The sequence below is a fragment of the Rufibacter sediminis genome, assembly GCF_014269285.1.
Classification (GTDB): domain Bacteria; phylum Bacteroidota; class Bacteroidia; order Cytophagales; family Hymenobacteraceae; genus Nibribacter; species Nibribacter sediminis.
Map to the genome: position 1 here is coordinate 1 of NZ_JACOAF010000004.1, position 57,671 is coordinate 57,671.

General features: G+C 53.7%; 46 protein-coding genes, 1 tRNA gene and 1 riboswitch (1 of these 48 running past the window's edge). Of the genes, 24 read left to right on the forward strand and 23 right to left on the reverse strand.

The genetic code is table 11. From position 1 onward, the window contains the following. Nucleotides 1–243: 243 nt before the first annotated feature. The 7 genes from H7U12_RS01685 to H7U12_RS01715 all read right to left on the reverse strand — a co-directional run bounded on the left by H7U12_RS01685 (nucleotide 244) and on the right by H7U12_RS01715 (nucleotide 9,666). Nucleotides 244–2,064, reverse strand: coding sequence for an ABC transporter ATP-binding protein (locus H7U12_RS01685; RefSeq protein ID WP_186631900.1), 1,821 nt, complete (start codon nucleotides 2,062–2,064; stop codon nucleotides 244–246). A gap of 204 nt (nucleotides 2,065–2,268) precedes the next feature. After that, nucleotides 2,269–3,717, reverse strand: a complete 1,449-nt coding sequence (locus tag H7U12_RS01690; protein ID WP_186631903.1) for a sodium:solute symporter — start codon at nucleotides 3,715–3,717, stop codon at nucleotides 2,269–2,271. A gap of 216 nt (nucleotides 3,718–3,933) precedes the next feature. Then, the gene (locus H7U12_RS01695; RefSeq protein ID WP_186631906.1) at nucleotides 3,934–5,409 is read right to left on the reverse strand and encodes a sodium:solute symporter; all 1,476 of its coding nucleotides are present in this window, start codon (nucleotides 5,407–5,409) and stop codon (nucleotides 3,934–3,936) included. A gap of 198 nt (nucleotides 5,410–5,607) precedes the next feature. Further along, entirely contained in the window at nucleotides 5,608–6,228 is a 621-nt protein-coding gene (locus H7U12_RS01700; protein WP_186631909.1) for a hypothetical protein, read from the reverse strand. A gap of 184 nt (nucleotides 6,229–6,412) precedes the next feature. Beyond that, the gene (locus H7U12_RS01705; protein WP_186631913.1) at nucleotides 6,413–8,248 is read right to left on the reverse strand and encodes a M61 family metallopeptidase; all 1,836 of its coding nucleotides are present in this window, start codon (nucleotides 8,246–8,248) and stop codon (nucleotides 6,413–6,415) included. A gap of 77 nt (nucleotides 8,249–8,325) precedes the next feature. Beyond that, on the reverse strand, nucleotides 8,326–8,982 hold the full coding sequence (locus H7U12_RS01710) for a class I SAM-dependent methyltransferase (protein WP_186631916.1): 657 nt from the start codon (nucleotides 8,980–8,982) through the stop codon (nucleotides 8,326–8,328). A gap of 189 nt (nucleotides 8,983–9,171) precedes the next feature. Then, nucleotides 9,172–9,666: a CinA family protein gene (locus tag H7U12_RS01715; RefSeq protein ID WP_186631919.1), complete on the reverse strand. Its 495-nt coding sequence runs from the start codon at nucleotides 9,664–9,666 to the stop codon at nucleotides 9,172–9,174. A 168-nt stretch (nucleotides 9,667–9,834) separates the two neighbouring features. On the opposite strand from H7U12_RS01715, the gene H7U12_RS01720 reads away from it, so the two are divergent. The 3 genes from H7U12_RS01720 (at nucleotide 9,835) to H7U12_RS01730 (ending at nucleotide 11,825) form a co-directional block, all read left to right on the forward strand. Continuing rightward, nucleotides 9,835–10,554, forward strand: a complete 720-nt coding sequence (locus H7U12_RS01720) for a phosphatase PAP2 family protein (RefSeq protein ID WP_186631922.1) — start codon at nucleotides 9,835–9,837, stop codon at nucleotides 10,552–10,554. A gap of 132 nt (nucleotides 10,555–10,686) precedes the next feature. Then, nucleotides 10,687–10,768 (forward strand) — tRNA-Leu (locus H7U12_RS01725). A 622-nt stretch (nucleotides 10,769–11,390) separates the two neighbouring features. Then, complete coding sequence (locus H7U12_RS01730) at nucleotides 11,391–11,825, forward strand: hypothetical protein (protein WP_186631926.1); 435 nt, start codon at nucleotides 11,391–11,393, stop codon at nucleotides 11,823–11,825. A gap of 535 nt (nucleotides 11,826–12,360) precedes the next feature. On the opposite strand, the gene H7U12_RS01735 is transcribed toward H7U12_RS01730, so the two are convergent. Continuing rightward, nucleotides 12,361–12,615 carry a hypothetical protein gene (locus H7U12_RS01735; RefSeq protein ID WP_186631929.1) on the reverse strand — a complete coding sequence of 85 codons (255 nt, stop codon included), beginning with the start codon at nucleotides 12,613–12,615 and terminating at the stop codon, nucleotides 12,361–12,363. A gap of 101 nt (nucleotides 12,616–12,716) precedes the next feature. Between H7U12_RS01735 and H7U12_RS01740 the strand changes: the two genes are divergently transcribed. Both H7U12_RS01740 and fabV read left to right on the forward strand, forming a co-directional pair. Continuing rightward, a complete protein-coding gene (locus H7U12_RS01740; protein ID WP_206683849.1) occupies nucleotides 12,717–13,448 on the forward strand; it encodes a phosphatase PAP2 family protein in 732 nt (243 codons plus the stop codon). Between the two features lie 156 nt (nucleotides 13,449–13,604). Beyond that, nucleotides 13,605–14,795, forward strand: a complete 1,191-nt coding sequence (gene fabV, locus H7U12_RS01745; RefSeq protein ID WP_186631934.1) for an enoyl-ACP reductase FabV — start codon at nucleotides 13,605–13,607, stop codon at nucleotides 14,793–14,795. A gap of 181 nt (nucleotides 14,796–14,976) precedes the next feature. Here the strand turns inward: fabV and H7U12_RS01750 are convergent, their stop codons facing one another. The 3 genes from H7U12_RS01750 to H7U12_RS01760 form a co-directional block, all read right to left on the reverse strand. Beyond that, nucleotides 14,977–17,313 carry a GAF domain-containing protein gene (locus tag H7U12_RS01750; protein ID WP_186631937.1) on the reverse strand — a complete coding sequence of 779 codons (2,337 nt, stop codon included), beginning with the start codon at nucleotides 17,311–17,313 and terminating at the stop codon, nucleotides 14,977–14,979. A gap of 298 nt (nucleotides 17,314–17,611) precedes the next feature. Next, nucleotides 17,612–19,555 carry a type I pullulanase gene (gene pulA, locus H7U12_RS01755; RefSeq protein ID WP_186631940.1) on the reverse strand — a complete coding sequence of 648 codons (1,944 nt, stop codon included), beginning with the start codon at nucleotides 19,553–19,555 and terminating at the stop codon, nucleotides 17,612–17,614. 839 nt (nucleotides 19,556–20,394) lie between these two features. Continuing rightward, nucleotides 20,395–21,555 carry an MFS transporter gene (locus H7U12_RS01760; protein ID WP_186631943.1) on the reverse strand — a complete coding sequence of 387 codons (1,161 nt, stop codon included), beginning with the start codon at nucleotides 21,553–21,555 and terminating at the stop codon, nucleotides 20,395–20,397. 231 nt (nucleotides 21,556–21,786) lie between these two features. On the opposite strand from H7U12_RS01760, the gene H7U12_RS01765 reads away from it, so the two are divergent. Further along, nucleotides 21,787–22,194, forward strand: coding sequence for an STAS/SEC14 domain-containing protein (locus H7U12_RS01765; protein WP_186631946.1), 408 nt, complete (start codon nucleotides 21,787–21,789; stop codon nucleotides 22,192–22,194). Between the two features lie 177 nt (nucleotides 22,195–22,371). Here the strand turns inward: H7U12_RS01765 and H7U12_RS01770 are convergent, their stop codons facing one another. Further along, nucleotides 22,372–22,953, reverse strand: coding sequence for a thioredoxin family protein (locus H7U12_RS01770; protein WP_186631949.1), 582 nt, complete (start codon nucleotides 22,951–22,953; stop codon nucleotides 22,372–22,374). A gap of 98 nt (nucleotides 22,954–23,051) precedes the next feature. Then, nucleotides 23,052–24,431, reverse strand: a complete 1,380-nt coding sequence (locus H7U12_RS01775; RefSeq protein WP_186631952.1) for a dicarboxylate/amino acid:cation symporter — start codon at nucleotides 24,429–24,431, stop codon at nucleotides 23,052–23,054. A 238-nt stretch (nucleotides 24,432–24,669) separates the two neighbouring features. Here H7U12_RS01775 and H7U12_RS01780 point away from each other — a divergent pair, with 238 nt between their 5' ends. Beyond that, nucleotides 24,670–25,668, forward strand: coding sequence for an enolase C-terminal domain-like protein (locus tag H7U12_RS01780; protein ID WP_186631955.1), 999 nt, complete (start codon nucleotides 24,670–24,672; stop codon nucleotides 25,666–25,668). A 163-nt stretch (nucleotides 25,669–25,831) separates the two neighbouring features. Here H7U12_RS01780 and H7U12_RS01785 read toward each other — a convergent pair whose 3' ends face one another. After that, nucleotides 25,832–26,371: a DUF4142 domain-containing protein gene (locus tag H7U12_RS01785; RefSeq protein ID WP_186631958.1), complete on the reverse strand. Its 540-nt coding sequence runs from the start codon at nucleotides 26,369–26,371 to the stop codon at nucleotides 25,832–25,834. Between the two features lie 593 nt (nucleotides 26,372–26,964). On the opposite strand from H7U12_RS01785, the gene H7U12_RS01790 reads away from it, so the two are divergent. Next, nucleotides 26,965–27,849, forward strand: coding sequence for a DUF3667 domain-containing protein (locus tag H7U12_RS01790; RefSeq protein ID WP_186631961.1), 885 nt, complete (start codon nucleotides 26,965–26,967; stop codon nucleotides 27,847–27,849). Nucleotides 27,850–27,875: 26 nt separating this feature from the next. On the opposite strand, the gene H7U12_RS01795 is transcribed toward H7U12_RS01790, so the two are convergent. Beyond that, the gene (locus H7U12_RS01795; RefSeq protein WP_186631964.1) at nucleotides 27,876–28,460 is read right to left on the reverse strand and encodes a DUF6799 domain-containing protein; all 585 of its coding nucleotides are present in this window, start codon (nucleotides 28,458–28,460) and stop codon (nucleotides 27,876–27,878) included. Between the two features lie 73 nt (nucleotides 28,461–28,533). Next, nucleotides 28,534–29,178: a DedA family protein gene (locus H7U12_RS01800; protein ID WP_186631967.1), complete on the reverse strand. Its 645-nt coding sequence runs from the start codon at nucleotides 29,176–29,178 to the stop codon at nucleotides 28,534–28,536. A gap of 153 nt (nucleotides 29,179–29,331) precedes the next feature. Between H7U12_RS01800 and H7U12_RS01805 the strand changes: the two genes are divergently transcribed. From H7U12_RS01805 to rlmF, 3 genes are all read left to right on the forward strand, one after another. Next, nucleotides 29,332–29,781 (forward strand): MarR family winged helix-turn-helix transcriptional regulator, encoded by a 450-nt coding sequence (locus H7U12_RS01805; RefSeq protein ID WP_186631969.1) that lies wholly within the window; start codon nucleotides 29,332–29,334, stop codon nucleotides 29,779–29,781. A 62-nt stretch (nucleotides 29,782–29,843) separates the two neighbouring features. After that, entirely contained in the window at nucleotides 29,844–30,515 is a 672-nt protein-coding gene (locus H7U12_RS01810) for a YceI family protein (RefSeq protein ID WP_206683850.1), read from the forward strand. Between the two features lie 298 nt (nucleotides 30,516–30,813). Beyond that, on the forward strand, nucleotides 30,814–31,878 hold the full coding sequence (gene rlmF / locus H7U12_RS01815; protein ID WP_317170738.1) for a 23S rRNA (adenine(1618)-N(6))-methyltransferase RlmF: 1,065 nt from the start codon (nucleotides 30,814–30,816) through the stop codon (nucleotides 31,876–31,878). 145 nt (nucleotides 31,879–32,023) lie between these two features. On the opposite strand, the gene H7U12_RS01820 is transcribed toward rlmF, so the two are convergent. Further along, a complete protein-coding gene (locus tag H7U12_RS01820) occupies nucleotides 32,024–32,248 on the reverse strand; it encodes a hypothetical protein (RefSeq protein WP_186631972.1) in 225 nt (74 codons plus the stop codon). Between the two features lie 159 nt (nucleotides 32,249–32,407). Then, nucleotides 32,408–32,505, forward strand: a riboswitch (TPP riboswitch). A 60-nt stretch (nucleotides 32,506–32,565) separates the two neighbouring features. Here H7U12_RS01820 and H7U12_RS01825 point away from each other — a divergent pair. From H7U12_RS01825 to queG, 6 genes are all read left to right on the forward strand, one after another. Beyond that, entirely contained in the window at nucleotides 32,566–35,007 is a 2,442-nt protein-coding gene (locus H7U12_RS01825; protein WP_186631975.1) for a TonB-dependent receptor, read from the forward strand. A gap of 491 nt (nucleotides 35,008–35,498) precedes the next feature. Then, a complete protein-coding gene (locus tag H7U12_RS01830) occupies nucleotides 35,499–36,677 on the forward strand; it encodes an acyl-CoA dehydrogenase family protein (protein WP_186631978.1) in 1,179 nt (392 codons plus the stop codon). A gap of 17 nt (nucleotides 36,678–36,694) precedes the next feature. Further along, nucleotides 36,695–37,189 carry a hypothetical protein gene (locus tag H7U12_RS01835; protein ID WP_186631981.1) on the forward strand — a complete coding sequence of 165 codons (495 nt, stop codon included), beginning with the start codon at nucleotides 36,695–36,697 and terminating at the stop codon, nucleotides 37,187–37,189. A 264-nt stretch (nucleotides 37,190–37,453) separates the two neighbouring features. Beyond that, on the forward strand, nucleotides 37,454–38,011 hold the full coding sequence (locus H7U12_RS01840; RefSeq protein WP_186631984.1) for a hypothetical protein: 558 nt from the start codon (nucleotides 37,454–37,456) through the stop codon (nucleotides 38,009–38,011). Between the two features lie 243 nt (nucleotides 38,012–38,254). Then, the gene (gene ruvB / locus H7U12_RS01845) at nucleotides 38,255–39,298 is read left to right on the forward strand and encodes a Holliday junction branch migration DNA helicase RuvB (protein WP_186631987.1); all 1,044 of its coding nucleotides are present in this window, start codon (nucleotides 38,255–38,257) and stop codon (nucleotides 39,296–39,298) included. Between the two features lie 522 nt (nucleotides 39,299–39,820). Further along, nucleotides 39,821–40,795, forward strand: a complete 975-nt coding sequence (gene queG / locus H7U12_RS01850) for a tRNA epoxyqueuosine(34) reductase QueG (protein ID WP_186631990.1) — start codon at nucleotides 39,821–39,823, stop codon at nucleotides 40,793–40,795. Here the strand turns inward: queG and H7U12_RS01855 are convergent. The 3 genes from H7U12_RS01855 to H7U12_RS01865 form a co-directional block, all read right to left on the reverse strand. Next, nucleotides 40,757–40,954, reverse strand: coding sequence for a hypothetical protein (locus H7U12_RS01855; RefSeq protein WP_186631993.1), 198 nt, complete (start codon nucleotides 40,952–40,954; stop codon nucleotides 40,757–40,759). The two genes, queG and H7U12_RS01855, sit on opposite strands and share 39 nt — an antisense overlap. A 183-nt stretch (nucleotides 40,955–41,137) precedes the next feature. Beyond that, nucleotides 41,138–41,986, reverse strand: coding sequence for a ferritin-like domain-containing protein (locus H7U12_RS01860; protein ID WP_186631996.1), 849 nt, complete (start codon nucleotides 41,984–41,986; stop codon nucleotides 41,138–41,140). Between the two features lie 13 nt (nucleotides 41,987–41,999). Then, entirely contained in the window at nucleotides 42,000–42,755 is a 756-nt protein-coding gene (locus H7U12_RS01865) for a ferritin-like domain-containing protein (RefSeq protein WP_186631999.1), read from the reverse strand. Between the two features lie 278 nt (nucleotides 42,756–43,033). On the opposite strand from H7U12_RS01865, the gene H7U12_RS01870 reads away from it, so the two are divergent. Together H7U12_RS01870 and aroC are read left to right on the forward strand one after the other, a co-directional pair. Beyond that, nucleotides 43,034–44,461 (forward strand): BatD family protein, encoded by a 1,428-nt coding sequence (locus tag H7U12_RS01870; protein ID WP_186632002.1) that lies wholly within the window; start codon nucleotides 43,034–43,036, stop codon nucleotides 44,459–44,461. Then, complete coding sequence (aroC, locus tag H7U12_RS01875) at nucleotides 44,458–45,540, forward strand: chorismate synthase (RefSeq protein WP_186632005.1); 1,083 nt, start codon at nucleotides 44,458–44,460, stop codon at nucleotides 45,538–45,540. The genes H7U12_RS01870 and aroC overlap by 4 nt, the downstream gene beginning before the upstream one ends. A gap of 638 nt (nucleotides 45,541–46,178) precedes the next feature. Here the strand turns inward: aroC and H7U12_RS01880 are convergent. Continuing rightward, nucleotides 46,179–47,555 (reverse strand): sodium:proton antiporter, encoded by a 1,377-nt coding sequence (locus tag H7U12_RS01880; RefSeq protein WP_186632008.1) that lies wholly within the window; start codon nucleotides 47,553–47,555, stop codon nucleotides 46,179–46,181. A gap of 214 nt (nucleotides 47,556–47,769) precedes the next feature. Here H7U12_RS01880 and H7U12_RS01885 point away from each other — a divergent pair, with 214 nt between their 5' ends. The 3 genes from H7U12_RS01885 to H7U12_RS01895 all read left to right on the forward strand — a co-directional run bounded on the left by H7U12_RS01885 (nucleotide 47,770) and on the right by H7U12_RS01895 (nucleotide 52,058). Then, nucleotides 47,770–48,387: a NifU family protein gene (locus tag H7U12_RS01885; protein ID WP_186632011.1), complete on the forward strand. Its 618-nt coding sequence runs from the start codon at nucleotides 47,770–47,772 to the stop codon at nucleotides 48,385–48,387. Between the two features lie 197 nt (nucleotides 48,388–48,584). After that, nucleotides 48,585–50,231 carry a peptide MFS transporter gene (locus H7U12_RS01890; RefSeq protein ID WP_186632014.1) on the forward strand — a complete coding sequence of 549 codons (1,647 nt, stop codon included), beginning with the start codon at nucleotides 48,585–48,587 and terminating at the stop codon, nucleotides 50,229–50,231. A 405-nt stretch (nucleotides 50,232–50,636) separates the two neighbouring features. Beyond that, nucleotides 50,637–52,058 (forward strand): APC family permease, encoded by a 1,422-nt coding sequence (locus tag H7U12_RS01895; RefSeq protein ID WP_186632017.1) that lies wholly within the window; start codon nucleotides 50,637–50,639, stop codon nucleotides 52,056–52,058. Between the two features lie 115 nt (nucleotides 52,059–52,173). Here H7U12_RS01895 and H7U12_RS01900 read toward each other — a convergent pair whose 3' ends face one another. Next, complete coding sequence (locus tag H7U12_RS01900) at nucleotides 52,174–53,055, reverse strand: YitT family protein (protein ID WP_186632020.1); 882 nt, start codon at nucleotides 53,053–53,055, stop codon at nucleotides 52,174–52,176. Nucleotides 53,056–53,174: 119 nt separating this feature from the next. Here H7U12_RS01900 and H7U12_RS01905 point away from each other — a divergent pair, with 119 nt between their 5' ends. Together H7U12_RS01905 and H7U12_RS01910 are read left to right on the forward strand one after the other, a co-directional pair. Beyond that, nucleotides 53,175–53,570 (forward strand): hypothetical protein, encoded by a 396-nt coding sequence (locus H7U12_RS01905; RefSeq protein ID WP_186632023.1) that lies wholly within the window; start codon nucleotides 53,175–53,177, stop codon nucleotides 53,568–53,570. Nucleotides 53,571–54,043: 473 nt separating this feature from the next. Next, complete coding sequence (locus tag H7U12_RS01910) at nucleotides 54,044–56,296, forward strand: cation:proton antiporter domain-containing protein (protein ID WP_186632026.1); 2,253 nt, start codon at nucleotides 54,044–54,046, stop codon at nucleotides 56,294–56,296. Nucleotides 56,297–56,865: 569 nt separating this feature from the next. Here the strand turns inward: H7U12_RS01910 and secDF are convergent. Further along, nucleotides 56,866–57,671, reverse strand: the final stretch of a protein-coding gene (gene secDF / locus H7U12_RS01915; protein ID WP_186632029.1) for a protein translocase subunit SecDF. 2,182 nt of this gene lie beyond the right edge of the window; only the last 806 of its 2,988 coding nucleotides appear in the window; its start codon lies off the right edge, out of view; its stop codon occupies nucleotides 56,866–56,868.

Consider the following 57,671-nt stretch of genomic DNA (forward strand, 5'->3'; position numbering starts at 1 on the left):
CGGTCCGTGATCTCGTAGCGTCTCATAAACTTTTATAACAGCAACAAGATCAAACCAAAATCATTCCCTATTTGTCAACGCGCCCTAATAAGAGCTATAAAATGCCCATTAAACGGTAGTATTTATTTTAGGTTGCCTTATTCTTGAGGTATTTTCTTAATATTTTAAATAAAAGCTAAAATCTAAGGCGAATTATATGAAGAGAAGTTTTGCACGGCTTTAATTGGTAAAGAGTTAACATAATCACCGCACATCAAACTGCAATTTCAGCAGGTTGGCATAGATGCCCTGGGGGTTGTGGGCTAGTTCCTCATGGGAGCCCTGTTCTACAATCTGTCCTTTGTCAATCACCAGGATCTTGTCTACTTTCCGGATGGTGGCCAGGCGGTGGGCGATGATGATGGTGGTGCGGTTCTTCATCAGTTCATCCATGGCTTCCTGCACCAGCATCTCAGACTCAGAGTCAAGGGAACTGGTGGCTTCGTCCAGAATGAGGATAGCGGGGTCTTTCAGGATGGCGCGGGCAATGGCGATGCGCTGGCGCTGACCACCGGATAATTTAATGCCGCGTTCACCTACTACCGTACCAAAAGCCTCGGGGAAAGATTGGATAAACTGCAGGGCATTGGCTTTTTGGGCGGCTAGGTGCACCTCTTCATCGGTGGCATCGGGTTTACCGTAGGCAATGTTTTCCCGGATGGTGCCCCCAAAGAGCAGAACTTCCTGCGGAACAATGCCCAGGTTGCTGCGAAGATCGTGGAGGTGAAACTGGTTGATATTCTGGTCATCGACGTAAATGCTGCCTTGCTCTATCTTGTAGAACTTCATGAGCAATTGCGCAATGGTAGATTTACCGGCGCCGCTGGAGCCTACCAAGGCAATTTTTTCGCCGGCTTTGATGTCAAAATGGATGTTCTGTAGGACGGGCAGGTCGGGGCGGGTAGGGTAGGAGAAGCCCACGTGGTCATAACGGACATCGCCTTTAAAGCGAAGGGTAGCCGGGGCGGGAAGGCCCAGGTCAGGTTGTTCTACTGGTTGGTCCAGAATCTCCAGAATGCGGTCAGAGGCACCAATGGATACCTGAATTTTCGCGTACAGATCACCCAAACCCGCCACTGAGGCGCCGATAAAGGTGGTGTACAAGATAAAAGAGGTCAGCTCGCCAAAGGTCAGCTCGCCACGTTGTACCAGGCTAGCCCCGTACCAGATCACCAGAATAATGCCGCCAAACAGCCCGATGATGATAAAGGAGATGAAGGTGCCACGGTAAAAAGAGGTGGTAATCGCCGTCTTCACAGATCGGCTTAACGCCTGTTTGTAGCGGTTGATCTCGAACAGCTCGTTGGTGAACGCTTTCACCACCTGAATGGCCTGGAGCGTTTCCTCCACAATCACGTTGGTGACCGCCAGCTCGTCCTGGGTTTTGCGCGACAGTTTTTTAAGCCGTTTTCCGAAAACCATGGCCAAAATGACCAGCACCGGAAACGTAGCCAGCATGAACAGGGAGAGCTTCACCGAGATGAACATGATGAACCCGATGCCCACCAGCAAAGTAGTCACCTGGCGGAACAATTCGGCCAGCGTAATGGAGAAGCCGTCCTGGATGTAACTTACGTCTGAGGTGATGCGGCTGGTGATTTCGCCCACGCGGCGCTGCTCAAAGAAGGTGAGCGGCAAGCCCATGAATTGCGTGTAAAGGCTTTTGCGGATGTCGGCGATGGCGTTTTCACTGACCTGGGCAAAGAAATAGACCCGGAAGAAGGAGAAAATTCCCTGCAAGGCAATCACGCCAAATAACAGCAGCGCGATGAGGTCAATGTCCTGGAAGAAAGCGGTAGGCTTGCCCACAGCCGCATCCAGGAGCATGCCGGTGACCGCCGGAAACGCCATGAACGTGAGGCTGGAGAACAACAGAAACCCCAAGCCAATGTAGAACTTGGTTTTATAAGGAAGAAGAAATCTGAATATCTGAAGGCCCCGCCGTAAACTCTCTTTGTTCAACTTGGGTTTGCCTTCTGTTTCAAGTCCGGCTGCCGCTCCCGGCCCGAATCCTCGTTTTGCCATGTACTATTTACTGGTTAAGTAAAAAACCGGGCCATTGGAAAATGACCACAGACTGCTGTTTGTGTGCTTCTTCCGGTTTTAGGCCTGTTTTTAAGAAAATAGGCCTAAAACCGGAAGCCATCCGCTGAAACAGGGAAAGCAACCCGCAAAGGTAGAGAATACGAACGACTTCCGCTGCCTCTAAAACAGGAAACCGCCGGCTGCCTACGTTGTTTTACGGGAAGATACCAGCCAAAGGCCCAGAAACATGAGCAGGCCGTTCAGCAGCAGCACCTCAAAGCCAAACTGGTAGCCCCAGAACCACTCCGCAGAGTTCGCGCTGATCACATACGTAAGCACCGGCGAGAGCACCCCCAGCACCGGAACCACGCGGTCCCGCACAGATCTATCCGTCACCAAACCGAAGGTGAACATGCCCAGCAAGGGACCATAAGTGTAACCCACCAGGGTGAAGAGCGTGGCGATGATGCTGGCATCATTGTACAGCCTGAAAAGCAGGATGACGCCCATGAGCAGCCCCGAGAAGCCCAAATGTACCCAGTTCTTGTAGCGGATGCGTTGGGCCTCCGGCCGATGCTGGAAGTTCAGAAAATCCACGCAGAAGGCGGTGGTCAAGGACGTGAGTGCGGAGTCTGCCGAGGCGTAGGTGATGGCCGTGATGCCCAGGATAAACGCCACCGCCGCCACTGCCGGGAAGTGCTGCAAGGCCAGCGCCGGAAACACATCGTCTCCTTTGGTGGGGAGCACAATGCCTTTCTCCGCGGCGTAGAGATAAAGGAGCGCGCCCAGGCACAAAAACAGCAGGTTCACCAGCAGCAGAATCACCGTAAACCAGAACATGTTTTTCTGCGCCTCGGGCAGGTTGCGGCAGCTCAGGTTCTTCTGCATCATGTCCTGGTCCAGCCCCGTCATGGCAATGGTGATGAACGCCCCGGCCACCAACTGCTTCAGCAGGAAATTGGGCGCTTTCACGTCACCTTCCCACACTTGGGCGTATTGGCTTCGGCTGATCGTGTCCACCATACCGGAAAAGGAGAGGTGCAGTTCCTCGGAGACCACCCAGATACTGATGCCCAGGCACAGGAGCATGGCCAGCGTTTGCAGGGTATCGGTCCAGATGATGGTTTTCATGCCGCCTCTGAACGTATAGACCCAGATGAACGCGATGGTGATGCCCACCGTGCCCGCAAACGGGATGCCCAGCGGCCCGAACACCGCCAGCTGCAACACGCCCGCCACCAGGTACAGCCGCAACGCCGCGCTCAAAGTGCGGGACAGCAGGAAAAAGGCACTGCCCGTCTTGTACGACCAAAATCCCAGTCGCTGCTCCAGGTACGTGTAAATGGAAACCAGATTCAGCCGGTAATAGAGCGGCAGCAACACCACCCCAATGACCAGATACCCCAGCGCGTAGCCCAGCACCATCTGCAGGTACGTGAACCCCGTTTTCTCCACCATGCCCGGAATAGACACGAACGTGATGCCAGAGAGCGTAGTCCCGATCATCCCAAACGCCACCACGTACCACGGCGAAGCCCGGTTGGCCAGAAAGAAACCCGCCGTAGACTCGCCTTTTTTGCTCGTGACAAAAGAGACCAGCAGCAGCAGGAAAAAATAGGCGACAATAATGCCGAGGATGAGAAGAGGTGACATGGCAGGTTTTACGCCCGTTTTAGAGAAAGGCGCACAAAAGTACGGCAAAGGCCCGTAAATCAAGCCGCTTTGTTTTGAGCCTCTTTTCAGGAAAATCGCCTGGAAACCCAACTTGCTCCAAAGTGATAGAAAAGAACTCCCAGTTTCGGGCCTCTTTTCCGGAAAAGAGGCCTGAAACGGGGAGTCCAGCAGAATTGCTATCGGCGGAGCGGCTATTTAGGCATAGCTCTCGGTGACATCTACAAACTCGGTTCTTTTTCTGGAGATGGAGAATAGCCCCATAAACGTCAGGAAGCCGTTCAGAATCAACACCTCAAACCCGAATTCATAGCCCCAGAACCAATCTGCGGAATTCAGGCTGATGATGTACGTCAGGATGGGAGCCAGCACGCAGACCAGCGGAACCAGATTGTCGCGCACGGGACGGTTCGTGAACACCCCGAAGGAATACAGCCCCAGGAGCGGTCCGTAGGTGTAACCCGCCACCTTGAACACGGCTTGTACCACGCTCTCATCGTTCACAATCTTGAAGATAACGATCACCACCGCCATGATCACGGAGAAAGCCAGGTGGGTCCAGTTCTTCAGCCGGACGCGTTGCGCCTCGGGTTTGTTTTTGAAGTCCAGGAAATCCACGCAGAAAGAGGTGGTGAGCGCCGTCAGCGCCGAGTCAGCGGAGGCATACGTAATAGCGGTGATCCCCAGAATAAACACAATGCCCATAAACGGAGAGAAATAATTCAAGGCCAGGAACGGGAACACGTTATCGCCTTTCGCGGGCAGGTCAATGCCCTTGGATTGAGCAAACAGGTACAGCAAGGCACCCAGGCTCAGGAACAGGATGTTCACAAACAGGATGATCACGGTGAAGGAGAACATGTTTTTCTGTGCCTCCTTCAGGTTTTTGCAGCTCAGGTTTTTCTGCATCATGTCCTGGTCCAGGCCCACCATCACAATGGAGATGAAGAAACCAGACAAGAACTGCTTGAAGAAGTAACGTGGATCTTTCACGTCCCAGAAGAACAGCTGAGAGTACTTGCTTTCGCTGATGGTGTCCACCATGCCATTGAAAGAGAGGTTCAGGTCCTGTGAGATGGTGATGATGCTGATGCCCACGCACAAAAGCATGGCCAGCGTCTGGAAAGTATCGGTCCAGATGATGGTTTTCATGCCGCCCCGGAACGTGTACACCCAGATCAGCCCGATGGTGATGATCACGGTCACCTCAAAAGGCACGCCCAATCCATCAAAAACGGCGAGTTGGAGAACGCCCGTCACCAGGTACAGGCGCAAGGCCGCGCCCAGGGTTCTGGAAAGCAGGAAGAAACCCGCCCCTGTTTTATACGACCAATAGCCAAACCGCTGCTCCAGGTAGGTGTAAATGGACACTAGATTGAGGCGGTAATACAGGGGCATCAGGACCAAAGCCACCACAAAATACCCCAGCATGTTGCCCAAAATCAACTGCAAGTACGAGAACTGCGCCTTCTCCACCATGCCCGGCACCGAGATAAACGTCACGCCCGAAAGCGAGGTCCCGATCATCCCGAACGCCACCACGTACCACGGCGATGCCCGGTTGGCCAGAAAGAAGCTTTCCGTTGATTCGCCTTTTTTACTGGTCAGAAACGAGATGAGGATTAGAATACAGAAGTAAGCGGTAATAATGCCCAGGATAAGCGTTGACGACATGCGCAGAAAGGTGGGGTTTTGTGGTTCTTGTTGTTAGCTAGGAAAGCAAATATAGAAGAAAACGATACTAGATGTAAGCAGCAGCGCATGATTACACCTTCTTTTGATGAATTTAATAAAAAAGATAGGTAAAAAAAGAAGCCTTGCTAACAAAAGGTAGCAAGGCTTTTTAATAAATTTTAAAAATTGTTCATCATTTTAGAACCCCCAGGGAGAGTTAAACCCAGCCCCCGGATACCCGCCATACCCGTAGTTTTGAGGGCCGTTGCTGTACCGTACCCCTCCCGATACTGTCACGTTAGGCGCCACCTGGTACTGGGCCTGAAACTGAAAGCCCTGGTTCGGCAGACGACCGTAGGTAAATGGATTGTAGTTCATCCGATTGCTTACCGATGGATTCAGGTCTTTCCAGACGCTGCCGCTGAGCAAGAGCTTTTCGCTCATGGCGTAGGAACCGCCCACGTGCAGCAGGTACTGCCGGTCTGGGGCAGCGGACATCACCGTAGAAGTGCCCTCGCGGGAAGTGGTTCTGAACGTAGGTCCGCCCCAGGTCTGCAACATGGTCAAACTGCTGAACACGCTGAACCGGGGACTCAGCTGGTACTGCACCCGCGGCTCCACGTAAGAAACCGATCCGAAATTACTGAATCCCGCGCCCGCGTTGAGGCCGTAGCTCACCCGGGGCACAAAACGAGCCGGTGCCTGGAGGCTGTCCAGGGAAGAGGAGGTGCCCGTTAGTTCCTGCGCCTGGCCGGGCTGAACGCCTGCTGCCCACACCAGCAGGACGAAGAGAATATGTATAAACCGTTTGTTTGACATCTCAATGAAAGGAAAATGCGCCGCTGGAAGATGGATTACCTATGCCTCTTCCAGTAATGCAACTAAGATAAAGGTATTTCCTCTCTTTAACGCAGGAACACCGGTCAATAGTTTACTTCTTTCCGTTTCGGGCCTGATTTTCAGAAATGAGGCCCGAAACGGTGGTTTGTCCAATCATTGAATTTTACCCTTTGCTTTTCTTGCTCAGCCACGCTTCCCGGCGGGCTTTCGCGTCTTTGGCCACGGGTTGGTTCAGTTTCTCCAGCAGCACCAGTTCCAGTTGCGGATTCTGGGCCAGGGTGAGCGGCACGGTTTTCTTAGTGCCCTGCTGCACAACTTCCAGTTGCACCTGGTCGCCGGGTTTGTGTTGGGTCAACAGGCTATCCAGCGTTTTCTGGCTGGACAGTTTCTGCCCGTTGAGCGTCAGGAGGACATCGTCACGATCCAGGCCGGCTTTGTAGAGCGGGCTGTTGGCGAAAGTGCCTTGGGCAATGGTGGCTTGGTCGTTCTGGAACTTAAGGCCTTCCCAGCCCAGTACCGCGTTTTTGGATGATTGCAGCGCCAAACCCATCTGGCGGGCTAAACTCTCATAGGGCAGGGCTTCTTTCCCGTAGATGTGCCGCTTAAAGAAATCCTGCGCGAACGCGGCATCTTTGGTCAGGTCAGCCAGGGCTTTTTCTAACTCCGGCAGGGTGTAGGGTTTCTCGGGTTTGCCGTGGCGCTGCCAGAGCAGGCGCATGTAGTCATCCAGGGTCAGGTTCTTGAATTTGGTGCGCAGGGTGAAGTCCAGCCCAATGGCGATGGCGTTGCCGTAGGTGTAGTAGGAGATATAGGTGTTGGTGCGGTTGGTAGCGTCTACCGAGCGAGAGGCATCTACAAACGGAGCCTGCTGGCTCATCTCCACCGGCGAGAAATAATCTTTCCCCGGCGAGACCGTCACCGCCAGAATAGGGTACCCAACACTCTTCAGGTAATCGGCTTGGGGAGTTACCCCGGCTCGGGCCATCAGCAGGGTGCCGTAGTAGCTGGTAAAGCCTTCGGCGAGCCACAGTTCCCCGCTCATGTTGGCATCCGCGAAATTGAACGGCTCCAGGCTTTTCGGGCGGATGCGCTCCACGTTCCAGGCGTGGAAAAACTCGTGGGACAGCGTGCCGAGGTTCGGGTTCATGCCGGTTTCCAGCGGACGCGAACTGGTGATGACGGTGGAGTTGCGGTGCTCCATGCCATCGCCGGGCGTACCCGGCAGATAGCAGGCAATGAACGTATATTCGCCGTAGTCAAAGGTGGGGAGCTCGCCAAAGACAGCCTGCGCCTCGGCCACAATGCGTTTGGCCCGCTGGGTGTATTCGTCTAGCTGCTGCTCGGTGCCCTGGTGGTGCAACCCGATTCTGATTTTCTGGGTGCGTCCTTTTTCCTGCACGTTCCACTCGCGCCATTTCAGGTCGGCCAGCTCGGTGGGGCTGTCCATGAGGTACTGGAAATCGGGGGCCGAGAAAGTAAGCGGCGCGGTTTCGCGTTTCAGCTGCGTGGCTGCGGTCCAGTTCTTGCCGGCCGGCGGCGTGAAGGAGACCTGCACGGGGGCTTTCTCCAGGCCGTTGGCGTACATGAAGGTGGCGGGCGCGTTCAGATGCGCGTGGCTGAGGTTCACCCCGGCGTAGGTGCCATCGGGGTGGTCGGCGAACAGGGTGTATTTCACCGTCACGGTTCCGTCATGCCCCGAGACATTCCACTGGTGCAGGTTCGGCCGATTGACGGCCAGGGTGCGGCCCTGCCCGTCGGTGGCTTGCACGTTGTACACGTTTTTGGCGAACTCATGCAGGGCATAGCGCCCGGGCGAGGAGCGCGCCATTCTGACTTCCAGCACCGGGGCGGTCACGCCTTTGAACGTGGCGGTGACGGTGGCCTCGCGGTGGGCGGCATTTTCAAAGGAAACCTGGTACGCGACGCTCTGTTGCGCCCGTAGGGGAGAAGCAAACGCCATGGCCGCGAGGGCGAGGGCGGTGAAGAGGGTTTTCTTCATGGAAAAGGATGTTTCAACCCCCAAGGTACACAGGAAAGCTTAGAACTTCCACCCCCGGCTCAATAAGTTGTGATTGGTCAGAAGACAGCCTTTTGCAGCACCTGCGCCCGGATGAATTTCCGGAAGTAAAAGGCCTCCCGGTGTGTTTTAAAGCCGATTTTCTGAAACAAGGCCTCAAACGGCGGCAACTCACGGGCCGAGAGATTGCTGACCACGCCGAAAAAGCGGTACATGCCCCAGAGGAGCAGCTTTTGCCAGACGGGCTGGCTCTCTGGAGCGGAGGCGTGGAAATCGGTGTGGAGCCAGAGCCCGCCGGGCAGCAGCGCCTGCGAAAGCCGTTGCATCATGGCGTAAGCCTCCGCCGCTGGGAACAGGTCCAGCACGAAAGGGGTAAGTACCACGTGAAACGTTTCCTGCGGGGTGAGGTCGAGCTCGGTGCCCAGCCTGAACTCCACCTGGGCGGTGGAAGAGGTGTTTCGGAACCGGTTTTGCGCCTGTTGCAGCATGTTGCGGGCGGGTTCCAGATACAGGACATGCACGGGCGCGCTTTGGCGAAGAAGTTCCGTTAGAATCCAGCCGCTGCCGCCGCCTAATACCAGCACCCGGGCACCTGCCGGAATCAAGGAAAGAAAGTGGGCCTGGGCCCGTTTTTGCGCATCGCCGTACACCAGCTGCGCCAGTGCATCATACACCGGCGCAATACAATTGAAATCTGGGACCGAAGGTGAAGACATGCGCGTATCTGCCGTTTTGGGGCTGTTTTTCCAAAAGTAGCAGAAAAACGCATCTACAGTCCAGAAAAGCAAGGCGTCTGCCCACGGGTTGTGAATGGGGACAGGTGTTTTGCAGCCGTTTTTCTGAAACTACCTCAAAAAGCCTTTCCCCTGATAGCAGCCTACACCGCTACACCAATTCCCTGGCGTTTACACGTGCTGGAAGTGGCGGTCTAGGGTGTCATTGAGTTTCTGGAAGATGAAATCCTCGGTCTGCTGCCGCATTTTCTGGGCATCGCCTTTGAAGACTTGGCGGTATTCCTCCACTTTGTCTTTGAACAGGATGGAGATAAAGGTGCTGCCGATGGGTTTCTCCGCGGTTTCAGAAGCGCCCTGCCCAAAGAGACCGGTCACGGCTACGCAGACATCGGCTTTGAGCAGTTTCTGGAGGCCCTGCACCATTTCGTTGGTGGTCTGTTGGCTTTCGGCGGTGTAGAGTTTGAGGGTCTCGGGCTTCACGCCCAGTACTTTGGTCTTGGCTAGCTCGCTGTAGGTGACCATGCTGCCCAAGAACACGTCGGTGGTGCCGGTGGCTTCGCTCACGGCGGCGGCCAGGCTGCCGGCGGTGCAGCTTTCGGCGAAAGCCAGGGAGAGGTTCTTGTCCTTCAGTTTGAGAATAAGTTGGGTTAATTCTTCTGCTTTCATACGGTCTGGTCTCAGGCTATGAAACATCATACTGCATTAAGCGGCCGGGGTTGCCCCAACGCCGTGCCCAACACGGGCCCAGCCAGATACGTACTTTAATGAATTGTGCTGTTTAAGGGCCCTTTTACCGGAATAAGACTAAAACGGCGGGCTCCGGGAGGTGACACTATGAAAAAAAGATTTCGGAAATTTGTGGCGACCACCGCTTTGTTCACGGTGGAGCTGATTGTGACGTGGACGGTGTTTATTCTGTGTCTGGTGGTGTTTTTCTGGCTGGCCAAGGAAGTGCTGCCGGGCAAGGAGCTGAAGTTTGACAGCCGCGCCTTCGCCTGGGCCGATGAGCGGGCCAATCCTACGCTCACCGAGTTTATCAAAGGCATCACGTTTCTGGCCTCGCGTAACTTCATCTCGGGTGCGGGTCTCATGCTCATCGGGTATTTCCTGTTCGTGAAAAAACACAAGTGGTACTCGGTGAAGGTACCGGTCATTGCGGTAGGCAGTATCACCCTGAACCTCATCTTGAAATACCTGTTCAACCGGCCCCGGCCGCTGGTGCCGCACCTGGTAGACTCCTACGGGCTCAGTTTCCCCAGCGGGCACGCCATGATCAGCGCCTCTTTCTATGGTCTGCTCATTTACCTGGTCTGGAAGAGCGTGGAGGAAACCCCCTGGCGCATTCTCCTGATCACGCTGCTCTCGCTCCTGATTCTGTTCATTGGCTTCAGCCGGGTGTACCTGCATGTGCACTACGCCACCGATGTGCTGGCCGGGCTGGCGGCGGGGTTGGGCTGGGTGATTCTGGCGCTCTTTGTGCTCAACCGCATGGAGAAATTCTCCAAACGCAACCTGAACCCGGTGGTGAAAGGCGAGGCCCCGCTGATTGAGTAAAAAATAAGTGCCTGATTGTGTGTAGGAAGGAAAAAACGACGTAAAATTTTACGCAAAAAGTTGGCGGAGCTATTGCAGTTAAAGAAAAAGTAGGTAGTTTTGTGCACCCTAAAGCAATGAAGGGGCATTGATGCGCAGGTGGCGAAATTGGTAGACGCACTGTCTTCAGGCGGCAGCGCCCTCGGGTGTGGGAGTTCGAATCTCCCCCTGCGCACAAACTCTTAAAAGCGGTACAACTCACAAAGTTGTACCGCTTTTTTGTTTAGCGCGCGAAAGCGGAAGTGAATAGACCATTATAATGGATTGAGGAAAAACATTCCACTCCTCGTGATGAGTTTAGATTCACTTTAGGTACGCAAGGGATATTTAGAAACCAGTAGCAGACCGGCATCTAAGGCATCCTGATTTCCACTCTGTATAAAACAAAAGGGCTCTTGCTATTGCTAAAAAGGCGGGGTATCCTATCCAGCCCTCGGTGAAGCCTTTGAGAAGGGTATTGGTCCGATTCTCTAAGGCACTCTCATTCTCTTTACTTGCGGTCAAACTAGCTTCTCAAGTTCAGTTCTATCTTCTTCTACAAGGGTTTTCTGAAATCAGGCTATAAACGGATATCCGTCTCCTTTAGCATCAGGCCAAAATTCAGTGCTGGTACTATTTTCTTGCTAGCTGACCGGTTGATGGCCAGCTACTTCAGCGGAAGCGCACTTGTGCCCATCATGAAACAGCAGCGATTTTTTAACGAGTGTTTAGGGGCATTCACCGGCAAATAGGGGTATTTCATCGGCTGAAGATTTTAAATTTCCGCAAGGGAGCTTACATTTATGAAAAATCTTGATATGATTATATTCGAAAATTGGTTAATCACGATCAGCTATGAGCCAGCGGAGGATATTATGTATGCCAAACTCCCTAGTGTAGAGGAGTATGGCGCGAAGGAGCTGAGGCGAGCCCTGGATATAGTAGCTGATCAGGTGAGTACACATGCCACCAAGAATCTGATCCTGGATTCCAGTGATGTGTCCGTGGTGAAAATGGAGGACAGGGTGTACCGGCCCACGGTGCAGGACTTCATCATCAAGCTTACGTCTACCCAATTGCTGCGATTTGCCCGGGTGAACAATTCCATTCAGAACCTGCAGGCGCGGGCGGTGTCTACGGTGGCAGAAATTTTTCAGGGAAAAGAATCGACAATTGAGTTCAGGGCGTTCAACGACAAAGGAGACGCTTTTGAATGGCTCCGGACCCCGATGGCCCCGCAACCAGGTTCGTGAGAACTTCTACGGTTAGTTCTCAGGTGAAGGCTGATACGCGTCAGAAAGAGTTCGGGCTTCTTGATCGTCTGAGTAGGGCAGAGGAGAAACCTGTCTGGAAGAGAAACGCTATTGCTGGCTTATAAAAGGAAAAGAGCCGGAAGTCCATGACCTCGGCTCCCTCATCTCAAGAAAGTCTCGGTTTCAAGTAGTTCCCCAATTGACCGGACTAGAGACAGACAATACAAATGTAGATACAAGTAAACCGCAAAGCATCAGGGAAAATACTGGAATCGTGGTTCGGGGAGTACTGAATTAGCGGGCTTTTGAGGCGCGGTTTATCTAGGTCACCGTTCTTTTCCTTTTTGTTCTTGGCGAATAGCATCTTAAACGTTAGACAATCAGTAACATCTGTCATCGGTCTCGTCTTCCTGTTTTCAGTTGCGTCAGTTTCTTCCAACACCTCCGTATGCTATCCTTCGCTTGAATTGAAGGTGAGAGGCTGCGCTTCCGGGTGCTTGTTTTGGGCCGACTTTCTGAAAAAGAGCCCTAAAACTCATTGGCTCAATAACTGCGGTAAGCTGATGTAGGCCAGGTACTCATCAAAGGTTGGTTTCTCAGTGATCGCGCTGATTTTCTCGTTGCGGTGCCGGGCCGGCGAGAAGTAGACCTCGGCAAAGAAGTTGGGTGTCCAGTACAACTGCACCTCAAACTCGCCTTCGGTGCGGCTGGTCAGATAGCGGCCGTGCGTCATCAGGTAGTCGGCGCGGCCGGCAAAGTCTAAGTAGATAAACCCGAGGAGGTGTAACATAGTGCATATACGAAGTGCGCCTTGGCCCTGGATTTTCCTTCCCCGTTCTTTCTGATGAAAAGCTGCATGTATCTGTTTTAGGGCTCACTTGCGTAAAAGCTTTGAACCAACCAAGACAGCCTATGGAGGAGAAAGTGGGAGAAAGCGGCAAAAAAGCGGGCGCGGTGCTCACCGTCATCAGCCTGCAGGTGCTCATTGCCTGGGTGGTGTTTGTGGGATCAGCGTTCCTGTTTTTCTGGATGGCTACCGTGGTGTTCATAGAGCAGGAAAAAGCGCTGGACCAGGCCGCCTTCGCGTTCGCGGGAGATCTCACCGACCCCGAGACCACCGATGCCATGTACTTCATCACCTTCTTCGGGTCCAAGAATTTCCTTATTTTCGGGTCGCTGGGGTTGGCCGCTTTATTCCTGATTTTCAAAAAATGGCGATTTTACTCGCTCAAGATCATCGCCATCTCGGCCACTACCACGCTCTTCAACCAAAGCATGAAATTCTTCTTTGACCGGCCCCGGCCCGAGAGCGCTTTCATGCACGTGAACGGCAACAGCTTTCCCAGCGGGCACGCCATGATTGGCGGGGCGTTTTGGGGCCTGATTGTGTACCTGGTCTGGACCAACGTACGGAACGTCTGGCTGCGGTGGACGCTGAGTATTCTGCTGGCTGTCTGGATTCTGCTCATCGGCTTTAGCCGCGTGTACCTCAACGTGCATTACGCCTCTGATGTGCTGGCTGGCTGGGCCGCCGGAGTCTTTTGGCTCATCATCGCCATTTTCCTGCTGAACAAACTCCAGCAACGGCTGGGCCGGAAGGTGGAAAAACAGGTGGAGGGCTGAGCCAAAAACCGGGATGTAAAATGGGAAATACGGCTGCCAGCTACCCAAAGCGCGTCGGCCAGAAGTCTTTCTAGTGGATTTTGAAATAAAAATGACAAATTTACGTCTGAAACAGACTTTCCAGACGGACAGATTCATCTGATAAAAAAGCATTATATGATTATTACGCCCAGAGTACGCGGCTTTATCTGCCTTACCGCCCATCCCAAAGGATGCGAACAGAACGTAGTAAACCAGATCAACTATGTGAAATCTAAGGGTGCGATTGACGGACCTAAAAAAGTGTTGGTCATTGGCGCCTCCACCGGTTTCGGGCTGGCTTCCAGAATCACCAGCGCCTTCGGGTCAAACGCCGCCACCATTGGCGTGTACTTCGAGAAACCGTCCGCTGAGGGCAAACCGGGTTCACCGGGCTGGTACAACACCGCCGCGTTTGAGAAACAAGCCCACGAGGCCGGCCTGTACGCCAAAAGCATCAACGGCGACGCTTTCTCTGACGAAATCAAGCAGAAAACGCTGGATCTGATCAAATCTGATCTGGGCCAAATTGACCTGGTGATCTACAGCCTGGCCTCCCCGCGCCGGGTGCACCCTAAAACGGGCGTCGTGCACAACTCCGTGCTGAAACCCATCGGGCAGACGTTCTCCAACAAAACCGTTGATTTCCATACCGGCAACGTGACGGAGGTGAGCATCACCCCGGCCTCTGACGAAGACATCGAAAATACCGTGGCCGTGATGGGCGGCGAAGACTGGGCCATGTGGATGGAAGCCTTGAAAGCCGCCGATTTGCTGGCACCCGGCGCTACCACCGTGGCGTACTCGTACATCGGGCCATCCCTCACCGAGGCCGTGTACCGCAAAGGCACCATCGGGCGGGCCAAAGACCACCTGGAGGCCACCGCCTTCACCATTTCAGATTCTTTGAAAGATCTGAACGGCAAAGCGTACGTGTCAGTGAACAAAGCCTTGGTGACGCAGGCCAGCTCGGCTATTCCAGTGATTCCGCTGTACATTTCGTTGCTCTACAAAGTGATGAAAGCCAAAGGCATCCACGAAGGCACCATTGAGCAGATCCAGCGCCTGTACCAGGAGCGCCTGTACACCGGTTCTGAGGTGCCGGTTGACGATAAAGGCAGAATACGCGTAGATGACTGGGAAATGCGCGACGATGTACAAGCCGAAGTAGCCGCCCTGTGGGAGCAAGCCTCCACCGAGAACCTCTCGGAGATCGGGGATCTGGCCGGCTACCGCACCGATTTCTTCAACCTGTTCGGCTTTGAAGTGGCGGGCGTAGAATACGATATTGATGTGAACGAGGTAGTGGAAGTGCCCGGCCTGGTGTAATTCCTGCCGAAGGATTTCTACTTTTCCCTTCCTTTTCAAAAAATACCCTTAAAACGGGTGGAGCATCGCGGTAACTCGGCGCTTCTCCCGTTTTAAGGGTATTTTTTTGATTTAAGGCTAAAAGTAGATGGAAAGGAAGCTAATTGACTGGATGAGATTACTAACCCACTCTCTCAATTCCTCAGCACTTGATCTGCACCCGCAGGGCTTTCAGGCCGCTGACGCCCTGGAGGTCTTCCACCTCTAGTTGTTCCACGTGCTCGGTTAAGATGTCTTTGTTCTGGAGGTATTCAATGTACTCCAGGTACTCGTTGGCATCACGGGCCTGGGAGTAGACGATCGCAATCTTGCCGGGCTGAGTGAGGCGCTCCTCAGTATCGCGCACCAGGGCTTTGTCGATGCGCTTTTTCACGATCTCGTAGCGGATGTTGTAGGCGCCGTCTACGTCGAACTTGCGCTCGTCTTGCCGGAACCGGATGGCCAGCGGCTGGCTGTGGATCAGGATGAGCTGGGTGGTTTCCAGAGGAACCTTCAACTGGGGCTTCAAGGCCTGTGTGCGGCGGGCCACCTCGCAGATGACCATCAACTGCCAGAGACGCAGGTTCCGGAGAAACATGAGGTCGAAGGGCTGATTTTCTACGAGTGACTGGCCCACGTAGATGTTGAATTCCACCCCATCGGTGACAAAGCGCTCAAAATAGTGCGGGAACATTTCCTGGGCGGTGAGTTCTTCCTGCTCCACGTACTCAGAGATGGTCTCGTTGATGAGCGTGAGGCTCTCCTCAAAGGCTTTCCGGCGTTTGTACAGAATGCCCAACGTGGGGTCCATGGCATCGCGGTAGTCCTGAATGTGCGGGACCAGGGCCGGGTGGGTCACCTCCAGGAACTGAAACATGGGCTCCACCTGGGTGCGCAACGTTTCAAAAATGGTGATGCCGTCCTGCACCAGCACGCCTTTCTTGAGCTGACGCAGGTGCTTGGAAACCGAGAACCGCAGTTCGTCCAGAATGGGCAGCGAGTGCACTTCCACGGCTTGCTTCAGAACACGCTCGGCCAGTTGCAGGTGCTCCACCAAATCGCCCAGAATGGCGGTGTTCCGCTCAGTACTGGAGCTGCGCACATCGGCCACGGCGTAGAGCGGGTAGACATCCTTGAAGATGATGGGCTCCATCTCGGGGCTGGAGGCGTTGGGCGAGGCGTTGATCCGGTCCAGCAGGTTCATGGCAGCCTCTCTAAAACGCCACTCCAACACGGGGTGAATGGCCGTGAATTTCTCCCGGATCACCGATTGTACCCGCGCCTCTATCTCCTCTGAATTGCGGTTCACGGCCACCGAGAAAAGGGGCAGGAACTGCTCTACCTTGGAGATGGAGAAATTGTCTAAGTCGCCGGGGTTGGGGGAGCCCAGTTCCAGAATACCAATGGGTTCATCGCCGTAGCGCAGCAGGGCCAGCACAATGTTCTTGATGCCCATGCTCAGCATCTCCTCGCGCACACCCTCGGGCAGCTCATCGGTGACTTCCACGTTTTTGATCACCAGCGGCACGCCTTCCTGCACCAGTTCGTCATAAATGGCTTTGAAACCGGCGTAGCTGGAACTGGTGATCTCGCTCTGCAGCAGAAAACTGTGGTTGATCTTGTTCCCGAAGTTGACGAACGCGCTCTTGTTTTTATGGAAAGCCGCCACACCCAACTGCAGGTGCGGCCGCCGGAAGAGAATCCGGATCTTTTCCTGCAGCTGCTCAAACCGGTCAGGGGCCAACATGACGTCGCGCTCCAGCAAATCGTTCTTGAGCGAAGACAGTACTTCCTGATCGGTGACGTCTAGGAGGTTCATGATGTAGAAACCGCTCACCTCAAAGTGGTGGGGCGGCAGCAGCTCCATCCAGATGTCCATGTCCCGGATGTTGTCCAGCATGGTCTGGATGTCGTCTTCGCTGAGCGGGGGCAGTGACTGCGTGAGGGTGATGTCCAGGAACTGGGTATTCAGCACCACGTTGTAGTGGCGGTACAGGCCCAGCTGATAATCTGGAACGGTATAGATCAGGAACTCCTCGTGCGGCACCTGCACCTGGTAGAATTTCTCCAGAATCATGAGGTACAGCATGCGCACCCGGTTGAAAAGCATGCGGTGCTCGTCTATGTTGAGCGGGCGTTTGAGGTGGTTGCTGTCATTGAGGATGATCTGCTTGAACGGCTGGGTGTAGTAGAAGCTGGCATCATAGACCGGCCCCACGGCCCCGCTGGCCTCCGATTCATGCGTGGCCGGCGGAAAGATGGCCGTCATGAGCAGGTCAATGAGGCACGTATGCTGTGGACCCAGCACGTTCAGGTCGGTGATGGGCTCTTGAATCTCAGGGATTTCCTGGAGCTGGCGGTTGATTTCCTGGGCGCACAGGGTGAAGCTGCTCTTGCAGTCATCCTGAAACTGCTGCCAGTAGGTAATAATGGGTTTCAGGCTCAGATAAGCCTTAAACGGAAAGGAGGAAGCACTAATCTGGAAATCGTTGGATTGCATACAGGCCTTTTAACGCAAAAACCACTGCCCAGATACACGAAATAATGAGCAAGCGGAACAGGATGTTCTTTCAAGTCGGAAAGCTACGCGAAAAGAGCATACGGGGCACTGTCTCATCACTGCTGCAGCTTATTTAAGTCCGAAGCCTGATTCCCGTTTTAAGCCCGTTTTCAGAAAAGAAGCCTAAAACCCATTGGGTGGCTTTCTCCCGGCCATTTCCCGTTTTAGGCCTGTTTTTCAGAAAACAGGCCCAAAGCAGGAACTACTGTTTTAGCCTGATCACTGCTCTCTCCAATGTTTATTCCTGGTACAGAATGAACATGGAAACCGGTGGCACCGTTACCTTTTCTTTTACTTTGCGGCCGGCCTGGGGCGTGATGGTTTCTCCTTCGGCGGCCACGGTCCATTCGCCGTTCACCCGGATTTCGGCGGAAGTTTCGCGGCCGTTGTAGTAAACCAGAATATTCTTCCAGGCATCGCCGTACGCGTGGTTCTTCAGCTGGTAGCCCACCAGGCCCGGAAAGGTGGTTTTGAACTCCAGGTGTTTGTTGACTAGCTCGGTGGTAGGCATCCGGAAGGCGGGATGGGCTTTGCGGAGTGCAATGAGGTTTTTGTAGTAGGTGAACACCTGCAGGTGGGCGACTTTCCAGTTCCAGTTGATCTGATTGACGGCATCTGGCAAGTTGTAGCTGTTGTGTTCGCCGTTTTTGGTGCGCAGCAGCTCTTCGCCGGCGTGCAGGAAAGCAGTTCCCTGCGAGGTCAGGACGATGGCGCTGGCGAGCAGGTGCATTTTCCGGAGCTGTTCTGGGCTGGCTTTGGGGTGGGAGACTTTCAGCTTGTCAAACAAGGTGAGGTTGTCATGGCAGGAGACGTAGGAGAGGGCCTGCCACGGCTCCCGCGCCCAGAACGCCTTGGAGTAGTTCACTTTCTGAAGATCTACCTGCGGATGCGGCACGCTGCCCACCACCCCAAACTTGATGGACTCCTCAGTGTCTTTGGCGCCGCTCACAAACCCGCGGGATTTTTCATCGAACACCGAGCCTTTCACGGCATCCCGGAGGTCATCAGAGAAGGCCGCGAAATGCGCGAGTTGGTGCGTGTTGGCCTTCAGGGCTTTGGCGTGGTCGGGGAGCGGGCTGCTGCCGGCGGTCCAGCCTTCGCCGTACAGAATGATGCTGGGGTTGATTTTCTTCAGCTCGGCGGAAAGTTGGTTCATGGTTTCCAAGTCATGGATGGCCATGAGATCGAAGCGGAAACCGTCCAGGTGGTATTCGCTCGCCCAGAACTTGCAGGACTCGATGATGAATTTCCGCATCATGGCCCGTTCGCTGGCGGTCTCGTTGCCACACGCCGAGGCATCTGAGTATTTCCCATCCGGGGTCTGGCGGTAGTAATAATCCGGGAACTCCAGGTTGAAGTTAGAACCCTTGGTGAGGCCGGTGTGATTGTACACCACGTCCAGGACCACGCCCAGGCCCTGGTCATGGAAGCCTTTCACCATCTGCTTGAACTCCTTGATCCGGACCTCGGCCCGGTAAGGATCTGAGGAATACGAGCCCTCGGGTACGTTGTAGTTCTGCGGATCGTAGCCCCAGTTGAACTGCGGTTTGTCTAAGGCCGTCTCGTCAATGGACCGGTGGTCAAAGGCGGGCAACAGGTGGATGTGGGTCACGCCCAAGTCCTTGATATGGTCTATGCCGGTGGCGAGCCCTTCCTTGGTCTTGGTGCCGGTTTCCACCAGCCCCAGAAACTTGCCGGGCTGCGTACTGCCCGAGGAAGGATGCGTGGTCAAATCCCGCACGTGCGCTTCCCACAAGACCACTTCATTCAGCGTCTTCACAGATGGGCCTTTGTCGTTTTCCCAGCCTTTGGGGTTGGTGGAGGCGAGATCCAGCACCATGGCCCGCTGGCCATTCGCCCCTACGGCGGTGGCGTAAATGCCGGGAGTTTCGTCTAACCAGTGTCCGCCCACCTTCACGTGAAACGTGTAGTACACGCCCTGCAAGTCTTTCTTGACCGAGAGGAGCCACAGGCCTTTTTCGCCTTTCTGCATCTCCAGTTTCTCGCGCGCCGCGCCGCCGTTTCCTTTGTCATACAGCTTCAGGACCACTTCCTCGGCCACTGGCGACCACAGTTTGAACGTGGTCATAGCAGGGGTATACTCCGTCCAGAGGTTGGCCTCTACGGGCGTGGGATACTGGTCAAACGGGTGGGACTGAGCCCAAAGGGTGCCGGAATTCATGAGGTACAAAACGGAAAAGAGGACTGAAACAAGCTTACGGCGTTTCATAACGATTGGTGAAAAACAAAGGCAGACGCCCCAAAGATAAACGACAGAATTGCCCATCTATTTGCCTTGTGATAGAAAGGAAACCGATGGCTGAATTCCACAAAGATCGCCTTTCCTGAAAGATTAGGCCCATACAAAGAAGAGTTTCTTGCTTGTTTTCAGAAAACAGGCTAAAAACGTGTTTGCTCACAGATGAAAGCCCTGATCGCATCACCCCGTCCACAGGACGCTACAGGCATTGCAGCGGCTCTATACCCTATGAGCAACCTGCGCTCTCTCGGGACTGGGCCGCATGCGTAGCCCAGTCCCGAGAGAGCGCACGCAAGAACGTCACCAGCAGCAGAGGCCTACGTCTACTATGAAACAGAAGGCTTTCACCAGGTGGTACTTTTTAGTGAAGAAAAGACTGTTTGAGCGTCAGCGAGTTTCTTTTCTTCATGATTCTTTTGGTTACTTTTCTCATCCAGGAGAAAAGTAACAGACGCGGGCAGACCGCGACTGCAGCAACAAGGCTTGGCAGGAAAGAGATGAATAGTGAAGACGGATAGCTAACCGGATCAGCAGGTGTAAACATCCCCCTTCGCCCCCTTCAAAGGGGGAATCTCTGCTTGAGGAAGGCAGTCATGGTCGTTGGTGAGAACACCAACAACGGCGGGCGGAGTAGCAATTTGTTAAGTAGGAAAGGCACGGAAGTAACTTCCGCGCCATAGAAGGCTCCATAGGTAATAGAGGGCTCCAGAAGGATAAGCAAAGGATAGGCACGAAAGTAAATCCGCGCCAGAGCGAGAAACCTAAGCTTCTTCAGTCTTAATGCGACTAGAGAGCAACGCCACACTCACACCCATGAGGGCGATGGTGGCAAACGAAAGCCGCAGGCTGCTAATGCCGGCCAGCATGCCAATTAACGGAGGACCTACCAGAAACCCGGCGAAGCCGATGGTGGAAACGGCAGCCAGTGCCATGCTGGGAGCCATGGTTTTGCTTTTACCGGCTACGCCGTACGCCAACGGCACTACCGCCGATACGCCAGCCCCAACCAGCAGGAACCCGAGGATGGCCGTGACCATGTGCGGGAAAACCACGGAGATCATCAGACCCACGGCGGTCAAGGTGCCGCTGAGCTGCAGCACGCGCTTCAGGCCCATTTTGGTGGTGAGCCAGTCGGCGATGAAGCGGGTGAAGGCCATGGTGCTCATGAAGGCGGTGTACCCGGCGGCAATCCAGGCTTTCTCGGCGCCCACTACTTTCTGGAAATACACGCCGCTCCAGTCAAACATGGCCCCTTCGCAGATCAGCGAACAGAACGCAATGAGCCCTAAGCCCATGAGCGACTTGTCTGGCATCACAAAGAGCGGCTGATTGGCTGCAAGAGGCGCGTCTTTGGGAAAGGTAAATTGGTAGGCGATTGCCGTGCCAGCCACCACCACCGCCATGATGATGAAAAAGTGCGGCAGCGGTTCCACATCGGCCCCAATCATGAGGGTGCCAATGGCCGCGCCAAAAAAACCGGCCAGACTCCACAGTCCGTGGAAAGAAGCCATAATTGATTTTTGGTACAGGCCTTCCACGCCCACGGCCTGGGTATTCACCGAGATGTTGGCCATGTTACTCGCAAACCCGAAGAGGAACAGCACCAAAACCAGGTGCAGCACACTTTGGCTTAACCCAATCAGCACCAGGGTGGAACTGTAGAGCAGCAGCGCAAAGGTCACCACTTTGCGGCTGCCTATCTTGGAGGTAAGCCAACCTGTGAAGGGCAGAGATAGCATGAGACCCACCGGCAGGGCGAAGAGCACCGCCCCCAGTTCGCTTTCTGAGAGGTGCAGCTTCTGCTGGATAGATGGTATGCGGGAACCCCAACTGGAAAAGCAGAGTCCTAACAGGAAGAACAGCGTGCTAACGGCAACTCGGTGGGCTTTTCTGGAGACGGGGAGGGAAGCGGAAAAAAGCATGTGCGAAAGGAATTCGGGCAAAAATACATCATTCTACGGGAAGGAACTATTCAGCGGCGATTTCTGTCATCGGCTTGAGTCTTTTGACCTGCCTAATGCCCGTGAAACAGATGCGTTTCTCCCGCGTAACAAAAGGCAAAGACTCCAAAAACCGTTTGCTATTCTAGCCCATCGTCAACAGTCATGCACCCGTCGCAACCAGAGGAAAAAACCACTACGCGTCTTGAAGAAATGATTACCCCCACCGGGAAAGTTTTCCTGCAAATTGACCTTCAGCCGCAGGGTCCCTGGATTCACAGTAACTGGATTGGCTACCCCACCCATGAGAACGTGGCCAAAGGCGCTTTTAAATACCTGGACTGGATGCGGGAGAAAGGCTGTACCGCCGTGTTGAACGACAACCGGCAGCTGGTAGGCCGCTGGGACCAGTCGTTGGATTGGCTGGAGCAAAACTGGATACCATATGCCGTCAAGACGGGCCTGAAATACTGGGCGCATCTAGACAACCTGAGCGCGTTATCCGCTAACTCCGCAGATCAGTTGCAGGAACGGGTAAAAGGGAAATTTGAGGTGAAGCTGTTTGATGACCAGACAGCCGCCGAGAGCTGGCTCAGAGATCGGCTGAAAGCCAGAAGATAAATTCCTCCCGAACGGTACGTTTCTGTTTTAGGGCCTTTTTCCAGAAAACAGCCCCAGAACATCCACCGGCAGTACTATACATACTATATAAAAGAACCGGCCTCTTTCCTGAGCAGATCAGGAAAGAGGCCGGTTCTTCCGTTTTTAGGGGCTTTTTACAAAAAGAGCCTGAAAACGTTATTTGGAGGCTTCGCCCTTTAGGATAGTGAGCATGTTCATTTCAATGGTAGGGTAGGCGCTCTCCACAATACGACCTACTTCTTTCCCGTCGCGGTACAGGATGAAGGTAGGTACGGCCGTGATGTTCGCGGATTTTTCCTCGCCGTTGGGGCTGGTCTTGTCTTCCCGCAGGTTCACCACGCTGAAGCGGGCATGCGGAAAATGGGCCTGGTCTATCACTTTGTAGAAACGCGGCAAATCGCGTTGGCTGTCCATGCACCAGCTGCCGGTATAGGCCCTGATGGAGACGTTTTCCAGCATCGGCTGCAGTTCCTCCATGATCTTGGCGTTAGGCGTGTACCGTTGGTAAGCGGGGTGGAACCACTTGCTGTAAGGCTCACTCTCATACGCCACACGGTCGCTGGGTCCGATGAGGATATTCTCCGTTCCGGCGGCGTTTTTTTCCTCCCGGTTCAGATGTTGGTCAAGGCCGGTTTGCCCGGCAGCGGAATAGCCAGATTGCTCTGCCGTGGTGGTTTTGCGGGCGCAAGCGAACGTGCCCAGAACCATGAACGCAAGAAACAAGAAACGGAAATGCATCTTCAAGGGATATTTAAAATAAGTTAAAACAGAGTCTTCACAGAGGATGAACGAGGAGAGCCGCGCAAAAGATACTTGCCCGCTCCAAACTTCTTCTCTTAGATGGTCTCCAGCGCGCGAGGGGCATCAAGGTCCACAAACTCACCTTCCCAGCGGGCAATCACGGCCGTGGCCAGGCAGTTCCCGATCACGTTTACGGAGGTACGGGCCATGTCCATGAGTTCGTCAATGCCCAGGATGATGAAGATCGGCTCTACCGGCAAATTGAAAGAAGCGGCCGTGCCCAGCAGAATCACCAGCGAGGCGCGCGGCACCCCGGCAATTCCTTTACTCGTCAACATCAGGGTAAACACCATCAGCAACTGCTGCTCCCAAGGCATCTCAATACCCGCGGCCTGCGCCACGAAGATAGAAGCCAGCGAGAGGTACAGCGTAGATCCGTCCAGGTTGAAACTGTAGCCCATGGGCATCACGAAGGCCACAATCTTGCGCGGCACGCCAATCGACTCCATGGCTTCCATGGCGCGCGGCAAAGCGGCTTCTGAACTGGTGGTGGCAAACGCAATGGAAACCGGCTCCGCAATTGCCTGCACAAACATTTTCACCGGAATCCTGAAGATCAAGGCCACGGGCAGCAATACCAGCATCAGGAAGGCGATCAGCGCCACGTACAGCGTAGCCAGCAACTTAAACAAATTGACCAGAATCCCGAAGCCCATGTGGCCCACGGTGTACGCAATGGCGGCGCCCACGGCAATAGGCGCGAAGAACATGATGATGTTGGTGAACTTGAACATGGTCTCGGCCAGGCTCTCGGTGACTTCCAGCAACGGCCGGCGCTTGCGCTCGTTCAGCATGGCCAGTGCAATCCCGAAGAGCACGCTGAACACCACAATCTGCAACACCTGGCCCTCGGCCACTGATTTAGCGATGTTTTCCGGGAAGATATGCAGAATGATGTCTTGCCAGGTTTGGGCCGGTGGGGCGGTAATCTCGTCGCTGGTCTGGCCTTTGAGCACAATACCGTCGCCGGCACGGCTGATGTTAATGGCGGCCAAGCCGATGAACAGCGCCACGGTGGTCACAATCTCAAAGTAGATAAGCGCTTTCATGCCCATCTTGCCCACCTGTTTCAGGTTGGAGTGCCCGGCAATGCCCACCACCAGCGTGGCGAAGATGAGCGGCGCGATGATGGTTTTCACCATCTTCAGGAAAACCTTGCTCAAAACGTTCAGGCTCTGCGCGAAATCAGGGAAACTGTAGCCAATTTCGGCGCCCACCACCATGCTCACCAGAATCCAGGTAGTCAGGGATTTTTTCTGTTTGGCAAACAGCAGCAGCACGGCAATGCCGGCCCAGCGTAAGCCGGTGAGTACAACTTCTGGAAGAGCAAGAAGGCCGTAGTTTTGGCTCAGCGTAAGCACAACGGCCACGGTGAGAATCACAAAAGCCAGAATGGCGAGCGTGGATTTTTTCATAAATGAGTCAAGCTGCCTTCCTTCAGGGAAAAGGAAGGCAGGGGTTTTGGTTTAGTCGGTTCACCGGCCCAGGAGGCCAGGTAAGGTATTGGAACCTACAAATATACTTTTTTCTTCCGGTTCCTAAAGAAGGCGGGCGTTCTGGGGCCGTTTTTGAAAGAAGAAGCCAAAACCACGATTTTTATTGGCCTTTGCGTCTTTTTTACTACACTTGGACTTCGCAACCGCTATTATTACTATGCTACTTTGGAATTTGGAGGCCCTGGACCTCACCCTGCGCTACACCTGGAAAATCTCCCGCAACGCTTCTGATGTCAAAACCAATATTTTCGTTTCCGTTGGGGATGAGCGATTTCAGGGGAGGGGAGAAGCCGCTCCCAACATCCGTTACGGCGAAACCCCCGAGGTGCTGCAACAGCAGTTTGAGACGTTGAAGTCCAACGGTTTAGTCCAGGTAGGTTCCCTGGAAGAACTGCAACACCTGCTGCAATTGCACCTGGTGTTGCCCGCGCTTCGGTTCGCGATAGAATCGGCTTACGTGCATTTCGTCTGCCGGAAAAACGGGCAGACCGTAACTGAATTTCTGGGCGTGACGCCCGTGGCCTCGGCACCTACCGCGTACTCCTACCCCATCATGGACCCGGGCAAAATTGCGGCGTTCACCAAGGAGCACGGCCTGCACCGCTTTGAGTACCTGAAAGTGAAAGTAAACCAGGAAAGCGGGTTGGACATGCTCTCTGAAGTGACCAAAGCCACGCAGCAGGGCCTGATCATAGATGCGAACGAAGCCTGGCAAGACCCAGATTCTCTGATGCGGTTCTTTGAGGGCCTGAAGAAATACCCCGTCCTGATGATTGAGCAGCCCATGCCGTCTGCCCTGCAGGAAGAATACCTGTACCTGAAAAAGCGCTCGCCCTACGATCTGTTCGCCGATGAATCGGTTACGGACCACGCCGATTGGGATTTGCTGCAGCAGCAGTTCCACGGAGTGAATATGAAATTGATGAAAGCCGGCGGGTACCTCAACGGCCTGGCCATACTCCAGAAAACCCGTTCGCTGGGCCTGAAAACCATGATCGGGTGCATGATGGAGACTTCCATGGGCATCTGGTCGGCGCTGCAACTGGCCCACGGGGTGGATTTGCTGGACCTGGACGGCATGCTGGTGGTGAAAGACGAGCCTTTCCACCTGGTGCGCGAAGAAGCCGGCCGGTTGTGCCCCGTGGAGCAGCCCTAAGTTTTGCTACTGGTTTTAAGCCTGATTTCCTGAAACAAGCCCTAAACTCAACGCTGGTCCGTTTTGCTCTCAGTCTCTTCCTTCGTTCCTTAGATTTTGACATAAAAAAGCCCTCTGCCAGTAAAGGTAGAGGGCTTTTTCCTTGGTGCCAGACGGCTGATTTTTACATGCGGTCCACCGCGGTTTTCAAAGTCTGGGCGTGTTGCAAGTGCATCCGAAGGATGGGCAACGTGGCGTCAATAAAGGTTTGCACCTCTGTATCCATGATTTCTCTGTCTGCGGTCTCGTATAAAGTGATGGCTTCCTGGTGCGCCTGTACTTGCACGGTCGCGAAGTCTTTGTCAAAGGTTAAGCCAGATTCTCCGGTTAAACGATCTATGATGGCCTTTTTAGGAGCTGGAGGAGTAGGAGACAGCGTGATATTTCTTTGGGCGGCCATGGTCGTGATTTTCTGGGAAGATGCGGTGTGATCTGTCTCCAACATGGCACCAAATGTTCTTACCTCAGCGGTAGAACCTTTCACTTTAGCCATTTGTCCTGTTTGGATCTCAAACATGTCACTTTGAGCGGCATTCTGGAAGAAAGTGGCTACCCGCGCCTTGTCCTGATCCATGGCGTCGTCGTCATCGTCGCTACAAGAAACCAGAACGGTACTGCTTACAAAAAGGGCCCAAAAGAGCATCCAGACGTTTGTTTTTTTCATAGTAAATTGAGCTGTAAAAATTGTTGAATGATGCTCTGTGTACGGCTGGAATTTAGAAAGGCTTTAAAAAATACTAGTAGAAAGATGAAATAGCGTATTACCCGCAATTTTAATATATAAATACTTCTATTTTTTAATTCAGAGTAGCGGCTTGTAAGCTAGACGCTTACAGAATCTAACTAAGATAAAAAGGTTAGTGCCTTAGGAATTTTCACCCCGAAAAAATGTGGTCGGCGGCCGCGCCTGACGGAAGATCGCCGAGTCACGTTCCGCCAGTCCTGCTCAGAATATGACCAGTGTCTACCATGCTGCACGCCCTCAACTAACGGTGATGGGTTAGTTCTTAGAACTAGGTTTCCTGTGCGGTGACCTGTTTTGGAGGTGTTTTTCAGAAAACAGGCCTAAAGCAGCAGATATACTCCGAGGTGTTGCTGCCGGGAGAGATGTTTCTTGTTGGTAATGAGTTATTTGTGGCGACAGAGCATTGATTATGTGTGATTCACTTCCTACATTAGAGAACAGGTTCTCGTCTGGAAAGTGCTACTGCTTTTCAGGCCAGCCGGTGATCCTGAAACCCGATGAAGTTCTAGCCTATGGAAGCACATGTAGCAATAGAAAGCAGGCCAACGGTGCTGGAGAGAGGCAGAATGGACATCTGCGTATCGTGTGGCGAGCCGATGGAGAAGAAATTCTGCCCTGCCTGCGGGGAAAAGAAGGTACATCGGCATGATTTCACCCTCAGTCATTTTCTGGAGGAACTGGTGGAAAGCTTTACCCACTTTGACGGAAAGTTCTTTAAGACCATCAAACTCCTGCTGCTAAAACCGGGCCTGCTGCCGGCGTATTTTTCGCAGGGCAAGCGGGTGGGCTACATGAAGCCTTTGCAGCTGTTCATTGTCTGCAACCTGTTCTTCTTTCTGCTGGTGGGAGATGCCGGAGGTTTCGCCCTCCAGCTAGACGGCTTCTATCGCTATGAGCCTTTTACCTCCTTTGGCACTCAACAGATCGTAGACCAAGTGGCCGGTTCTGAAGCCAGGCTGGACGCAGTGGCCGCTGTCTTCAATGAAAAGATTGTGGCGCAGTCAAAAGCGTTCATTGTCTTCTTTGTGCCGGTGTTTGCCCTGGCTTGCCTGGTAGCTTTCTCCAGGAGCCGGAAGTTTCTGGTTGAGCACCTGGTGTTCTCGGTGTACCTGTTCGCTTTTATCCTGCTGTGCAGCATTGCCTCCCGCTATCTGCTGGAGTGGCCTATTGCCTTCTTCTTTAAGACTATTTCCCGCAGTGCGTTTGATCAGGTGGTCACCCTGGTGAGTACCGTCTTAATTGCCGGATACTTTGCGGTAGCGGCCAAAAGATTCTATCAGGTAACCTGGCGCAGGGCTATTTCTGGGGCGCTGCTGGCTACGGTGCTGTTTCTGGTGAGCATCTATGCCTACCGGCTCCTGCTTTTCTTTAAAATCATCTACTCCATTGACGTCTAAGCCGCCCCAAGACAGGCAGTCCTATATTACTGCTTTCTCTTCTTTTCTTCCGCGGCGAGTTGCTGTTCCAGTTTGGCTAGGTCGGTGTCCAGTTTCTTGAGCTCGGGTGCGCTGGGCTTGTTCTGGACGGTTTTCTGCAGGAGCTCGGTTTTGCGCTGCAGGACGCGCTGTTTCTCCTCCAGAAGCCTGAGTCGGTCTTTGATTTGCTGCGCCTGCAAGAGTTGGTTCCCGATCCCTGTAGTGTCGCCGGTGAGGGTGGTGCTTCTGTGGGTGATTACCGTGGAGCGGTGCAGCGTGCCTTTCAGGTCTACGTAGTCGCCCTCGTTCAGCTGAACGGCCTCGCCGCCGGCAATGGTCAGGGAACCGCTGGGTTGCAGCGTAGCGCCGTTGGTGAAGGTTCTGGCCTGCGTGAGCGGACTGAAATCCGTGCCTTTGATTTCCATCATCTTCCCGTTGCGCATGATGATGCCCTGGCGTAATGGTGTGACGCTGGTAGTAGTGGTGCGGCCACTCTCCGCTTTCCCGATGGAAGCATTCTGGGCCTGCACGAGAACCGGGGCGCAAAGCATGCCCAACAGCAGACCGCCGGCTAAGATGAAACGATGTAGCATAGGTTGATTAAGGTTGTCTGTATTTATACGGTGGTTTTGCAAAAACAAGCTAAAAACGGCTTGAGTGATTAGGTCAGGCGTTAGCGGATTTTCGGCGCTCTTTCAGGTACTGGATGAACCCGGGCAGAATAGACAGCAGAATGATAACCGGAATGGCGTAATGCAGGTAATCTTTCAGCTGCGGGAACTGCTGCCCCAGGTAATAACTGGCCAGCACCAGCGAGCAGATCCAGAGGGCGGTGCCCATGAAACTTAGCAGCACAAACCGGCCCAGGGCCATTCCCGTCACGCCCGCCAACAAAGGGTTGAAGGTGCGGACCACCGGCACAAACTTGCCCACCACAATAGCTGATTTGCCTTTCTCGCGGTAAAACTTCTCGGCCCGCTCCAGGTGCTTCCGCTTGAAATACCAGGTGTCCTGTTTGTGGTAGAGTCTTTTGCCCATGCGTCTGCCTATGGTAAAGCCCAGCAGATCGCCCGCCACGCCGGCGGCCGTCATGCTGGCCAGCAGCACGCCTAAGGGCACCGTCAGGACATCGGCGCCCGCCAATAAACCGGTGGCCAGCAGCAACGAGTCTCCGCCGGGAATCACCAGGCCAATGAGCAGCCCCGTTTCCACAAACACCACCACCAGAATAAGCGTCAGGCCACCGTACCGGATCATGTTCTCGGGACTGGAGAATAGCTCTGACCAAGCCACCAGAAAAAGGTCTGTCATTTCAGTTCAAGCATAGATTCAGGGGAAATACGCACGGGGCATGCCAGATGTTGGTTGTATCTTTGCGGGCATCCGCAGAAATAGAAGAGCTAAGTTGCTGATTTTGCGGGTGCAACATATATTTGAGGATCGCCTGAAAACTGGAGGTTAACAATGAAAATTGAAGAAGAAATAAAGCAGAGTGTTTTTAAGGACGTTTACCAAAAGTCCTACATCAACGTGGTGTACACCGCTAATTGGTTGGAACAAAGGCAGTCTGCGGTGTTTAAGGCATATGGAATCACGCTGCCGCAGTACAACGTGCTGCGCATTCTGCGCGGGCAGTTTCCCAAGCCGGCCACGGTGAACCTGCTCATTGACCGCATGCTGGACAAAACCTCCAATGCCTCGCGCATTGTAGACAAACTGGAAGCCAAAGCACTGGTGACGCGGGAGCAATGCCCCTCTGACCGGCGCACCGTGGACATTCTCATCACCCAGAAAGGCTTGGATTTGCTGCAGCAGATGGATGAACTCGGGAACCAGGGCTTCAGCGGGCTCCACAACCTGACCCAATACGAGGCCGAGCAACTAAATACGCTCCTGGATAAGATAAGAAGCTGAAGTTTTTCTATCTTTCTCCTTTCTGTAACCCTTTTGTACTAAAACACTTACTTCCTGATTCCATGAAAAAAATGTTATTCTCTGTTCTGGTAGCCACTGCGGTAGGCGTTTCTGCCTTCAAAATGGTGGCACCAACTGCTCCCTTGAAAGCAGTGCCGGCCCGTTACGCGGCGGCGGCTCCTCAGCCGTTCAAAGTAGTTCCGGCGGAAAGCAAGATCACCTGGATTGGCCGTAAGGTGACCGGGGAGCACAACGGCAACATCGGGTTGGCCAGCGGCACCATCCTGTTTGACAAAGGCGCGTTGCGGGGCGGCACTTTCCTCCTGGACATGACCTCCATCACCTGCAATGACCTGCAAGGCGGCTCCAACAAGAAACTGGTAGACCACCTCAAGTCCGATGACTTTTTCTCCGTGGAGAAGAACCCGACTGCCGTATTCGCCATCACTAACCTCACGCCCAAGCAAAACGCCAAGTCTGGGGCCGCCAACTATACCATCACCGGTGACCTCACCATCAAAGGCATTACCAACCAGATCTCGTTCCCGGCCATGGTGAACGTGAAGAAAGGCGTAGCCACCGCCAAAGCCACGCTCAAGTTTGACCGCACCAAGTGGGACATCAAGTACCGGTCCGGCAATTTCTTCGAGAACATTGGTGACAAAGCCATCATGGATGACGTGGAACTCAACATTGACCTGGTAGCCAAGCCTGAGGCTGTCGCTAAGAAATAACGAACAGTATCTTTTTGAAGTGGTCATTGCTTTCTCGTAAAGCACTGACCACTTTTTTTATGGTGCCGGGCACAGGCCAGAAATGTGCGATATCTGTAGAAGCAATCCCATCAATACCTTTGCCCGAGTTGCGCGGTGAGGCTAGTTCTGGTTTTGGGCCTGTTTTTAGAAAACGAGCCCAAAACCGAGACAGGATTTACATTTGCATTAAGTGACAACGTGCTGATACCTGCTTTGGCTTATGCCGTCGTTTTGAGCCCGTTTTTGTGAAAAAGCGCCTGAAACAGAGACTAACCCTGTGCCTAATATAAGCGGACGCTGGCGCCAGGCTTGGGTGAGTGACGAAACAGCAAACATTGACTTGATTAACCCTTTCATGCTTCCTAAGAAGAAAGAACATCCCGAAGAGAAATCAGGCTTGCACCCCCGCAACAAGCATAGGAAGCGTTATGACTTCCAGCAGCTGATCAAAAGTAGTCCGGAGCTGCGGCCGTACGTGCGGGTGAATGAGTTTCGGGATGAATCTATTGATTTCTTCAACCCCGAGGCCGTGAAAGCGCTCAACAAGGCGTTGCTGAAGCAGTATTACGGCATCGGGTACTGGGACATCCCTAAAAATTACCTGTGTCCGCCTATTCCGGGCCGGGCCGATTACCTTCACTATGTAGCCGATTTGCTGGGGAGCATGCAACCAGACGGGCAAAAAAACAAAGTACCCAGAGGTCCTCAGATCAAGGTTCTGGACGTTGGTGTGGGGGCGAACTGCGTGTATCCCATCATCGGGAACCGGGAATACGGCTGGTCTTTTATTGGCGCAGACATTGATCCGGTGTCCATTGCCTCTGCCCAGAAGATTGTTGACAAGAATCTCTCGCTGCAGGGCCAGATTGAATGCCGATGGCAGCCCAACCCGAAACATATTTTTCAGGGCATCCTCAAGCAAGACGAACGCATCGATCTTTCCATCTGCAATCCGCCTTTTCATGCCTCTTCGGCCGAAGCCCAGTCCGGCTCCGTCCGGAAACTGAGAAATCTCAAGCAAAAAAGCATCGCCAAACCCGTCCTGAACTTTGGCGGCCAGAGCAATGAACTGTGGTGCGAGGGCGGCGAAAGCCGGTTCATTGGCAATATGATCCAGGAGAGCAAGCAGTTTGCGGGATCGTGTCTGTGGTTCTCTACCCTGGTTTCCAAGAGTGCCCATCTCAAGGAGGCCTACAAAGCCCTGCAAGCGGTTGGGGCCGTAGAGGTGAAAACCATTCCCATGAGCCAGGGAAACAAAACCAGCCGCATGGTGGCCTGGACCTTTCTAACCCCGGAGCAGCAGAAAAGCTGGGTGCAGACCCGGTGGAAAGAATCGTCCTGAACGGCTGGCAAAAAGGAAAGCACTGCTGGCTCCCTCCATCAGCCCGAAGGAAGGGAACAGGTAAACCGATTCCTGCTAAAAACGAAAAACCCGGAAGCTTGGCGTTTTGGCCATGCTTTCGGGTTTTTACCTTTAAAACGGTTCTCTACAAAGAGGTGGTTTTCACCCGTGACCGGTTGTAATCGGGTTCCCAGTCATTGATGGGCAGGCAAATGCCTGGTGGAAGGTCCAGATCGGGGAGGCCATCATTGATGGGCTCGCCTCCCTCGTCATCACTGTCATCTTGCGGCGGTACGCTAATTCTTTTACGTGGGGCCAGCGCCAAAAAGGCAATCAAGGCAAACATGGCCAAAGAGTATACGATCATCATAAAATCCGATGAATTAAAAGTCTCACATCACATCCACTGCCGGGCTGGCGTCTCTTGTTGTTCAACGTAGGGCGGCCTTGCTATGTTGACCGCTGAGGCAAAAAAAATCACATAAGTTCTTCTGGCTTTATTGGTTTTCCGGAAGGCGGGTGTAGCTTTGCCTCAGTTTAGGGGTGCCTTAATATAACGGGCTGAGATCATACCCATTGAACCTGATCCGGGTAATGCCGGCGAAGGGAAAAACAAGGGAACAAAACAAGAGTGGGAGCACCGGCCCCTGGTGGCTCCTGGTTGTTTTATCTATTTTTCAATTTCACATGAAAAAAGCGTTAGCCCTCTTACTGGGCTGCCTGCTGCCGTGGTTTGCCATGGCACAGAATTCCATGTCTGGCCGTGTCCTAGACGCCGCCACCCAATCACCGCTTATCGGAAGTACCGTTACGCTTACCGCGGGCAACCGCGCCACCCTCACCGATGCCGCCGGCCGTTTCTCGTTCTCCAATCTGCCGGCCGGCGAGTACACCGTGCAGGTGAGTTACCTGGGCTACGCCGCCGCTAGCCAAACCGTGAATGTGCCTGTTTCGCAACCGCTGGAGATTTCCCTGACCCGTACCAGTGTGGCCACTAAGGAAGTGCTGGTCACCGCCACTCGCGCCAATGAGAAAACCGGCACCACGTTCACCAACGTGGGCAAAGAAGAACTGGAAAGCCGCAATTTTGGCCAGGATTTGCCTTATCTGCTGGAAAACACGCCCTCTTTAGTAACCAACTCAGACGCCGGGGCCGGAGTAGGCTACACCAGCATGCGCATCAGAGGCTCAGACATCACCCGCATCAACGTCACCGTGAACGGGATTCCGGTGAATGATGCCGAGAGCCACGGCGTTTTCTTCGTGAACATGCCAGATTTTGCCTCCTCGTTGCAGGATGTGCAGATTCAGCGCGGCGTGGGGACTTCCTCCAACGGGCCGGGAGCCTTCGGCGCCAGCCTGAACCTGCAGACCCAGGATGCCAGCCCGGAAGCCTATGCCCGCACCGATAACTCCTTCGGCTCTTACAACACCTGGAAAAACAACGTGCAGTTTGGGACCGGTCTGTTGGGCGGCAAGTTTGCCGTAGACGGACGCCTTTCCCGCATTACCTCAGACGGATACATAGACCGCGCCAGCTCCAACCTGAAATCCTTTTACCTGTCTGGTGGCTACTACGGCACCAAGAATTTCCTGAAAGCGGTGGTCTTTGGGGGACATGAGAAAACCTACCAGGCCTGGAACGGGGTAGACGAAGAGACCCTGAAAACGAATCGGCGCTACAACTCCGCCGGAACCGAGATGGGCGATGACACACCCTACGGAAATGAAGTGGACGATTACCAGCAGTACCACTACCAATTGCACTACGGCCACGAGTTCAACTCGCTGTTGTCTCTGAATGCCGCGCTGCATTACACCCGCGGTTTCGGGTTCTATGAGAACTACAAGGGCGGGGAAAGCCTGGAAGACTACAACATCCCGCCGCTGACGGTAGGCGGCACCACCGTGGACGAAACAGATCTGGTGCGGCAGAAATGGCTGGACAATCACTTCTACGGCACTACGTTCGCGTTGCAGTACCGGGGCGCGGGCAAGCTTTCGGCGGTACTGGGCGGAGGGTGGAACCGGTACACCGGCGCGCACTTTGGGGAGGTGATCTGGGCGCAATACGCGGCCACTATTCGGCCCGGCCACCGTTACTATGACGGCGATGCCCGTAAAACCGATTTCAACGTGTACGGCAAAGCCACCTGGCAAGCCACGGAGAAGTTGAGCTTCTTCGGGGATGTGCAGTACCGCACCGTGGACTACAGACTTGACGGCACCGACGATGACCACCGCGACGTGACCACCCGCGCCGACTATGGGTTCTTCAACCCGAAGGCCGGGGTAACGCTGGCGCTCTCAGAGGTGCATCAGTTGTACGGATCAGTGGCAGTAGGGCACCGTGAGCCCACCCGCTCTGACTTCACCGACCGCCCGTTGAACGACCAGGCCAAAGCCGAGCGCATGGTAGATTATGAAGCCGGTTACCGGTTAAATCAGCCTTTGGGTGAACTGAACGGCCTGCCGCTGCGCCTCACCGCCGATCTCACGTACTTCTACATGGACTACAAAGACCAACTGGTGCTCACCGGCCAGGTTAATGACGTAGGCACCGCCCTGAGAACGAATATCCCCGATAGCTATAGAACCGGGGTGGAACTATCCGCTGGCATTGGCCTGGGGCAATTGGCCCGTTTCACCACCAACCTGTCTTTGAGCCGGAACCGCATCGAGAACTTCGGGGAGACGCTTTACCGCTTTGACGATGACTACAATCCGGTGGAAGAACTGCGCACTACCTATCAGGAGACCACCATCTCTTACTCGCCCAGCGTGGTCACATCTAACCAGCTAGAAGTACAGCCGGTGAATGGCCTTCGGTTCCAGTTCCAGTACAAGACCGTGAGTGAGCAGTTCCTGGACAACACGGCCAGCCAGGAGCGCCGCATCAAACCTTATGAAGTAGGCGATGTTAGAGTGTTCTACCGCTTCAGACCCGTGAACTGGATGAAGGAGGTGGAACTGGGCTTGCTGGTGAACAACGTGTTCAATGAGGTGTACGAGGCCAACGGCTTCACCTTCTCTGAGTACTACGTAGGCGATAACACCCGCTACCACTACAACTATTACTTCCCGCAGGCGCCCCGCAATTACATGGCCCAGATCAGCCTGCGTTTTTAGGCTCTTTTCAGAAAATCGGCCGCTAAACAGAAGCCAACAGTTGTACGCTGTTGGCTTCTGTTTTTTTGGAATTAGCCCAGGTAGTGATTTTTTCATGCGTATGAGATGCCCCATCTCTGTCCTCTCTAAGCAGGTAAGGCTGTTGAGTTCTAAAACTATAGCTGGTTCAAGTTTCTAACTTGGACCTATCATGAGCTGAAGTTTGAAACTTCAGTGAGCCGTGAGGCTCAAAATAGGCAGCAATGATATGCTTTTCCAAAGGAATCAAACCATTGGAATAGAACGTAACGGCCTTGCCTCCTAGGTGGGATAGGCTTTGGGCCCCAAATAGAATATGCTGATTACTGGCACGTTTTGAGGCAGTTTTCAGGAAAACAGGGGAAAAACAGGCGGCGCAAACGATGTCGTGAAAGGTTTTGCTAACAAGTGTTGGCGGGGGGCGGGTTTCTTGCTAAGTTTGGAAACAGACATTGATGGTAACCTTAGAACCTATGGCCACAGACAACTCCGGTGCCCCAGATTATTTCAACATTGATGACCTGCTCACCGATGAGCACAAGCTCATCCGGCAGACCATGCGCGATTTTGTGCGCCGCGAAATCTCCCCCAACATTGAGAAGTGGGCGCAGGACGCGCATTTTCCCTCTGAGATCGTTCCCAAATTCGGCGATGTAGGCGCCTTCGGGCCCACTATTCCCACCGAGTACGGCGGCGGCGGGCTGGATTACATCAGTTACGGCATCATCATGCAGGAAATTGAGCGCGGCGATAGCGGCATGCGGTCCACGGCCTCGGTGCAGGGTTCTCTGGTCATGTATCCCATTTACGCCTACGGTTCTGAGGAGCAGCGCAAAAAATACCTGCCCAAACTGGCCAGCGGCGAATGGCTGGGCTGCTTTGGCTTAACCGAGCCTGATTTTGGCTCGAACCCCGGCGGCATGGTCACCAACATCAAAGACATGGGCGACCATTATCTACTCAACGGCGCCAAACTCTGGATTTCCAACTCGCCGGAGTGTCAGGTAGCTGTGGTCTGGGCCAAGAACGAGCAAGGCCGTATCAAAGGTCTTATTGTGGAGCGCGGCATGGAAGGCTTCTCCACGCCTGAGATTCACAACAAATGGAGCCTGCGCGCATCCTGCACCGGTGAGCTGGTGTTTGACAACGTAAAAGTGCCCAAAGAAAACCTGCTGCCTAACGTAGACGGCCTCAAAGGCCCCTTGGGTTGCCTGGACTCGGCCCGGTACGGCATCGCCTGGGGAGCCATCGGCGCAGCCATTGACTGCTATGAGAGCGCCCTGAATTATGCCAAGCAACGCATCCAGTTTGATAAACCCATTGCCGGTTTTCAGCTCATCCAGAAGAAATTAGCCGAAATGGTCACCGAGATCACCAAAGCACAACTGATGGTGTGGCGGTTGGGCGTACTCAAGAACGAAGGCAAAGCCACCACGCAGCAGATTTCCATGGCCAAGCGCAACAGCGTGGACATGGCGCTGCACGTGGCCCGTGAGGCGCGCCAGATCCACGGCGGCATGGGCATCACCGGCGAGTACCCTATCATGCGCCACATGATGAACCTGGAAAGCGTGATCACCTATGAAGGTACCCATGACATCCACCTGCTCATCACCGGGGCAGATATTACCGGTATTCAGGCGTTTAAATAGAGATCAGTTACGATCAGATGGAAGAAAGCCAAGCCCCCGTTTCCTCCGCCTTTGAAGAATTACAGGAGACAAAAGGAAGAAGACGTGATTTATTGCCCTGGTGGATCAAGACCTTTACCTGGCTTTTCCTGTTGATGGCGGCGGTAGTGCCCATAGGAGTGGTTATGGGCTTGATGGGCCTCAATTTTTCTATTTCCTTATATGGATTTGAGACCACAGACCCCATTTCGGCCACAGGAATTGTCCTCACGGTGCTGATTTTATTTAAAGGAGTAACCGCTTATGGCTTATGGACCGAAAAAGATTGGGCGGTTAGGCTAGGGATTGTTGACGCGATCATCGGCCTTGTAGCTTGTGCGGTGGCTATGTTTGTGCTTCCGCTGGTAGATAGATCCGAAGGATTCGTGCTTAACTTCAGACTGGAGCCTATCCTTTTGATTCTGTATCTGTTGAAGCTGCAAAGAATAAAGCCCACCTGGGAGGCTATGGAAAAGGAACCCAGCCTGATGTGATCAGGCTCACCTTGTCTGCTCAAAGGCAGTAGTCACTAACAGAAAAGCAGTTGCGGCAACGTGGCTGCTTTTCTTGTTTTTGGTCTGTTTTCAGAAAAATAGGCCGAAAACAGACATTTCAATTGCAACTTCTGCTTTTTAGTAGGCTAAGTATATGAATTTTCTATGTTAAAGGGAATAGATTGTTTTATATATTTTATCATAAATAATTGTATATCAAATGATAAAATGTAGTTTTGAGCCCAATTAATTAAATTATATAATATGAAATCAAAAATTTTTACCAAACTGTTCTTTGTGTTTTTAATGGTTTCCGGCACCGTGCTGTTCTCTGCTTGTTCAGATGATGATGATGCCACACCGTTAACCTCAACTAATTCTGCCACTGCTACCATTGGTACCACCGCTTTTACTTCTGTAAAGATGAATGCATCTACAGAGTCTTTTATGGGTGTTACTGTGATAAATCTTGATTATATCAACCAAGCAGGCGATACCATAAAATTAGGGATCTATGATCTGACACCTGTGGGAGAGCCTGCAAAATATGATATGAGTCAAAATGGTGGGAACGGTATTGAAATTCAAGCGGATTTCTTGATTAATTATGTAAAAGCAGATGGTACAGAATATATGCCAAGTGATGGCGGTTTAGCAAACCCTTCCAATGGTGACAAAGGAACCTTGACTATTACCGCACACGACAAATCGGCTAAAGTAATTAAAGGTACCTTCAGCGGCGGGTTAACTTATTATGATTTTGATACTGATGCCCGTGAAAGAGTTACTATCACCAATGGTAATTTTGAAGCCAAATATTAACATATAATTTCCCTTCTAGGGAAAGCAATGTATTTCATAAGCCTCTGCTAAAAAGCAGAGGCTTATTTTTTTAGGACTGTAGCGTTTCGTTAAGACTTGCTAATGATATTGGAGTGGAAGTGGTTGATGTTAAAAATAATAGCAAAAACTTAGACATTCCTGCTCGTGTTGGGAGCATTTTTAGCCTCCTATGTGTTATCTTTACATCTAAATCTTTGCTTCATCCGCTAAGAGATTGTACACATGAGAGAAGACTATTTAAGCGGTTCAGCCGATCACCTTTCGCCCGCCGAGAAGGAGTATGACAAGGCCCTCCGGCCGTTGGACTTCAGCGACTTCACCGGTCAGGAGAAGGTGGTGGAGAACCTGAAAGTGTTTGTGGGGGCGGCCATCATGCGGGGCGAGGCCTTGGACCACGTGCTGCTGCACGGACCTCCCGGCCTGGGTAAAACCACGCTGTCCCATATCATCGCCAACTCCCTGGGCTCCAACATCAAGATCACGTCTGGTCCGGTACTGGACAAACCCAGCGATTTAGCGGGTTTGTTGACCAACCTGGAGCGGAACGATGTCTTGTTCATTGACGAGATTCACCGCCTGAACCCCATTGTGGAGGAGTACCTGTACTCGGCCATGGAGGACTACAAGATCGATATCATGCTGGACTCGGGCCCCAACGCCCGCTCCGTGCAGATTTCCCTGAACCCGTTCACGCTCATTGGGGCCACCACGCGTTCTGGTCTGCTGACTTCGCCGCTGCGCGCGCGTTTCGGGATCAACTCGCGCCTGGAGTACTATGATTCCAAGCTGTTGACCTCCATTGTGCAGCGTTCCGCCGAGATTCTGGGCTCGCCCATCTACGAGGATGCCGCTTTTGAGATTGCGCGCCGGAGCCGGGGTACGCCGCGGATTGCCAACAACCTGCTGCGCCGCACCCGCGACTTCGCCCAGATCAAAGGCGACGGCACCATCACGGTAGAAATCGCGCAGTTTGCCCTAAATGCCCTGGACGTAGACCACAACGGCCTAGACGAGATGGACAAACGCATCCTGAGCACCATCATTGACAAGTTCAAAGGAGGACCTGTGGGGCTGTCTACCATTGCCACGGCCTGCGGAGACGAGGCCGAGACCATTGAAGAAGTGTACGAACCCTTCCTCATCCAGGAAGGCTACATCAAACGCACCAGCCGGGGCCGCGAAGCCACCGAAGCCGCCTACCGTCACCTGGGCAAGATTCCGCCTAACCACGTGCGTAGCGGCACCTTGTTTGATAATGCAGAGTAAGGGGGTTTTAGGGGCCGTTTAGTTAAAAGAGGCAAAAAACAGTAAGACACTCATAGGAGCTGCGCACACGACGAGGTCAGAGAAAGCGTCACTTTCTATGCGTAAACCTCCCAGGGTTGAATACCTGGGAGGTTTTTTGTTTCTCTAAAAACTGGCGCGAGTCTCCAGACTCGTGCCGCTGGATGGGTGGAGTCTCCAGACTCCCTTCTTTGCAACCCTGATTTTGCAACTCTGATCGTGGTTCCCGGCGAGTCTGGAGACTCGCATCATCCTTTGTCACGAGACGGAAGTCTCGCGCCAGAATCTGCTATTACCAGCTTCTTCTATTATCTGACTCAGAACTCACGACTCAAGACTCATAATTCAGATCTCCCTCTGCCCTCGTCCTGTGCGCAGCTCCTATGAGTGTCTTGCCGTTTCTGACCTATTTTCTGAAAATCAGCCGTAAAGCAGAAATTTTTAGGTTCGGGAAATTCTTTTCCGCCAATTTTGTTCTGCCCTAACAGCATTCCTAAGAGATCCATGTTCAACCTTGCCCCTAAGCATACGCACCTCATCAAGCAGAAAGCCCAGGAACTGGGGTTTATGTACTGCGGGGTTTCCAAGGCTGATTTTCTGGAGGAGGAAGCGCCGCGGCTGGAGAGTTGGCTGAACCAGAACATGCACGGCCAGATGCACTACATGGCCAACCACTTTGACAAACGCCTGGACCCGCGCCTGCTGGTAGACGGGGCCAAATCGGTGGTGAGTTTACTGCTGAATTATTATCCGGAGGAAACCCAACCCGAGGACACGTTTAAGATCTCCAAGTACGCCTACGGGCAGGATTACCACTTTGTCATCAAAGACAAGCTCAAGACGCTGTTCCAGTACATTCAGGAGGAGATTGGCGAAGTGGGTGGGCGTGTGTTCGTGGACTCGGCCCCGGTCATGGATAAAGTTTGGGCGAAGAAAAGCGGGCTGGGCTGGGTAGGCAAGAACAGCAACCTCATTCGGCCTGGCGTGGGCAGTTTCTTTTTCATCGCGGAGCTCATCCTGGATCTGGAGCTGGAGCCGGATGGCCCTATCAAAGATTACTGCGGCACCTGCACCAAATGCATGGATGCCTGCCCCACAGACGCGATTGCCGCCCCTTACGTGGTAGACGGCAGCAAGTGCATCTCGTATTTCACCATCGAGCTGAAAGACCAGATTCCGCAGGAAGTAGACGGGAAGTTTGGCAACTGGGTGTTTGGCTGCGACATCTGCCAAGATGTGTGCCCCTGGAACCGGTTCAGCAAAGCGCACCGCGAGCCGGCATTTACGCCCCATCCAGAGTTGCTCCACCTTTCCAAAAGCGATTGGCTGGAGCTAACCCAAGAGGTTTTTAGGGATGTTTTCAAGAAATCGGCGGTAAAACGCACGGGTTTTGAGGGGCTTACCCGCAACCTAAGCTTTGTGGCAGCAATACCCGAAGCCTTAGGAAGCAACCAAGATGTTGCCGAAGACCTTGTCTAGAATACTGTCATAAGAGCCGGAGAAGCGGGTGTAGCACCAGTCGCGCAGGGTCTCTAACTCATCATGGATCAACAGACGCATATTCTTTTTCAATTCCTTTTCAAATAAACTGGAGTCAAAGCTTACTTTGTCTAAGATCAGTTTTACGTACTCTAACATGGTATTTATAAGATGTGATTTAAATAATTTTTTATATGATATCCTGTAGACGCAAATATCTGAAATATAATTCCCGTTTTTATACTTGATGTAAAAATATTTATACGGATTTTGGGAAGTTATTATACAAAAAGGGGAACAACTTTTTTCAAGCTGTTCCCCTTTTTGTATAATCAAGAGAAATTAGGCAATAAACGGAGCTACAATAGCATTTACCTGAGCTACGGTTAATGGCTCGTCAAAGGCTTCAGAAGCCGCGTTGGCATCAATGGCGATGCCGTTGAAGGTACCCACCAAGTTAACGGAAGCCTGGGTAGTCGCTTCTTCGCCATCATAGATTCCCTGGAACGCCGCGGGTAGTCCGCCACGGTCTTTCATGGTGATCCATGGTTTCAAGTTGGCCACTCCGTTGGGCATCATGTCGCGACGCATGCGGCGCAAGTGAGCGGCGTGCCGGGCTTCCACGGAGTGAATCTGCAAGGCTGCCTGCAAGACGGTGTCGTTAGTGATCAACGCCGGGGCGGCTCCTTTGTAGGCTCTTACGCCAGTATCCTCAAACGCCTGGGCCACGGCCAGCATGGTAGGATAATCCGTGAAGGTGGCGTTTCCTAGAAGACCGTCGGCCGTCCAGTCGAAGTTCGCATCGGTGTAGGTGGTGGGGGCGGCTCCGCCCAGGCCGCTGATAGCGGTGCGCAGGAAGTCTACGTGGGCCTTCTCATGGTCACGAATCACGCCAAACGCGGTCTTACCGGCAGGAGCCGGGAAAATGTTGGTGGCAGCGGCCTTTAGGTAGAAATGGTACTCCAAGTTTTCCAGCAAAAGCGCGAACTCCAGCACCTCCCGCACCGACGGGGAGCTTGTCTGGCCGTAGGCCTTGTTTAGCATGGAACCGAAGGCCACCGGAATGGCAGCCGCGGCCAGTTTTTTGCCAAAACCACCAAAGTGTTTGAAAACGGCACGGCGGGGATCCAGGCGGTCAAATATTTCCGGATCTACTTTCTCTACTTCTTTTAGTATATTGAAGATATTCATGGCTTTCTAATGATTAGGTAGTTGGCAGATTGCTTGCGTTGATGGTTTCCTTGATGAAAGGCTGCGCTGCAGCTAACACCTGGGCAGGCGTCAAGGCTACGTCCAGACCGTTGGCGTCTACAATGTTGCCCGTGGTGATGCCGGCGGAACCACTAGCGAAGGTGCCGTTCTCAATCATGTCTCTGATCTCGGCGGCGTGTCTGGCTTCCACGGAAACGATTTTACCCGCAATGCCCAGAAAGGTGGCGCTGGTTAACAGCTTGCCAGCGCCGTTGTACGCGGCTACTCCTAAATCTTCGAACGTTTTAGCCGTGGCCAGAATAGAGGCCCGGCTGGCTAAAGCGCTAGGCGGAAGAACTGGCGTTAAGCTTGGAATGATTTGGTTGGCCGCGGTGCTGGTAATGGCGGCTTTGAAGAACTCACGGTGCGCTACCTCATGGTTGCGGATATCCGTTAACACTTGTCTCTCCACGGCGCTGGTAAACAGGGTAGAGAAGTTAGGCAAGGCCACCACGGCGGTATAGAAAGCCGCTTCCAATTGCTCCAGGGCGTATGCGTAGTTCAGAATCCCTACATCGCCGGAGCCCAGGTTAACCGCACCGGGCATGTTGTTGCCGCCCATGTCATCATCGTCATCACAACCGGCCAGTAAAAGGGCAGAGGCAGCTACACCGGCTCCGGTGTACTGGAGGAAAGAGCGTCGGTTAAGGGGATTTTTCAATCCCTGCAATACATCCTGCTCAGGAATTGGGTTTGTTTGTTTGGTCATAGTTTTAAAATTGAAGATGAAACAATTTCAACTGCCGGCGCACGGGCAGGTACTGTAATGCTTGGTTCCGTTGGTTTCCTTAAACTGGCGGAAGTAGCGAGACCTACGAGGGGAGTTGTGGCACCGGATTTCAGCGGAGAGAAAAAAATCAAAAAATAGTCGTATTCTGATTTTCGCGCCGGCGCATCATTCCTGAGCGGGAGTAGGGCGGGTGGCAGGTTATTCGTACTTTTGCCTTATTGGAAACGGCTGTTTTTCTGCCGTTTTAATGAAAACAGATGAAAAAAGCGGTGATCTTCTTTGTATGCATGTGCTGGGCGGCCTGGGGCCGGGCGCAGGAGCATACCATAGAATTTGGCCCCGCCGCTATTCCCATAGATCAATATTTTACTATTTCCTTAAAGTCGCCGGATACCAGACCTACCAAGGTGGAAGGCTTCCCCGACATTGAGGGCCTGCAGAAAAGCACCCAGAAAAGCTTCACCACCACCATTACCCGCGGAACCAAAGTCTCCAGAGTCTACACGCTTACGCAGCAATATGCGCCCCTGCAGGAAGGAGAGGTGACCGTGAAACCCTTCACCTTGGTAGTGGACGGTAAGCAGGTGGCGGCCCCCGGCATAAAAGTGCAGGTAGGTCCCGCTGCCCCGGCGGGAAACGCGCCCAGAGACAGCCTGTCCATGGCATTGCCCGCGGTAGCAACCCCGGATTTTGTAGAGGTGAAAGAGAATGCCTTCCTCACGCTGCAGGTGCCCAAAGGGAAAGTGTACGTAGGCGAGGCGGTGCCAATTTCGCTGTGGTTCTACGTAGCTGATACGGACCTGGGGCTGCTTGATTTCTTTGAGTTTGAGGCCCAGATTGGGAACATTGTGCGCCAGTTGAAACAGCGGAGCGCCCTGGAGGAAGTGGTGCAGCAAGAAGAGATCCTGCCCGAGAAGATCAAGATAGGGGAGAAGGCGTTCACCCGGTATAAACTGTACGAGGCCATTTTGTTTCCGCTCACGCCGCAGCCGCTTCGGTTCCCGGTCATCAGCCTCCGGATGATCAAGTACAAGGTAGCCAAGAACCCTTCGCTGCTGACCCAGAACCGCTTGCCGGAAAACAAGACCTACACCACCCAAAGCCGGGAGGTGGCGGTGCAGCCCTTGCCGCCGCACCCGTTGCGCGACCAGGTGGCGGTGGGCGTGTTCCGGTTAGAGGAGCAGCTTTCCCGCGGTACCATTTCCCTGAACCAGAATTTGGTGTACCACCTGAAAATTGAGGGCGAAGGCAACATCCGGTCCCTGCCCATTCCGCGGAGCCTGGGCGTTTCCAGCGAACTGGAAATCTATTCCCCGGAAATCCGGCAGAACCAGCAGGTGAGCCAGGGAAAGCTGCAGGGAAGCAAGACGTTCCGGTATTTTATGGTAGGTAGACAAGCGGGCGAGTTTCCCTTGCGGGAGCTGTTTCAATGGGTATATTTTAATCCGGTCACGGCCCGGTATGACACCCTTCGGCCCGCCCTAACGGTACGGGTGCGGGGACAGGAAGACCAAAATAGTTTTATCAGGACGCAAGATGTGGGCGATTTTTACAATATTGCCGCCACAGAAAGCAATGAGCTTATCAGCATAGATCAGTTTAGGGAAGTGCGCTTGTACACGAACGTGGTGCTGGGGGTATTACTGACAGCTGCTTTGTTTATTTTCATACTAAAGAGAAAATGAGTAATACCTACGGATCCATTTTCAGGATCACCACTTTTGGAGAATCACACGGTACGGCCGTGGGCGTCATCGTAGACGGCTGTCCCGCCGGCCTCCCTATTACCATCGAAGAAATTCAGGCTGCGTTGGACCGCCGCCGACCCGGTCAGTCCAAAATTACTACACCCCGCGACGAGAAAGACCAGGTGCAGATTCTCTCCGGCATTTTCAACGGCCAGACTCAGGGAACGCCCATCGCCTTGGCAGTCTTCAACAAAGACCAGGCGAGTCATGATTATTCACACATAGAAAACGCCTTCCGGCCCTCGCACGCAGATTACACCTACACGGCCAAATACGGCTCCCGCGATCACCGCGGCGGCGGAAGAAGTTCCGCTAGGGAAACGCTGGCGCGGGTGGCGGCCGGCGTATTGGCCCAGAAGTTTCTGGCGCAGCAGGGCATCCAGATTACGGCCTATGTGTCGCAGGTGGGGCCCATCCACGCGCCCGCTGATTACACCCAGTTGGACCTGAGCCAGGTAGACAGCAACATCGTGCGCTGTCCGCACCCCGAGACGGCCCAAACCATGATTCAGCTCATTGAGGAAACCCGCGACAAACTGGATACCGTGGGTGGGGTGGTTTCCTGCGTCATCACCGGGGTACCGGCCGGCTTGGGCGAACCGGTGTTTGATAAACTGCACGCCGAGTTGGGCAAGGCCATGCTGAGCATCAACGCCGTGAAAGGCTTTGAGTACGGTAGCGGCTTTGAAGGGGTGAGCATGTATGGCTCGCAGCACAACGATGTCTTCTACACCGATGACGCAGGTCAGGTGAAAACCCGCACGAACCACTCCGGCGGCATCCAGGGTGGTATTTCCAACGGGCAGGACATCTATTTCAAAGTCGCTTTTAAACCAGTGGCCACTATTCTGCAGCCGCAAACCACTATTGACCAAAGCGGGCAGGAAATCACCCTGCAAGGCAAAGGTCGCCATGATCCCTGCGTTCTCCCGAGGGCTGTTCCCATTGTAGATGCGATGGCGGCGCTGGTGTTAGCGGACTTTGTATTGCGGCAGCGGGCGAATAAAATAGCTTAGTCGTTTTGGGCCTGTTTTTTGAAAACAGGCCCTTTTTATGGATGCACCTGTTTTTGCCTCTTCTATCGGATATCGGTTTAGCGCATTTTTGGAAACGTAGTCCGCTGGTGCAGGCGGAAGACTGTTTATATCTTGGGAATGCAGTCCGTTTATTCTGGCGGAGGGCCGGTGTTGGCGTTGGTGCACACACTGGATTGTTGCATGGTTTCCCTTCGTGCGCTCACGGCCGCGAGGCCCCACCTTCCGAGTTCGCACTGTTGTTTTAGCCTTGGCCAGCAGGCCTGCCGCATGCGCGGCACCAGGTCTAAAACAAAGGCGCTCACCCGAAAGGCTAGAAACGGAAATGCGTCAGTAAGAACGCCTCAGACCTCACAGGTTTTCAAAACCTGTGAGGTCTTCTCTGGGATTCCCCCTTTGAAGGGGGCGAAGGGGGATGTTTACACCTGCCGATCCTAGCATTCCCTTATTTAAAATCATGTAGAGACAAGGCATGCCTTGTCTCCGACGGTTTCTTGGTAACTAGGCACCAATTTTCCCGGCAGCAAGGCAGCAACTTGAATACACACAAAAAAGCGTTTGGGGGCTGTTTTCTGAAAAACAGCCCCCAAACGCTTTTTTGTGTGTTGCTCTAAATTCCCTTAATAAATCACCAGAAGCCAGATAAGTGCCAGCACCGGGAGCAGGTAAATGAGAGAGTATTTGAACATGTACTGGAAGAACGGCGGCATCTTCACGCCCGCCTGTTCGGCGATGGATTTCACCATGAAGTTGGGACCGTTCCCGATGTAGGTCATCGCCCCGAAAAGCACGGCTCCAATGGAGATCGCTTCTAGGATCAGGAGGGTTTCGGGGGTTTGGCCCAGGCCGTAGGCGAAGTCGTGCACCTGGGTGGTGTTGGCGTAGTTGAGGTGGTATTTGGCCATGCCCAGCGACAGGAAGTTGGCGTAGGTAGGCGCGTTGTCCAGCACCCCGGAAAGCGAACCGGTTACCCAGTAGAACACCGTAGGGGTCAGTTTGGCGGCAAATTCAGGCGATGAGGCCAGCTCGGCGGAAAGCTGGAGAGCCGGCATCATGGTGAAGAAGATCCCGAAGAACAGGAACACCACTTCCAGAATGGGGTCAAAGGTGAAGTGGTTACCGTTAAGGGCGGTGCGGCTGGCAAACTTAAAGCACAGGAAAGCGGCACTTAGTTGCACCAGTTCCCGCACAAAGGACACCTTGATGCCACCTTCCATCGGGATGTAGGGCAGCCAGTCAAAGGAGGCCGGGTTCAGGAAAGTAGCGCCAATGATCACTGCCAGCCAAAGCAGGTTGCGCTTGCCGGTAAAGAAGAACTCGGTCTTGGCCTCAATTTTGGCCTTCACCTCCGCTTTGGGCGTAAATCCCTCTTTGTTGCGGCTGTCCAGCACAAAGAAAATGGCGCAGAGCGAGCCAACGGCAAGCGCCCAGGGTGTGAAGAGGTGTTGCAGCGTCCAGAAGAACGGCACGCCTTTCAGGAACCCGATGAACAGCGGCGGATCTCCCAGCGGCGTTAACATACCCCCGGCGTTGCTCACAATGAAGATGAAGAACACAATCTGGTAAGGCTTGATGCGGTGGTTGTTCAGCCGGATGAAAGGCCGGATGAGCAGGAGAGACGCGCCGGTGGTTCCTATTATATTAGCGATGACGGCGCCAAACAGCAGAATGCCCACGTTGATGAGCGGCGTGGCATTGGCGTTGGCGTTGATGTAAATTCCACCGGAGGCGATGTACAGAGAACTCAGCAGAATGGCGAAAGAGGCGTACTCGGCCAGGGTCTCGGCGGGCAGGTGCGTGTCATGCAGCACAAACAGGTAGTACGCCAGCACCAGCAAGCCCAATCCTACCGAAATGTTCTTAAACTGATGGTGCCAGAAATTGGGGAAGAAAATAGGCCCGGTGGCGATCAGGCCAATCAGCAAGGCAAAGGGAATAATCAGGAAACCAGGTACATCCGGCGGGGAGGCCGCCAGTAGAACATTGGCAAAAAGCATAAGCGCGTGGGTTAATGGAACATGGTAGTAGGGTAAAGTTACGGTTTCTGACCCAAAGCCCCTGCGTTTTAGGCCCGCTTTCCTGAAAACCGGCCCACAACGCAGAAAAGGTGGTTCCCAAGAAGTAACTAACAGGTATCGGAATTTCTCGCTAATTTTGGAAACTTAAATACTTGAGCGTAAGTTTTTACTATAGATTAATAAGAAGACAGCCATGACTGATAATACAACCAAGACGGTATCTGTGTACGCGGAAGCGAACCCTAACCCGGAGTCAATGAAATTTGTTTTGAACTCCACCCTGTTAGGCGAGGGCGGCAGCGTGGATTATCCAACGGTAGAAAGCGCCGTGGAGTCTCCGTTTGCGCAGGAGCTGTTCAACTTTGACTACGTGTCGCGCGTGTTCATCGCGAGCAACTTCGTCACCGTGACCAAAAATTCTCCGGTGGCTTGGCCGCAGCTGATCCCAGAACTCAGAACCTTCATCAAATCATACATTGAGGCCGGCGGCCCCATCTTCATCGGAACGCCGGTGACCAGCACGGCTGCCTCGGCCTCGGCCGAAGTTTCCGCTGATCTTTCCGCGGAGGACACCGAGATCTCCCAGAAAGTAATTGACCTGCTGGAGAACTACGTGCGTCCGGCGGTAGAGCAGGATGGTGGTAACATCACCTTCCGTTCGTACAAAGAAGGCGTGGTGACCGTGAACCTGCAAGGTTCCTGCAGCGGCTGCCCGTCGGCTACCGTTACTCTGAAAGCCGGTATTGAGAACCTGCTGAAGCGCATGGTGCCCGAGGTACAGGAAGTAGTAGCCGAGGGCGTGGTGCTCTAAGCGTTGTTTCCCTTGATTAGAAGAAAGGCCCTGAGAAATCAGGGCCTTTTTCGTTTTGGGCCTGTTTCTGGAAAAGAGGCCCAAAACAGACCCGCTTTCCGGTGAATCTGGCGCCAGAACCACGTTCTATATTCCAGAAAAGGGATACTTCCATTTCTTTTCCCTATTTTCAAAGCTGATTACCAAACTACACCTGAATGTCAACATCAGCTTCAAAGCACCCGAAGGGCCTGTATTTCCTTTTTCTGGCGGAAATGTGGGAGCGCTTCGGCTATTACCTCATGATCGGGATTTTCTTCCTGTACATGACCGATACCCAGAGCGGCGGCATGGGATTACCCAAAAACCAGGGTTCTGATATCTACGGCACCTTCATCGCGCTGGTCTTTTTAACCCCGTTCATTGGCGGCCTGCTGGCCGATAGGCTCCTGGGCTACCGGCTCTCCATCACCATCGGCGGCGTGCTCATGGGGCTGGGCTACTGCGGTTTGGCCATCCCCGGCGATACATTCTTTTACCTTTCCCTGGCGCTCATTGTGATTGGCAACGGGTTTTTCAAGGCCAACATCTCTACGTTATTAGGCAATCTGTATTCAGAGCCGCAGTACCTGCCCCAGAAAGACACAGGCTACAACATCTTTTACATGGGCATTAACGTGGGCGCCTTCATCTGCAACTTTGTGGCGGCCTACCTGCGCAACACCTACGGCTGGGGCTTCGCGTTTCTGGCGGCGGGCGTGGGCATGTTCATCGGGCTGATTATCTTCTGGGCCGGAAACAAAACCCACCGCGACTACGACATCCGGAAACCGGCCCAACCGCATGACATGCCGCTCTGGAAAGTCTTCGGGTTGGTGATTCTGCCCGCCATAATTGTGGGCGTACTGAGCTGGGTCTTGATTCCCGGCGACGTTTTTGGCTCCGATTCCACCGATGCGTTCATTTTCGGCTCCATTCCTATCATCCTGTTCTACGTGAGCCTCTGGGCTCGGGCCTCGGTGGAAGACAAGAAACCCATTGCGGCGCTGCTCTCCATCTTTGCGGTGGTGGTGGTGTTCTGGGGCGTGTTCAAACAGAACGGCACGGCGCTCACCACCTGGGCCGAGTATTACACTGACCGCAGCCTGCCCGAAGCGCTGGAGAAACCGGCCGCTTCGTTGGGCATGGTGCAGCAGGTAGACGCCACGCCCACCACGGTGCCAGACTTTGATGCCGCCTTCAGGACCCGTACCGATGAAGCCGGGAAAGTGATTACCAAAGAAGGCGCGGCCCCGTACCTGAACAACCTTCCGCAGGAAGAATGGCCGCAGGAAGGCAGTTCCTTGTCCCTGATTTCCACGGAGCTGTTTCAGTCCATCAACCCGTTCTTCGTGATTATCCTGACGCCGGTAGTGGTGGGCTTCTTCGGGTTGCTGCGCCGCAAAGGCAAAGAACCGAGCACTCCGGCTAAAATGGCGCTGGGTCTGTTTGTCACGGGCTTGTCCACGTTGGTGATGGTGGGCGCGGTGTGGGCCGGTGGCAACGGGCAGGACAAAGTCTCCAGCCTGTGGCTGGTGGGCACCTATTTTGTGGTGACGTTGGGCGAACTCTGCCTCAGCCCGATGGGCTTGTCACTGGTTTCCAAGGTAAGCCCGCCGCGCCTCACGGCCCTCATGATGGGTGGTTGGTTTATCGCTACGTCCATCGGGAACAAGCTGTCCGGGATTCTGGCCAGCCTCTGGGACACCTATGATGACAAACAGTACTTCTTCTGGGTGAACTTCGCGGTAACCGTCTCGGCGGCCTTGGTGCTGGTGCTCATGCTCAAATGGCTGCGCCGAATCATGGAGAAACCTGCTCTTTGATGGGTCCTGAGATTAAAGTTGACGATGAGCTCCTCCTGAAATAGGGCAAACCTCTGGTTCAGCTTAACAAAGAATCGCCTCTGCTTTAGGCCTGTTTTTCAGAAAACGGGCCTAAAGCAGGGGCGATTTGCGTATCAGCCTTTCAGCGTAACAGAGGTTGGGTTTACAGTAAAATTCCGGCCAGGGCCACCGACATGGAGGAGGCCAGCGTGCCGCAGAAGCCTGCTTGCGGCTCTTTTCTGGAAAGAAGGCTTAAAACGCGGTACTTGCCGGGAGCGCCTTTCTGACTGGCTAGTAGCTGGAGAGCTTATCGGTTTCAATTTCCTTCAACTCAGTAGTTTCCGCCGGCGGCTGTGCCGGATTTTCCGGGAATAATTGTTTCTTTAGAGAAACAATGCGGCAGTTATGAGCAATACAAAGCAACTGAACCGGTCCCTGGGTTTACGCCTGGTGGTAGTGGTGGTGATCGGGAACATCATTGGCTCGGGCGTGTACAAAAAAGTCGCGCCCATGGCCGCCGAGCTCCATTCACCAGGCTGGGTGTTGGTCTGCTGGGTGTTGGGTGGCATCATCACGCTGTTCGGGGCGCTGAGCAACGCCGAGATCGCCGGTCTGCTAGCCGATACCGGCGGCGAGTACGCCTACTTCAAGCGCATCTACAACCGGTTCTTCGCCTTCATCTATGGCTGGTCATTGTTCACGGTCATCCAGACGGCGGCCATTTCTTCTTTGGCCTATGTGTTTGCCCAGTCACTGCACAGTCTGGCAGCCATTCCGACGCTGTTGCCGTCTTGGGCAGACGTGAACGTGGCCGGCGTTTTCTATCCCTTCGCTGATCTGAGCATGAAACTCACGGCCATTCTCCTGATTGTGGCCCTGACCTGGATCAACACCAAAGGCATGAAAGCGGGAGCGGGGCTGAGTACGGCCATTCTCCTGCTCGTTTTTGCGGGCATCTTTCTCATTATCTTCTTCGGGGCCAGCAGCAGCCAAGCCGACCTGAGCCGGAGTTTCGATCTGCGAACCACCAACAATACGCCGGTCACCTTCAGCGCGGTGTTTGCGGCCATGCTGTCGGCGTTTTGGGCGTACCAGGGCTGGGCGGCCATTGGGTTCGTGGGCGGCGAGATCAAAGATGCGAAACGGAACATCCCCCGGGGCATCACCATTGGCGTGCTCACGGTGATTCTGATTTACCTGCTGGTGAACGCGACGTACCTGTCGTTGCTGCCGGTTGAGGCGCTGGAGGACGTGTACGCCGCCGGAAACAAGATTGCCGCCATTGAGGCCGTGAAAAGCTTCTGGGAAACGGGCGGGTTCTTTATCTCGGTGCTGATCCTGATTACCACGCTGGGCTGCACCAACGCCACCATTCTGGCCAGCTGCCGCACGTATTTCGCCATGGCCCGCGAAGGACTTTTCTTTCAGAAAGCGGCCGCCTTGAACAAAGCCGAGGTGCCGGGCAATTCCCTGGTGTTCCAGTGCGTCTGGGCCTGTGTGCTGGTGCTATCCGGCACCTTTGACCAACTCACCGACATGATCATCTTCGCCGTGTTCATTTACTACGGAGCCACCACGCTGGGTGTCTTTATCCTGAGAAAGAAAATGCCCGATGCGCCCCGTCCGTACAAAGTGTGGGGTTACCCCGTGGTGCCCGCCATCATGGTGCTGTTCTGCGCGGCCCTGTTCTGCAACACCATCTTCGTGCGTCCCCGGGAAGCAGGCATTGGCATGATCTTGATGCTTACGGGCATTCCCATGTACTGGTGGTTTTTGAAAAACAACGTCCGGAAAGAGGAGCCGGTACAAGAAGTCAGCAGAGTGTAAATTTCCTGCGCTCTTTTACCAGATAAGAGAAGAGGTGTTTTGGGCCTGTTTTACTGAAAACAGACCCAAAACACCTCTCCCGATTTTACCTGCGTGCAGGCGAATTGGTTGAAGCTTAGTGCAGCGATCTTCTTTTCACCATTCCGCCATCGGTGTCATCAATGCTTTGTTGGATCAGGAAAGCGTCTGGGTCAATGAGTTTCACCTCACGGCGCAGGGCCGGAATCTCCAGGCGGGTCACCACGGTAAAGATGATGTCGATTTCCTGATTGTGGCCCCGTTTCCCGAAGCCGCGCTTGCCCTGGTAGATCGTCACGCCGCGGCCCAGCTTCTCGGTGATGGTGACACGTATCTCCTCGCTCAGTGCCGAGATGATGGTCACGCCCGTGTATTGTTCAATCCCGTGCAGCAGAAAATCGATCATCTTGGAGGCCGAGAAGTACGTGAGAATGGAGTAGAGCGCCACATCAGTACCCAGGAAGAGGGCAGCCGTCAGGAAGATGATGATGTTCAGGATCAGAATCACGTCGCTCACCTTCAGAACCGGGTAGGCTTTGCTCACCAGTACGGCGGCAATCTCCGTGCCGTCCAGCACCGAGCCGCCGCGCATGGCCAACCCAATCCCCAAGCCAATGAACACGCCCCCGAAGATGGCGGTGAGCATGGTGTCTGAGGTGAAATCAGGGAAAGTGATGAGCGCCAGACTCAGAGAAAGTCCTACAATGGCCAAAGCGCTTTTAATTGCGAAAACGGGGCCCACATACCGGTAGCCCATGAAGATGAACGGCAGGTTGAGCATCACAATCAGCAGGGAAAGCGGTATCCCGAAGAGGTGCGTCAGCAGCATGGAAATACCCGTCACGCCGCCGTCAATCAGGTGGCTGGAGAGCAGGAAGCCTTTCAGGCCCATGCTGGCCGAAAGAATTCCGAGGAGGATGAGCAGGACGCTTTTAACTTCTGAGGCAAAAGTGAAGTGAGGGGTAGTGGTAGTCGGCATCAAAAAAGGGAAATTAAGGACCTGTGGGTTCTGGGCTCTTAAAGATAAGCAGATTGTGTTTATCGTCTAGTGTTGAGGAACATTTGCCATTTAAGGCATTTAGCTTTTATTTTGTAAGAATGCTGAATCTCGTCCTCAGAATAGCGAAACATCACCTGAAATACCCACTCATGTGGGTGGTGTTGCTCTGGGCGGTGACGTTGCCGGGTCAGGAGGCAGAGGTGTACCGTTTTCTGTTTTTCGGCCGTTCTGCACAAAACGCCCTCGAAACGGCACCGGGTTCGGCTGACCGCGAACGTTCTCAGGTGAAGCAGGAAGGCGTTCATGCCTTCCCCGATGCCAAAGCTTCCTCCTCTCCGGAGCTTAAGTTTCCGCCGGCCTTGAAGCCCACATCGCCGGAACTTTCCTTTGCTTTACTGGCTGGCCTAGCGCCCGACCTGCACGACGGCATTTCCTTTGTTTCGCTCTTCCTGTCGCGGTTGTTGCCTTCTTCGCTGCAGCCCAACGCCCCGTAAACCGCTCACCTGTTTCCTGTGCCTAATTTACCGGTTTTCGTCTTGGTCACGTAGAAAGACAAACCGCTAAGATGCCTTTTCCAACGCGTGAGCGGGGGAGAGGAGTAGGAAGCAACCTTTGAATTACCTTCCAGTTCGGGGCGGTTTCCTTCAGGCCAATTTTCTGGTTCCGGATTTCGGGTCAGGCGGTTGGAGGGTTAGTTACTCTTCCAGACCGTTTTTTAAGGCAATTTCCTGAAAACAGCCCCGAATCCGCTCTTCAGTTGGGCGCTGAAGGTTTCTGATGACGCTCAGCTTGCTCCTGCCTTCCGCAGAGACGAATGGAATTACCTGGAATTGACGCTACCTGTTGGTTTTGCTTTTAAGTGCGCGCAAATGCCGTGCGCCTGCATCCTTGACATAAACCGAGGGTGGCCTGCCGGACTTTTTCCGCCCCACCTTCGCGTTTTCTTTCGATCACAAGATTTTAACATATGACACACCTACCACATTTGGTAACCGACCTGGGCCTTATTCTTGGGGCGGCCGGTATTACCACGCTTCTCTTCAAAAAGCTGAAGCAACCGTTGGTGCTGGGCTACATTATTGCGGGGCTGCTGGTCGGGCCGCACGTGGCGCTGTTTCCCACCATCATGGAAAACGAGAACATTACTATTTGGGCCGAGATTGGGGTCATTTTCCTGCTTTTCAGCCTGGGGCTGGAGTTCAGCTTCAAGAAACTGGTGAAAGTGGGCGGGGCCTCCTCCGTGATGGCGCTCATTGAAGTAGTGGTGATGCTGCTGCTGGGCTACCTGGCCGGGCAGATTCTGGGCTGGTCCACCATGGACAGTATTTTCCTGGGCGGCATTCTCTCCATCTCTTCCACCACCATCATCATCCGGGCGTTTGACGAGCTGGGCGTGAAATCGCAACGGTTTGCGGGCCTGGTGTTCGGCGTGCTCATTGTGGAGGATCTGGTGGCCATTTTGCTGTTGGTGCTGCTTTCCACGCTGGCCGTGAGCCAACAGTTTGCCGGTGCCGAGATGCTGGGTGCGGTCCTCAAACTGGCGTTTTTCCTGATGCTCTGGTTTCTGGGCGGGATTTTCCTGATTCCCACGTTCCTGCGCAAGGCCAGCAAACTCATGAACGACGAGACCCTGCTCATTGTCTCGCTCGCGCTCTGTTTCCTGATGGTGATTCTGGCGGCCCAGGCCGGATTCTCGCCCGCCTTGGGCGCGTTCATCATGGGTTCCATTCTGGCCGAGACCACCAAAGCCGAGAAAATCGAGCACCTGATTTCGTCGGTGAAAGACCTTTTCGGGGCCATTTTCTTTGTTTCGGTGGGTATTCTGATTGACCCGGCCACCATTGTCAATTACGCCGGGCCCATTGCCGTGATCACCGTGGTAACGCTGGTCGGGAAAGCCTTGAGCATCTCGGTGGGTGGTTTAATCTCGGGGCAGGGGCTGAAAACCTCCATCCAGTCCGGGATGAGCGTGTCGCAGATCGGGGAGTTTTCGTTTATCATCGCCACCCTGGGGGTGACGCTCAAAGTGACCAGCGATTTCCTGTACCCTGTAGCGGTGGCGGTCTCCGCGATTACCACGTTCACCACACCCTACATGATCAAACTCGCCGAGCCGCTGTACCAGAAAGTAGACCGGGCCCTGCCCGAAAAGTGGCGCAAATCGCTCAACGAGTACAGTTCCGGCACCCAGACCATCTCCACCACCAGCGACTGGAAACTGGTTTTCCAGTCTTACGTGATCAATCTGGTGGTGTACTCGGTGGTCATCATCAGCATTGTGCTGCTCTCGGCGCGTTACCTGAACCCGCTCATCACAGAGCATGTGGTGGGCGGAACCTTGGGCGACATCGCTACCACTGCCATCACCCTCATTTTCATGGCGCCGTTTCTGTGGGCCTTGGCGGTGCACCATCCGCAGAAAGAGGCGCAAGGGCGAATCTGGGCCAACCGCAACTACCGGAGCCTGGTCATTGTCCTGGAATTTGGCCGCATTGTGGTAGCCATCCTGTTCATCGGGTTTCTGCTGAACCAGTTCTTCTCAGTGCAGTTGGCGGTTCTGGGCGGATTGCTGATCACGGCGCTCATGGTGGTGTTCTCCAAGCGAATCCAGCGGTTCTACATCCGGATTGAGAACCGGTTTGTGCGGAACCTGAACGCCCGCGAGATGGCCGAGGCAGCCAAGATGCACCACACCCTCACGCCCTGGGACGTGCACCTGACCAGTTTTGAGGTGTCTCCTGAGTCAGCGGTGGTAGGAAAAAGCCTGCTGGAGCTCCAGATCAGGGAGAAATACGGAATCAACGTGGCCGTGATCGAACGCGGCGACCGTACCATTCTGGCTCCCACGCGCAACGAGCTGCTATTCCCCAGAGACAAGCTGTACGTCTTCGGGTCAGATGAGCAGGTAGAGGCGTTCCGGCGGTTTATCCAGACCAAGGTCTTGTTGGAAGATGAAACCGAGGGCCAGAAAGAAGAGGTCCGGCTGCAGAAACTGCAGGTGAAATCAGACTCGGTTCTCCTGCAGAAATCCATCCGGAATTCAGGGGTTCGGGAAAAAACGAAGGGCTTGATTGTGGGCATCGAACGAAAAGGCGAGCGCATCCTGAACCCAGATTCCGAACTCGTGTTCGAGGAAGGCGACCTCGTCTGGATTGTGGGCGTGCCCAGGCGCATCAAGCTACTAGAGGGAACGTTGGTGAATGAACCGGCCCCGCTATAATCAAGGAAAGCGCTCATCTGGTTTCCAGAAATTCAAGCTATTTCTGTTTTAGGGCTGTTTTTGGAAATCAAGCCCTAAAACCCCTCCGCTGATTTGGAAATGAAGAATCAGTAAAATTTCAACCCATAGAAAGGCTAAGCCATCAGCTGGCCTTTTTATGGGGTGTTTTTCTGAAAACAGCTTCAAACCAGATCCTTTTCAGAAGAGAATGCATTTCTTGTTTCAGGCGGTCTATAATCTGCTAGTGGTTCCCGGCGAGTCTGGAGACTCGCATCATCCTTGGTCACGAGACTGAAGTCTCGCGCCAGCTGTTTCTATTCATAGATTCAGGACTCAGGAACTCAGAACTCTCACTGACCTCATAGTGTGCGCAGCTCCTACGAGTGTCTCCACCTAAGCCGTTTTGAGCCTGATTTCAGCAAAACAGGCCTAAAACGAGAAAACCTGTGAGGTCTTGGAGACCTCACAGGTTTGGAAGGGGGCTAAGCAAGAATTCAGCAGCTCAGCAGAGAGAGACAAAAAAGGCCAGACATCTGTCTGGCCTTTTTCAATGATGAGGTTTATTAGAATTAACCGGCCGTCACTACTGGTTTGGCGGTTACAATTCTTTCTTTGTCTACGTTGGTGGTGTCCACTACAATTGGAGCGGCAATGAACAGCGTAGAGTACGTACCGGTCAAGGAACCAACCAGCATCGCGAAGGAGAAACCTCTCAGGGTCTCGCCACCGAAGACGAACAGGATGATCACTACCAGCAACACCGTTAAGTTGGTGATGATGGTACGGCTGAACGTGCTGTTCAAGGCTGGGTTCACAATATCGCTGAACTTCATGCGTGGGTTCTCCTGTGAGTATTCCCGGATACGGTCAAACACTACCACGGTATCGTTGATGGAGTAACCGATGATGGTCAGGATGGAGGCGATGAACACCTGGTCCATCTCAAAGGAAACCCCGAACAGGTTGGCGATGGTGAAGGCGGAGAACACGATCAACACGTCGTGAATCAAGGCGATAACGCCACCCAAACTGAACTGCCAGCGGCTGAACCGGAAGGCCAGGTACAGGAAGATACCGGCAAAGGCAAGCAACACGGCTACAACGGCGGTCTTCTGAATGTCATCGGCCATGGTAGCGCCCACTTTAGAGGAGCTTACAATTTGCGGGTTCTGGGTTTGATATTGCTTCAGACCTTGTACCAGGGCGTTTCTTACTTTTTCATCGCCTTGCGTAGACTCGTCATCGGCGATGTAGCTGGTGGTAATTTTCAGACGGTTGCTGGCTCCATAGGTTTTTACCTCGGTACCGGCGCCTTCAAACTCGTCGTCCAATGAAGAACGTACCTCAGAGGCCGGAACCGCGTTGTTGAAGTCTA

Excerpts from the sequence above, each read along its gene's own strand:
- H7U12_RS01685 (WP_186631900.1), bottom strand. The coding sequence starts at position 2,064 with ATGGCAAAACGAGGATTCGGGCCGGGAGCGGCAGCCGGACTTGAAACA.
- H7U12_RS01690 (WP_186631903.1), bottom strand. The coding sequence starts at position 3,717 with ATGTCACCTCTTCTCATCCTCGGCATTATTGTCGCCTATTTTTTCCTG.
- H7U12_RS01695 (WP_186631906.1), bottom strand. The coding sequence starts at position 5,409 with ATGTCGTCAACGCTTATCCTGGGCATTATTACCGCTTACTTCTGTATT.
- H7U12_RS01700 (WP_186631909.1), bottom strand. The coding sequence starts at position 6,228 with ATGTCAAACAAACGGTTTATACATATTCTCTTCGTCCTGCTGGTGTGG.
- H7U12_RS01705 (WP_186631913.1), bottom strand. The coding sequence starts at position 8,248 with ATGAAGAAAACCCTCTTCACCGCCCTCGCCCTCGCGGCCATGGCGTTT.
- H7U12_RS01710 (WP_186631916.1), bottom strand. The coding sequence starts at position 8,982 with ATGTCTTCACCTTCGGTCCCAGATTTCAATTGTATTGCGCCGGTGTAT.
- H7U12_RS01715 (WP_186631919.1), bottom strand. The coding sequence starts at position 9,666 with ATGAAAGCAGAAGAATTAACCCAACTTATTCTCAAACTGAAGGACAAG.
- H7U12_RS01720 (WP_186631922.1), top strand. The coding sequence starts at position 9,835 with ATGAAAAAAAGATTTCGGAAATTTGTGGCGACCACCGCTTTGTTCACG.
- H7U12_RS01730 (WP_186631926.1), top strand. The coding sequence starts at position 11,391 with ATGATTATATTCGAAAATTGGTTAATCACGATCAGCTATGAGCCAGCG.
- H7U12_RS01735 (WP_186631929.1), bottom strand. The coding sequence starts at position 12,615 with ATGTTACACCTCCTCGGGTTTATCTACTTAGACTTTGCCGGCCGCGCC.
- fabV (WP_186631934.1), top strand. The coding sequence starts at position 13,605 with ATGATTATTACGCCCAGAGTACGCGGCTTTATCTGCCTTACCGCCCAT.
- H7U12_RS01750 (WP_186631937.1), bottom strand. The coding sequence starts at position 17,313 with ATGCAATCCAACGATTTCCAGATTAGTGCTTCCTCCTTTCCGTTTAAG.
- pulA (WP_186631940.1), bottom strand. The coding sequence starts at position 19,555 with ATGAATTCCGGCACCCTTTGGGCTCAGTCCCACCCGTTTGACCAGTAT.
- H7U12_RS01760 (WP_186631943.1), bottom strand. The coding sequence starts at position 21,555 with ATGCTTTTTTCCGCTTCCCTCCCCGTCTCCAGAAAAGCCCACCGAGTT.
- H7U12_RS01765 (WP_186631946.1), top strand. The coding sequence starts at position 21,787 with ATGATTACCCCCACCGGGAAAGTTTTCCTGCAAATTGACCTTCAGCCG.
- H7U12_RS01770 (WP_186631949.1), bottom strand. The coding sequence starts at position 22,953 with ATGCATTTCCGTTTCTTGTTTCTTGCGTTCATGGTTCTGGGCACGTTC.
- H7U12_RS01775 (WP_186631952.1), bottom strand. The coding sequence starts at position 24,431 with ATGAAAAAATCCACGCTCGCCATTCTGGCTTTTGTGATTCTCACCGTG.
- H7U12_RS01780 (WP_186631955.1), top strand. The coding sequence starts at position 24,670 with ATGCTACTTTGGAATTTGGAGGCCCTGGACCTCACCCTGCGCTACACC.
- H7U12_RS01785 (WP_186631958.1), bottom strand. The coding sequence starts at position 26,371 with ATGAAAAAAACAAACGTCTGGATGCTCTTTTGGGCCCTTTTTGTAAGC.
- H7U12_RS01790 (WP_186631961.1), top strand. The coding sequence starts at position 26,965 with ATGGAAGCACATGTAGCAATAGAAAGCAGGCCAACGGTGCTGGAGAGA.
- H7U12_RS01795 (WP_186631964.1), bottom strand. The coding sequence starts at position 28,460 with ATGCTACATCGTTTCATCTTAGCCGGCGGTCTGCTGTTGGGCATGCTT.
- H7U12_RS01800 (WP_186631967.1), bottom strand. The coding sequence starts at position 29,178 with ATGACAGACCTTTTTCTGGTGGCTTGGTCAGAGCTATTCTCCAGTCCC.
- H7U12_RS01805 (WP_186631969.1), top strand. The coding sequence starts at position 29,332 with ATGAAAATTGAAGAAGAAATAAAGCAGAGTGTTTTTAAGGACGTTTAC.
- H7U12_RS01810 (WP_206683850.1), top strand. The coding sequence starts at position 29,844 with ATGAAAAAAATGTTATTCTCTGTTCTGGTAGCCACTGCGGTAGGCGTT.
- H7U12_RS01820 (WP_186631972.1), bottom strand. The coding sequence starts at position 32,248 with ATGATGATCGTATACTCTTTGGCCATGTTTGCCTTGATTGCCTTTTTG.
- H7U12_RS01825 (WP_186631975.1), top strand. The coding sequence starts at position 32,566 with ATGAAAAAAGCGTTAGCCCTCTTACTGGGCTGCCTGCTGCCGTGGTTT.
- H7U12_RS01830 (WP_186631978.1), top strand. The coding sequence starts at position 35,499 with ATGGCCACAGACAACTCCGGTGCCCCAGATTATTTCAACATTGATGAC.
- H7U12_RS01835 (WP_186631981.1), top strand. The coding sequence starts at position 36,695 with ATGGAAGAAAGCCAAGCCCCCGTTTCCTCCGCCTTTGAAGAATTACAG.
- H7U12_RS01840 (WP_186631984.1), top strand. The coding sequence starts at position 37,454 with ATGAAATCAAAAATTTTTACCAAACTGTTCTTTGTGTTTTTAATGGTT.
- ruvB (WP_186631987.1), top strand. The coding sequence starts at position 38,255 with ATGAGAGAAGACTATTTAAGCGGTTCAGCCGATCACCTTTCGCCCGCC.
- queG (WP_186631990.1), top strand. The coding sequence starts at position 39,821 with ATGTTCAACCTTGCCCCTAAGCATACGCACCTCATCAAGCAGAAAGCC.
- H7U12_RS01855 (WP_186631993.1), bottom strand. The coding sequence starts at position 40,954 with ATGTTAGAGTACGTAAAACTGATCTTAGACAAAGTAAGCTTTGACTCC.
- H7U12_RS01860 (WP_186631996.1), bottom strand. The coding sequence starts at position 41,986 with ATGAATATCTTCAATATACTAAAAGAAGTAGAGAAAGTAGATCCGGAA.
- H7U12_RS01865 (WP_186631999.1), bottom strand. The coding sequence starts at position 42,755 with ATGACCAAACAAACAAACCCAATTCCTGAGCAGGATGTATTGCAGGGA.
- H7U12_RS01870 (WP_186632002.1), top strand. The coding sequence starts at position 43,034 with ATGAAAAAAGCGGTGATCTTCTTTGTATGCATGTGCTGGGCGGCCTGG.
- aroC (WP_186632005.1), top strand. The coding sequence starts at position 44,458 with ATGAGTAATACCTACGGATCCATTTTCAGGATCACCACTTTTGGAGAA.
- H7U12_RS01880 (WP_186632008.1), bottom strand. The coding sequence starts at position 47,555 with ATGCTTTTTGCCAATGTTCTACTGGCGGCCTCCCCGCCGGATGTACCT.
- H7U12_RS01885 (WP_186632011.1), top strand. The coding sequence starts at position 47,770 with ATGACTGATAATACAACCAAGACGGTATCTGTGTACGCGGAAGCGAAC.
- H7U12_RS01890 (WP_186632014.1), top strand. The coding sequence starts at position 48,585 with ATGTCAACATCAGCTTCAAAGCACCCGAAGGGCCTGTATTTCCTTTTT.
- H7U12_RS01895 (WP_186632017.1), top strand. The coding sequence starts at position 50,637 with ATGAGCAATACAAAGCAACTGAACCGGTCCCTGGGTTTACGCCTGGTG.
- H7U12_RS01900 (WP_186632020.1), bottom strand. The coding sequence starts at position 53,055 with ATGCCGACTACCACTACCCCTCACTTCACTTTTGCCTCAGAAGTTAAA.
- H7U12_RS01905 (WP_186632023.1), top strand. The coding sequence starts at position 53,175 with ATGCTGAATCTCGTCCTCAGAATAGCGAAACATCACCTGAAATACCCA.
- H7U12_RS01910 (WP_186632026.1), top strand. The coding sequence starts at position 54,044 with ATGACACACCTACCACATTTGGTAACCGACCTGGGCCTTATTCTTGGG.